The organism is Streptomyces rimosus, from assembly GCF_008704655.1.
Classification (GTDB): Bacteria; Actinomycetota; Actinomycetes; order Streptomycetales; family Streptomycetaceae; genus Streptomyces; species Streptomyces rimosus.
In genome coordinates this window covers 2,525,160-2,582,830 of sequence record NZ_CP023688.1, presented here as the reverse complement: position 1 = coordinate 2,582,830, position 57,671 = coordinate 2,525,160, and the positions used below count along the sequence as shown (strand labels likewise).

43 protein-coding genes, 1 tRNA gene, 2 rRNA genes and 1 pseudogene (2 of these 47 cut by a window edge) are annotated in these 57,671 nt (G+C 71.8%); 29 read left to right on the top strand and 18 right to left on the bottom strand.

Annotated features, from left to right (window positions below):
* The 4 genes from CP984_RS10375 to CP984_RS10360 form a co-directional block, all read left to right on the top strand.
* Positions 1–2,281: ribosomal RNA gene (locus CP984_RS10375) — 23S ribosomal RNA — on the top strand; it begins 842 nt to the left of the window's first position.
* 74 nt (positions 2,282–2,355) lie between these two features.
* Positions 2,356–2,472, top strand: a 5S ribosomal RNA gene (gene rrf, locus CP984_RS10370).
* Positions 2,473–2,586: 114 nt separating this feature from the next.
* Positions 2,587–3,273 (top strand): DegT/DnrJ/EryC1/StrS family aminotransferase, encoded by a 687-nt coding sequence (locus tag CP984_RS10365; protein ID WP_003987144.1) that lies wholly within the window; start codon positions 2,587–2,589, stop codon positions 3,271–3,273.
* Positions 3,274–3,371: 98 nt separating this feature from the next.
* Positions 3,372–3,444: transfer RNA gene (locus CP984_RS10360), tRNA-Thr, on the top strand.
* Positions 3,445–3,533: 89 nt separating this feature from the next.
* On the opposite strand, the gene CP984_RS10355 is transcribed toward CP984_RS10360, so the two are convergent.
* Positions 3,534–6,206, bottom strand: coding sequence for a SpoIIE family protein phosphatase (locus tag CP984_RS10355; protein ID WP_078575684.1), 2,673 nt, complete (start codon positions 6,204–6,206; stop codon positions 3,534–3,536).
* 258 nt (positions 6,207–6,464) lie between these two features.
* On the opposite strand from CP984_RS10355, the gene CP984_RS10350 reads away from it, so the two are divergent.
* The 9 genes from CP984_RS10350 to CP984_RS10310 all read left to right on the top strand — a co-directional run bounded on the left by CP984_RS10350 (position 6,465) and on the right by CP984_RS10310 (position 21,344).
* Positions 6,465–11,975 carry a HAMP domain-containing protein gene (locus tag CP984_RS10350; RefSeq protein WP_078575683.1) on the top strand — a complete coding sequence of 1,837 codons (5,511 nt, stop codon included), beginning with the start codon at positions 6,465–6,467 and terminating at the stop codon, positions 11,973–11,975.
* 253 nt (positions 11,976–12,228) lie between these two features.
* The gene (locus CP984_RS10345) at positions 12,229–12,891 is read left to right on the top strand and encodes a response regulator (RefSeq protein ID WP_003983571.1); all 663 of its coding nucleotides are present in this window, start codon (positions 12,229–12,231) and stop codon (positions 12,889–12,891) included.
* A 193-nt stretch (positions 12,892–13,084) separates the two neighbouring features.
* The gene (locus CP984_RS10340; RefSeq protein ID WP_032921359.1) at positions 13,085–15,892 is read left to right on the top strand and encodes a DNA translocase FtsK; all 2,808 of its coding nucleotides are present in this window, start codon (positions 13,085–13,087) and stop codon (positions 15,890–15,892) included.
* Between the two features lie 300 nt (positions 15,893–16,192).
* A complete protein-coding gene (locus tag CP984_RS10335) occupies positions 16,193–17,008 on the top strand; it encodes a helix-turn-helix domain-containing protein (protein WP_003983569.1) in 816 nt (271 codons plus the stop codon).
* Between the two features lie 101 nt (positions 17,009–17,109).
* Positions 17,110–18,603 (top strand): 30S ribosomal protein S12 methylthiotransferase RimO, encoded by a 1,494-nt coding sequence (gene rimO / locus CP984_RS10330; RefSeq protein WP_003983568.1) that lies wholly within the window; start codon positions 17,110–17,112, stop codon positions 18,601–18,603.
* Entirely contained in the window at positions 18,600–19,400 is an 801-nt protein-coding gene (gene pgsA, locus CP984_RS10325) for a CDP-diacylglycerol--glycerol-3-phosphate 3-phosphatidyltransferase (RefSeq protein WP_003983567.1), read from the top strand. The genes rimO and pgsA overlap by 4 nt, the downstream gene beginning before the upstream one ends.
* A gap of 93 nt (positions 19,401–19,493) precedes the next feature.
* Positions 19,494–20,066: a CinA family protein gene (locus CP984_RS10320; protein WP_003983566.1), complete on the top strand. Its 573-nt coding sequence runs from the start codon at positions 19,494–19,496 to the stop codon at positions 20,064–20,066.
* Positions 20,067–20,175: 109 nt separating this feature from the next.
* The gene (locus CP984_RS10315; RefSeq protein WP_003983565.1) at positions 20,176–20,559 is read left to right on the top strand and encodes a helix-turn-helix domain-containing protein; all 384 of its coding nucleotides are present in this window, start codon (positions 20,176–20,178) and stop codon (positions 20,557–20,559) included.
* Positions 20,560–20,873: 314 nt separating this feature from the next.
* A complete protein-coding gene (locus CP984_RS10310) occupies positions 20,874–21,344 on the top strand; it encodes a Dps family protein (RefSeq protein WP_003983564.1) in 471 nt (156 codons plus the stop codon).
* A gap of 41 nt (positions 21,345–21,385) precedes the next feature.
* On the opposite strand, the gene CP984_RS10305 is transcribed toward CP984_RS10310, so the two are convergent.
* The gene (locus CP984_RS10305) at positions 21,386–22,558 is read right to left on the bottom strand and encodes a methyltransferase domain-containing protein (protein WP_100246635.1); all 1,173 of its coding nucleotides are present in this window, start codon (positions 22,556–22,558) and stop codon (positions 21,386–21,388) included.
* Between the two features lie 299 nt (positions 22,559–22,857).
* Between CP984_RS10305 and CP984_RS10300 the strand changes: the two genes are divergently transcribed.
* Positions 22,858–23,277: a PPOX class F420-dependent oxidoreductase gene (locus CP984_RS10300; protein WP_003983562.1), complete on the top strand. Its 420-nt coding sequence runs from the start codon at positions 22,858–22,860 to the stop codon at positions 23,275–23,277.
* 107 nt (positions 23,278–23,384) lie between these two features.
* Here the strand turns inward: CP984_RS10300 and CP984_RS10295 are convergent, their stop codons facing one another.
* Both CP984_RS10295 and hemC read right to left on the bottom strand, forming a co-directional pair.
* The gene (locus CP984_RS10295) at positions 23,385–23,894 is read right to left on the bottom strand and encodes a hypothetical protein (RefSeq protein WP_078575682.1); all 510 of its coding nucleotides are present in this window, start codon (positions 23,892–23,894) and stop codon (positions 23,385–23,387) included.
* 182 nt (positions 23,895–24,076) lie between these two features.
* Positions 24,077–25,051, bottom strand: coding sequence for a hydroxymethylbilane synthase (gene hemC / locus CP984_RS10290; protein ID WP_003983560.1), 975 nt, complete (start codon positions 25,049–25,051; stop codon positions 24,077–24,079).
* A 380-nt stretch (positions 25,052–25,431) separates the two neighbouring features.
* On the opposite strand from hemC, the gene CP984_RS10285 reads away from it, so the two are divergent.
* The gene (locus tag CP984_RS10285) at positions 25,432–25,761 is read left to right on the top strand and encodes a hypothetical protein (RefSeq protein ID WP_003983559.1); all 330 of its coding nucleotides are present in this window, start codon (positions 25,432–25,434) and stop codon (positions 25,759–25,761) included.
* 13 nt (positions 25,762–25,774) lie between these two features.
* On the opposite strand, the gene CP984_RS10280 is transcribed toward CP984_RS10285, so the two are convergent.
* On the bottom strand, positions 25,775–26,596 hold the full coding sequence (locus CP984_RS10280; RefSeq protein WP_003983558.1) for an Fpg/Nei family DNA glycosylase: 822 nt from the start codon (positions 26,594–26,596) through the stop codon (positions 25,775–25,777).
* A gap of 48 nt (positions 26,597–26,644) precedes the next feature.
* Complete coding sequence (locus CP984_RS10275) at positions 26,645–31,408, bottom strand: ATP-dependent helicase (RefSeq protein ID WP_030184638.1); 4,764 nt, start codon at positions 31,406–31,408, stop codon at positions 26,645–26,647.
* 133 nt (positions 31,409–31,541) lie between these two features.
* Between CP984_RS10275 and CP984_RS10270 the strand changes: the two genes are divergently transcribed.
* The 3 genes from CP984_RS10270 to CP984_RS10260 all read left to right on the top strand — a co-directional run bounded on the left by CP984_RS10270 (position 31,542) and on the right by CP984_RS10260 (position 33,719).
* Positions 31,542–32,504: an AraC family transcriptional regulator gene (locus CP984_RS10270; protein WP_003983557.1), complete on the top strand. Its 963-nt coding sequence runs from the start codon at positions 31,542–31,544 to the stop codon at positions 32,502–32,504.
* A 139-nt stretch (positions 32,505–32,643) separates the two neighbouring features.
* Positions 32,644–33,414 (top strand): AzlC family ABC transporter permease, encoded by a 771-nt coding sequence (locus CP984_RS10265; RefSeq protein ID WP_226048799.1) that lies wholly within the window; start codon positions 32,644–32,646, stop codon positions 33,412–33,414.
* Entirely contained in the window at positions 33,411–33,719 is a 309-nt protein-coding gene (locus tag CP984_RS10260; protein WP_003983555.1) for an AzlD domain-containing protein, read from the top strand. Before CP984_RS10265 ends, CP984_RS10260 begins: the two co-directional genes overlap by 4 nt.
* Positions 33,720–33,752: 33 nt before the next feature.
* On the opposite strand, the gene CP984_RS10255 is transcribed toward CP984_RS10260, so the two are convergent.
* Positions 33,753–34,682: a hypothetical protein gene (locus CP984_RS10255; RefSeq protein ID WP_003983554.1), complete on the bottom strand. Its 930-nt coding sequence runs from the start codon at positions 34,680–34,682 to the stop codon at positions 33,753–33,755.
* Between the two features lie 79 nt (positions 34,683–34,761).
* On the opposite strand from CP984_RS10255, the gene CP984_RS10250 reads away from it, so the two are divergent.
* Positions 34,762–34,956 (top strand): DUF3046 domain-containing protein, encoded by a 195-nt coding sequence (locus CP984_RS10250; protein WP_003983553.1) that lies wholly within the window; start codon positions 34,762–34,764, stop codon positions 34,954–34,956.
* Between the two features lie 180 nt (positions 34,957–35,136).
* Positions 35,137–36,345, top strand: coding sequence for an AI-2E family transporter (locus CP984_RS10245; protein ID WP_043980063.1), 1,209 nt, complete (start codon positions 35,137–35,139; stop codon positions 36,343–36,345).
* A gap of 96 nt (positions 36,346–36,441) precedes the next feature.
* Here CP984_RS10245 and CP984_RS10240 read toward each other — a convergent pair.
* A pseudogene (locus tag CP984_RS10240) lies at positions 36,442–37,653 on the bottom strand (MMPL family transporter); the annotation flags it as partial.
* Positions 37,654–37,842: 189 nt separating this feature from the next.
* Here CP984_RS10240 and recA point away from each other — a divergent pair.
* The 3 genes from recA (at position 37,843) to CP984_RS10225 (ending at position 41,875) form a co-directional block, all read left to right on the top strand.
* Complete coding sequence (recA, locus tag CP984_RS10235) at positions 37,843–38,973, top strand: recombinase RecA (protein ID WP_003983550.1); 1,131 nt, start codon at positions 37,843–37,845, stop codon at positions 38,971–38,973.
* Between the two features lie 6 nt (positions 38,974–38,979).
* Entirely contained in the window at positions 38,980–39,666 is a 687-nt protein-coding gene (gene recX, locus CP984_RS10230) for a recombination regulator RecX (protein ID WP_003983549.1), read from the top strand.
* A gap of 1,048 nt (positions 39,667–40,714) precedes the next feature.
* Positions 40,715–41,875, top strand: a complete 1,161-nt coding sequence (locus CP984_RS10225) for a hypothetical protein (RefSeq protein ID WP_003983548.1) — start codon at positions 40,715–40,717, stop codon at positions 41,873–41,875.
* A 64-nt stretch (positions 41,876–41,939) separates the two neighbouring features.
* Here CP984_RS10225 and CP984_RS10220 read toward each other — a convergent pair whose 3' ends face one another.
* The 8 genes from CP984_RS10220 to CP984_RS10190 form a co-directional block, all read right to left on the bottom strand.
* Positions 41,940–42,317: a rhodanese-like domain-containing protein gene (locus CP984_RS10220; protein WP_003983547.1), complete on the bottom strand. Its 378-nt coding sequence runs from the start codon at positions 42,315–42,317 to the stop codon at positions 41,940–41,942.
* Positions 42,314–42,859 carry a cupin domain-containing protein gene (locus tag CP984_RS10215; RefSeq protein ID WP_003983546.1) on the bottom strand — a complete coding sequence of 182 codons (546 nt, stop codon included), beginning with the start codon at positions 42,857–42,859 and terminating at the stop codon, positions 42,314–42,316. Before CP984_RS10215 ends, CP984_RS10220 begins: the two co-directional genes overlap by 4 nt.
* 79 nt (positions 42,860–42,938) lie before the next feature.
* Positions 42,939–43,025, bottom strand: a complete 87-nt coding sequence (locus tag CP984_RS42780; RefSeq protein WP_312024649.1) for a putative leader peptide — start codon at positions 43,023–43,025, stop codon at positions 42,939–42,941.
* A gap of 33 nt (positions 43,026–43,058) precedes the next feature.
* The gene (locus CP984_RS10210) at positions 43,059–45,206 is read right to left on the bottom strand and encodes an FAD-dependent oxidoreductase (RefSeq protein WP_226048638.1); all 2,148 of its coding nucleotides are present in this window, start codon (positions 45,204–45,206) and stop codon (positions 43,059–43,061) included.
* A gap of 162 nt (positions 45,207–45,368) precedes the next feature.
* A complete protein-coding gene (locus CP984_RS10205; RefSeq protein WP_003986664.1) occupies positions 45,369–46,334 on the bottom strand; it encodes an amino acid ABC transporter permease in 966 nt (321 codons plus the stop codon).
* The gene (locus tag CP984_RS10200; RefSeq protein ID WP_003986665.1) at positions 46,331–46,978 is read right to left on the bottom strand and encodes an amino acid ABC transporter permease; all 648 of its coding nucleotides are present in this window, start codon (positions 46,976–46,978) and stop codon (positions 46,331–46,333) included. Before CP984_RS10200 ends, CP984_RS10205 begins: the two co-directional genes overlap by 4 nt.
* Positions 46,979–47,245: 267 nt before the next feature.
* Positions 47,246–48,154 (bottom strand): glutamate ABC transporter substrate-binding protein, encoded by a 909-nt coding sequence (locus CP984_RS10195; RefSeq protein WP_003986666.1) that lies wholly within the window; start codon positions 48,152–48,154, stop codon positions 47,246–47,248.
* A 55-nt stretch (positions 48,155–48,209) separates the two neighbouring features.
* On the bottom strand, positions 48,210–48,995 hold the full coding sequence (locus CP984_RS10190) for an amino acid ABC transporter ATP-binding protein (protein WP_003986668.1): 786 nt from the start codon (positions 48,993–48,995) through the stop codon (positions 48,210–48,212).
* Between the two features lie 336 nt (positions 48,996–49,331).
* Here CP984_RS10190 and CP984_RS10185 point away from each other — a divergent pair, with 336 nt between their 5' ends.
* From CP984_RS10185 to CP984_RS10170, 4 genes are all read left to right on the top strand, one after another.
* Positions 49,332–50,072: a response regulator transcription factor gene (locus CP984_RS10185; protein ID WP_003986669.1), complete on the top strand. Its 741-nt coding sequence runs from the start codon at positions 49,332–49,334 to the stop codon at positions 50,070–50,072.
* Positions 50,073–50,090: 18 nt separating this feature from the next.
* Positions 50,091–51,500, top strand: coding sequence for a sensor histidine kinase (locus CP984_RS10180; protein ID WP_003986670.1), 1,410 nt, complete (start codon positions 50,091–50,093; stop codon positions 51,498–51,500).
* Positions 51,501–51,720: 220 nt separating this feature from the next.
* Positions 51,721–51,924, top strand: a complete 204-nt coding sequence (locus CP984_RS10175) for a cold-shock protein (protein ID WP_003986671.1) — start codon at positions 51,721–51,723, stop codon at positions 51,922–51,924.
* 158 nt (positions 51,925–52,082) lie between these two features.
* The gene (locus CP984_RS10170) at positions 52,083–53,525 is read left to right on the top strand and encodes a DEAD/DEAH box helicase (protein ID WP_226048637.1); all 1,443 of its coding nucleotides are present in this window, start codon (positions 52,083–52,085) and stop codon (positions 53,523–53,525) included.
* 316 nt (positions 53,526–53,841) lie between these two features.
* On the opposite strand, the gene CP984_RS10165 is transcribed toward CP984_RS10170, so the two are convergent.
* Entirely contained in the window at positions 53,842–54,840 is a 999-nt protein-coding gene (locus tag CP984_RS10165) for a TAXI family TRAP transporter solute-binding subunit (RefSeq protein WP_003986659.1), read from the bottom strand.
* Between the two features lie 77 nt (positions 54,841–54,917).
* Between CP984_RS10165 and miaB the strand changes: the two genes are divergently transcribed.
* Together miaB and CP984_RS10155 are read left to right on the top strand one after the other, a co-directional pair.
* Positions 54,918–56,402, top strand: coding sequence for a tRNA (N6-isopentenyl adenosine(37)-C2)-methylthiotransferase MiaB (miaB, locus tag CP984_RS10160; protein ID WP_030184765.1), 1,485 nt, complete (start codon positions 54,918–54,920; stop codon positions 56,400–56,402).
* Between the two features lie 149 nt (positions 56,403–56,551).
* Complete coding sequence (locus tag CP984_RS10155; RefSeq protein WP_003986657.1) at positions 56,552–57,262, top strand: class III extradiol dioxygenase subunit B-like domain-containing protein; 711 nt, start codon at positions 56,552–56,554, stop codon at positions 57,260–57,262.
* 198 nt (positions 57,263–57,460) lie between these two features.
* On the opposite strand, the gene CP984_RS10150 is transcribed toward CP984_RS10155, so the two are convergent.
* Positions 57,461–57,671, bottom strand: partial view of an antitoxin gene (locus tag CP984_RS10150; protein WP_003986656.1) — the 3' portion only. The gene runs 50 nt beyond the window's last position; 211 of the gene's 261 nt are visible here — the last part of the coding sequence; its start codon lies beyond the right edge, outside the window; its stop codon occupies positions 57,461–57,463.

Sequence of the window (57,671 nt, the reverse complement as noted above, 5' to 3'; positions counted from 1 at the left end):
CACCAGGGTTGAAAACCTGGGGGATGACCTGTGGTTAGGGGTGAAAGGCCAATCAAACTCCGTGATAGCTGGTTCTCCCCGAAATGCATTTAGGTGCAGCGTCGTGTGTTTCTTGCCGGAGGTAGAGCACTGGATAGGCGATGGGCCCTACCGGGTTACTGACCTTAGCCAAACTCCGAATGCCGGTAAGTGAGAGCGCGGCAGTGAGACTGTGGGGGATAAGCTCCATGGTCGAGAGGGAAACAGCCCAGAGCATCGACTAAGGCCCCTAAGCGTGTGCTAAGTGGGAAAGGATGTGGAGTCGCAGAGACAACCAGGAGGTTGGCTTAGAAGCAGCCATCCTTGAAAGAGTGCGTAATAGCTCACTGGTCAAGTGATTCCGCGCCGACAATGTAGCGGGGCTCAAGCACACCGCCGAAGTCATGTCAATCCAGCATGTGGATTAACGTCCGTTGGGTTGGGTAGGGGAGCGTCGTGTGCCGGGTGAAGCAGCGCCGGAAGGTAGTTGTGGACGGTTCACGAGTGAGAATGCAGGCATGAGTAGCGATACACACGTGGGAAACGTGTGCGCCGATTGACTAAGGGTTCCTGGGTCAAGCTGATCTGCCCAGGGTAAGTCGGGACCTAAGGCGAGGCCGACAGGCGTAGTCGATGGACAACCGGTTGATATTCCGGTACCCGCTTTGAAGCGCCAAACATCGAATCCTCTGATGCTAAGGCCGTGAAGCCGCCCTGGAGTCTTCGGACAAAGGGGAGTGGTGGAGCCGCTGATCCAAGGTGGTAGTAGGTGAGTGATGGGGTGACGCAGGAAGGTAGTCCAGCCCGGGCGGTGGTTGTCCCGGGGTAAGGGTGTAGGACGCACGGTAGGCAAATCCGTCGTGCATGAAGTCTGAGACCTGATGCCGAGCCGATTGTGGTGAAGTGGATGATCCTATGCTGTCGAGAAAAGCCTCTAGCGAGTTTCATGGCGGCCCGTACCCTAAACCGACTCAGGTGGTCAGGTAGAGAATACCGAGGCGTTCGGGTGAACTATGGTTAAGGAACTCGGCAAAATGCCCCCGTAACTTCGGGAGAAGGGGGGCCACGGCTGGTGATCACCCTTGCGGTGTGAGCTGGTGGTGGCCGCAGAGACCAGCGAGAAGCGACTGTTTACTAAAAACACAGGTCCGTGCGAAGCCGTAAGGCGATGTATACGGACTGACGCCTGCCCGGTGCTGGAACGTTAAGGGGACCGGTTAGCTCCATTTCGGTGGGGCGAAGCTGAGAACTTAAGCGCCAGTAAACGGCGGTGGTAACTATAACCATCCTAAGGTAGCGAAATTCCTTGTCGGGTAAGTTCCGACCTGCACGAATGGCGTAACGACTTCTCGACTGTCTCAACCATAGGCCCGGTGAAATTGCACTACGAGTAAAGATGCTCGTTTCGCGCAGCAGGACGGAAAGACCCCGGGACCTTTACTATAGCTTGATATTGGTGTTTGGTTCGGCTTGTGTAGGATAGGTGGGAGACTGTGAAGCCGTGACGCCAGTCATGGTGGAGTCGTTGTTGAAATACCACTCTGGTCGTGCTGGATGTCTAACCTGGGTCCGTGATCCGGATCAGGGACAGTGTCTGGTGGGTAGTTTAACTGGGGCGGTTGCCTCCTAAAGGGTAACGGAGGCGCCCAAAGGTTCCCTCAGCCTGGTTGGCAATCAGGTGTTGAGTGTAAGTGCACAAGGGAGCTTGACTGTGAGACTGACGGGTCGAGCAGGTACGAAAGTAGGGACTAGTGATCCGGCGGTGGCTTGTGGAAGCGCCGTCGCTCAACGGATAAAAGGTACCCCGGGGATAACAGGCTGATCTTCCCCAAGAGTCCATATCGACGGGATGGTTTGGCACCTCGATGTCGGCTCGTCGCATCCTGGGGCTGGAGTCGGTCCCAAGGGTTGGGCTGTTCGCCCATTAAAGCGGTACGCGAGCTGGGTTTAGAACGTCGTGAGACAGTTCGGTCCCTATCCGCTGTGCGCGTAGGAGTCTTGAGAAGGGCTGTCCCTAGTACGAGAGGACCGGGACGGACGAACCTCTGGTGTGCCAGTTGTTCTGCCAAGGGCATGGCTGGTTGGCTACGTTCGGAAAGGATAACCGCTGAAAGCATCTAAGCGGGAAGCCTGCTTTGAGATGAGGGCTCCCTCCCACTTGATGGGGTAAGGCTCCCAGTAGACGACTGGGTTGATAGGCCAGATATGGAAGACCGGTAACGGTTGGAGTTGACTGGTACTAATAGGCCGAGGGCTTGTCCTCAGTTGCTCGCGTCCACTGTGTTTGTTCTGAAGTAACGAACTCGCCTTGCTGGCTGGAGTTCATCTTCATAGTGTTTCGGTGGTCATAGCGTTAGGGAAACGCCCGGTTACATTTCGAACCCGGAAGCTAAGCCTTTCAGCGCCGATGGTACTGCAGGGGGGACCCTGTGGGAGAGTAGGACGCCGCCGAACAATTATTCAGCTCCGGTCCCTGAACCTCTGGTTCAGGGACCGGAGCTTTTTTGTTCTCATCGCGCAGTCCATCGTGTTACTTCATGTTCACTTCATGTGGTAAGGATCCGCGGCATGGGGACAGTGGGAACGCTCAGGTCGGCCGGTGTCCGCGAGGGCGACGAGGTGGTGGTGCCGGCGTACGGGAACCCGGAGGTCGCCGAGGCGGTGGTGGAACTGGGCGCGCTGCCGGTCTATGCCGACGTCGACGCCGACAGTTACTGCCTCGACCCGGCCGCGGTGGCCGACGCGGTCACCCCGCGCACGGCGGCCGTCGTCGCCGTACACCGCTTCGGGCGACCGGCGGACATGGGCTGGATCCGGAAGACGGGGCAGCGGCACGGGCTGCTGGTCGTCGCCGAGGACGAGCCCGGCGCCGGGCACACGGACCGCGACGAGGTGCGGCGACGGCGGGAGCGCGCCGCCTACCTCGACGGACGGCTCACCGGCGTGGCGACGCCGCCGGCCGTCGCGGGGCACACGTACGAGCAGTACGTGGTGCGCGTGCCGGGAAACGGGCGCCCCGACCGGGACGCGTTCGCCCGGGCGCTGCGCTCGCGCGGCGTCGCCTGCCGCGTGCCCGTACAGACGCCCGTCTACCGCCTGCCGCGGCTGCGCCGGGACGTGTACCTGCCGCAGACCGAGCGCGCCGTGGACGAGACGCTGGCGCTGCCGGTGCGTACCGCACTCTCGCGACGGGAGTTGCAGCGGCTGGCCACAGCCTGCAACGCGCTGGGCGGACTGCTGCAACCGGCGTTCTGAAAATCCCTTTTGCCGGACAATGGGGCGCGTGCTCCGGGACTCGCGGTACGTGATTCGGGTTATCGGAGAAGTTCGGGTATGCTCTATTCCGTTGCCGCGCCCCAATAGCTCAGTCGGCAGAGCGTCTCCATGGTAAGGAGAAGGTCTACGGTTCGATTCCGTATTGGGGCTCAGAAGAAAAGGCCCCCGCCTGATGGCGGGGGCCTTTTTCGTATTCGCGGAAGGAGTACCGGGAAGGGGTGGCCCGGCGGGCCCCCGGGTCACGCTTCGCGCGACACCTCGGGGACCCGCATGGCGAGAATGGCCATGTCGTCGGACGCGGGCTCGGCGGCGAACCGCTCCACCGCGCGCAGAATACGGGCGGCCACCGCGCCAGCGGTCAGCCCCGTACAGGTCGTCAGCACATCCGTCAGACCGTCGTCGCCCAGCATGCGGGTGCCCTCGCGGCGCTCGGTGACGCCGTCGGTGACGCACAGCAGCACGTCGCCGGGGTCGAGGGTGATGGTCTGCTCGTACAGCTCCAGGTCGTCCATGACGCCGAGCAGCGGCTGCGGCTCGGCGGCCGGCTCGACCGTGCCGTCCTGGCGCAGGCGCAGCGGCAGCGGATGGCCCGCACAGACGACCTTCAGGACGGCGCTGCCGTCGCGCTGCGGCCACAGCTCGCCGTACAGCAGCGTCAGGAAGCGGCTGCGGGCGCCCTCGTCGAGGATCGCGGCGTTCAGCCGCTCCAGGACGGCGGGGCCGCCGAAGCCCTCGCGGGCGAGCAGGCGCAGCGCGTGCCGGGCCAGGCCGGTGACGGCCGCGGCCTCCGGGCCCGTACCGCAGACGTCGCCGATGGCGAAGCCGTACGCGCCGTCCCGGATGGGGAACACGTCGTAGAAGTCGCCGCCGACCTCGTTGCCCTCGCCGGCCGCGCGGTAGATGACCTCGACCTCGACGCCCGGCACCTCGGGCAGCTCCGGGGGCAGCAGGCTGCGCTGGAGCGACTGGCTGATGGCCGTGCGCTCCGAATACAGGCGCGCGTTGTCCAGTGCGAGCGCGGCGCGCCGGGAGAGGTCCTCGGCGAGCTCCAGGATCTCCTGGCGGAAGTGCTCCTCGCTGGGCTTGCCGAGGGTGAGCATGCCGATGACGCGGTTCCGCGCGACCAGGGGCAGCACGACGGTCTCGCCGCCGACCGCCGAGGCGGTGGCCAGGCTGGCGCCGGGCCCCTTGGAGGGGCGGGCGGAGTCGCCGAGCCCCAGGCTGCGCAGGGAGGTGCGCAGGGCCGCGTCGTGGGCGGCGTCGGTGGGCGCGTTCCACAGGCGCGCGCCGGGCGTGGGCACCGGCTCGGGCGGGTCCACCTTCATCAGGAGCGACTTGAGGCCGTCGATGCGGTCCTCGTCCTCGTGCAGCACGTAGGACAGCTCCGGCTCGGACGCCTGGTCCGCGACGGTGTAGACCGCGCACCACGTGGCGAGGGTGGGGACCGTCATCTGGGCCATCAGGGCCAGCGTCTGGTCCCGGTCCAGGGTGCCGGCGAGCAGGTCGGACGCCTCGACGAGGAAGGAGAGGGAGCCGCGGCGCAGCCGTTCCAGCTCGGTCAGGCGGGCCCGCTCGACGGCCAGCGCGATGCGGTCGGCGGCGAACTGGAGGCGCAGGGCCTCCTCGTTCGTGTAGCGGCCCGGGGCCTCCGCGGCGACGCCCAGGGAGCCGGTCAGCCGGCCCTCGACCTTCAGCGGGACGGTGACGACCGAGCGCATGCCCGTACCGGAGAGCAGGGGCACGGCGCCCGGGACGGCCGTCAGGTCTTCGTGGACCGCCGGCATACGGGCGGAGCCGTACCGCCCGGAGCCCGCCTCGACCGGGACGCGGGCGAAGCGCTGGCGGGCCGAGGGCAGGCCGGTGGAGGCGCGTACCTCCAGCTCGGTCTCGTCGTCGGTGGCCAGCAGGAGGTACGCGGCGTCGCCGTCGAGCATGTCGCGGGCCCGCTCGACGGTGCGCTGGAGCAGGCCGTCCAGGTCGTCGGGGGCGGGCGAGCCGATGAAGACCTCGAACGGGTCGGCGGGGCCGCGGCCCTCGGCCGACTGGGCCGCCTGGTCGGGGGCGGGGGTGCGCGGCGGGCTCTGCAGGACGGCGCGCTCGTGGTCGCGCACCAGCAGGCAGACCGTGTACGGCTCCCCGTCGGCGTCGCGGACGCGCAGGTGGGAGGCGTACACCGGGACGACCCGGCCGTCCGCGCCCCGTATGCCGTACGAGCCCTCCCACCAAGACAGCAGCAGCGCCTCGGCGATGCCGGTGCCGGTGCCGGGGGTGTGCGGCCAGGCCGCGAAGTCGGTGAGCGGCTTGCCGACGACCTGCTCGGGTTCGTATGCGAACAGGTCGCGCGCGTCCTCGTTCCAGAAGCTGATGCAGCCGCCGCGGTCGACCTGGACGACCGCGACGCGGACGCGGCTGTCGGCGAGGGGCAGGACGTCCACGGGCAGCGCGGGGCCCGCCGAGCGGGTGCCCGCGGGGCGCTCGGGCAGGTCGAGCTGGAACCAGACGTGCTTTTGCGAGGCGGTGTACTCCACGCCCCAGCGGCTGGCCAGTGCGCCGCACAGCAGCAGCCCGCGGCCGCCCTCGCGGTCCGGATGGGCGAACGCGCGGCCGGTGTTCTGCAGGGGGATCTCCCGCTCCGGATAGCGGTCCGCGACCTCGATGCGCACGCCGTCGTCGCTGCGCAGGCACAGTACGTCGGCGGCGGTGCCCGCGTGGACGACGGCGTTGGTGACCAGTTCGCTGGTCAGGACGACGGCGTCGTCGACGATGTCGCCGTAGCCCCAGCCCTGGAGGGTGTCCCGCACAAAGGCGCGGGCGGTGGCGACCGAGCGGCCGACCGGCTCGAACGTGGCAGCGGCCCGCGCGGTGATCACTGGTCTCCTCATGCGTGTGTCGGTGATCTGCTCTCCCACCATGGCGGCGCCCCTCCGAAAAGCCTGGTGTGCTCGCCCACTGCCCGTGCTGGACGGCCAGGGCGGGTGGACAGCCGGATGCCAGGTTACTTACCTTCGCCGCGCGTGCGGATGCCGGTCACGTGTGTTTCCGCCCCGATCGTGCCCGGGACGATATGCGATGCTGCCGAACTGTTATGGCCTGGTTGGGCCATGGTGAAACACTGGGCAAGCTCAAAGAGAAGGCCCGGGTAGAACGGTCGACCCTGCGGGAGGGACACGGTGGAGTCTGGCGCAGCGGCGCGGGGCACGAGCACGCGCGCGAAAGGCGGACGTTCCCGGAGCAACGGGACGACTGAGGTGGATACGGCTGCGCTGAACCGGCTGCTGGCTGCTCTCGTCTCGATGCGCGACGGGAATTTCCGTAAGCGGCTGACGGTCTCCGGCGACGGAGCGATGGCGGAGATCGCCGCTGTTTTCAACGAGGTGGCGGACCGCAATCTGCACCTCACGGGAGAGCTGGCGCGGGTGCGCCGGGTCGTGGGACGTGAGGGAAAACTCACGGAACGCCTGGAGGCCGGCGCCTGCGAGGGCTCCTGGGCCGCGGCCATCGACGCCTCGAACGCCCTGGTCGACGATCTCGTACGGCCGGTGTCCGAGGTGGGCCGGGTGCTCTCCGCGGTGTCCGAGGGCGACCTGGAACAGCGGATGGACCTGCGCTCGCGCGGTTCGGACGACAGTTCGGCGCATCCGCTGCGCGGTGAGTTCCTGAAGGTGGGCCGTACGGTCAACGGCCTGGTGGACCAGCTGTCGGCCTTCACCGACGAGGTGACGCGGGTCGCCAGCGAGGTCGGTACGGAGGGCAAGCTCGGCGGGCAGGCGCGGGTGCGCGGCATGTCCGGGTCCTGGAAGGACCTGACCGAGTCGGTCAACACGATGGCGTCCCGGCTGACCGCGCAGGTACGTGACATCGCTCTCGTCACCACCGCCGTCGCCAAGGGCGATCTGTCACGCAAGGTGACCGTCCATGTCGCCGGCGAGATGCTGGAGCTGAAGAACACCGTCAACACGATGGTGGACCAGCTCTCGTCGTTCGCCTCCGAGGTGACGCGCGTCGCCCGCGAGGTCGGTACGGAAGGCGAGCTGGGCGGCCAGGCGCAGGTGCCGGGCGTCGCGGGCGTCTGGAAGGACCTCACCGACTCCGTCAACCTGATGGCCGGGAATCTCACGGCGCAGGTGCGCGGAATCGCCCAGGTGACCACGGCGGTGGCCAACGGCGATCTGTCCCAGAAGGTGACGGTCAGCGCGCGCGGCGAGGTCGCGCAGCTCGCCGACACGATCAACACGATGACCGAGACGCTGCGTACCTTCGCGGACGAGGTCACCCGGGTCGCCAACGAGGTCGGCGCCGAGGGCCAGCTCGGCGGGCAGGCCCAGGTGCCGGGCGCGGCGGGCACCTGGAAGGACCTCACCGACTCGGTGAACAACGCCTTCCGCAACCTGACCGGGCAGGTCCGCGACATCGCCCAGGTGACGACGGCGGTGGCCAACGGTGACCTGTCGCAGAAGGTCACGGTCGACGTCGCGGGCGAGATGCTCGAACTGAAGAACACCGTGAACACGATGGTGGACCAGCTGTCGTCGTTCGGCGCCGAGGTGACGCGCGTCGCGCGGGAGATCGGCGTCGAGGGTGAGCTGGGCGGCCAGGCGGCGGTTCCGGGCGCTGCCGGTACGTGGAAGGACCTGACCGACTCCGTCAACACGGCCTTCCGCAACCTGACCGGACAGGTGCGCAACATCGCGCAGGTGACGACGGCGGTGGCCAACGGTGACCTGTCGCAGAAGGTCACGGTCGACGTCTCCGGCGAGATGCTCCAGCTGAAGAACACCGTGAACACGATGGTCGACCAGCTGTCCTCGTTCGCGGACCAGGTCACCCGGATGGCGCGGGACGTGGGCACGGAGGGCCGGCTCGGCGGTCAGGCCCGGGTGGACGGCGTCAGCGGTACGTGGAAGGAACTGACCGACTCCGTCAACTTCATGGCGGGCAACCTCACGTCCCAGGTGCGGCAGATCGCCCAGGTGACGACGGCGGTGGCGCGCGGCGACCTGTCGCAGAAGATCGACGTGGACGCGCGGGGCGAGATCCTGGAGCTGAAGAACACCATCAACACGATGGTCGACCAGCTCTCGGCCTTCGCGGAGCAGGTCACCCGGGTGGCCCGCGAGGTGGGTACGGACGGCAGGCTCGGCGGCCAGGCCCAGGTGCCGGGCGTCGCGGGCGTCTGGCGCGACCTGACCGACTCGGTGAACGGCATGGCCGGCAACCTGACCGCGCAGGTCCGCAACATCGCGCAGGTCGCGACGGCGGTCGCGCGCGGCGACCTGTCGCAGAAGATCGACGTGGATGCCCGGGGCGAGATCCTGGAGCTGAAGAACACCCTGAACACCATGGTGGACCAGCTCTCGAACTTCGCCGAGCAGGTCACCCGGGTGGCGCGCGAGGTGGGCACCGAGGGCATCCTCGGGGGCCAGGCCGAGGTCCAGGGCGTCAGCGGTACATGGAAGGACCTCACCCAGTCCGTCAACTTCATGGCGAACAACCTCACCTCTCAGGTGCGCAGCATCGGCGAGGTGACCACCGCGGTCGCGCGCGGCGACCTCTCGAAGAAGATCACCGTCGACGCCAAGGGCGAGATCCTCGAACTGGTCACGACCGTGAACACGATGGTCGACCAGCTGTCGCTGTTCGCCGAGCAGGTGACGCGCGTCGCCCGTGAGGTCGGTACGGAAGGCCAGCTGGGCGGCCAGGCCCGGGTCCCGGGCGTCACCGGCATCTGGAAGGACCTCAGCGACAACGTCAACCTGATGGCCAACAACCTGACCATCCAGGTGCGCAACATCTCCCAGGTCTCGGCGGCGGTCGCCAACGGCGACCTGACCAAGAAGGTCACGGTCGAGGCGCGCGGCGAGGTCGCGCAGCTCGCCGACACCGTCAACACGATGGTCACGACCCTGTCGTCGTTCGCCGACGAGGTCACCCGGGTGGCCCGTGAGGTGGGCACCGACGGCATCCTGGGCGGCCAGGCCCGCGTACCCGGCGTCGCCGGTACGTGGAAGGACCTCACCGAGTCCGTGAACTCGATGGCCAACAACCTGACCGGCCAGGTCCGCAACATCGCCATGGTCACCACCGCCATCGCCAAGGGTGACCTCACCAAGAAGATCGACATCGACGCGCGGGGCGAGATCCTGGCCCTGAAGACGACCATCAACACGATGGTCGACCAGCTCTCCTCCTTCGCCGAGCAGGTCACCAGGGTGGCCCGTGAGGTGGGTACGGACGGCCAGCTCGGCGGCCAGGCGCAGGTGCGCGGCGTGGCCGGCACCTGGAAGGACCTGACGGAGTCGGTGAACGAGATGGCGGGCAACCTGACCCGCCAGGTGCGGGCGATCGCCGCCGTCGCCGCCGCGGTGACCCTCGGCGACCACAACGTGCGGATCGACGTGGACGCGGCGGGCGAGATCCTGGAGCTCCAGGACAACGTCAACACGATGATCGCCACGCTCCGCGAAACCACCCTCGCCAACGAGGAGCAGGACTGGCTCAAGGGCAACCTGGCCCGTATCTCCGGCCTGATGCAGGGGCGCCGCGACCTGAAGGACGTGGCCACGCTCATCATGAGCGAGCTGTCCCCGGCGGTCTCGGCCCAGCACGGCGCGTTCTTCCTCGCCGCGTCCCCCGGCGACGGCCGGGAGATCGGGGCGGACGGCGGCGAGCCGGGCGCCTACGAGCTGCGGCTGATGGGCTCGTACGGCTACTCCATGGGCGCCATGCCGACGACGTTCCGGCCGGGGGAGACCCTGATCGGCACGGCGGCGGCCGAGAAGCGCACGATCCTGGTGGAGAACGTGCCCTCCGGCTATCTGAAGATCGCCTCCGGGCTCGGCGAGGCCCCGCCGGCCAATGTGATCGTGCTGCCGGTGCTCTTCGAGGACAAGGTGCTCGGCGTGATCGAGCTGGCCTCCTTCCAGCCGTTCACCCAGATCCAGAAGGACTTCCTCAGCCAGATCGCGGAGATGATCGCGACCAGCGTCAACACCATCTCCGTCAACACCAAGACCGAGATGCTGCTCAAGCAGTCGCAGGAGCTGACCGAGCAACTCAAGGAGCGCTCGGGCGAATTGGAGAGCCGCCAGAAGGCGCTGGAGCTGTCCAACTCCGAGCTGGAGGAGAAGGCCGAGCAACTGCGCGCGCAGAACCGCGACATCGAGGTGAAGAACACCGAGATCGAGGAGGCGCGGCAGGTCCTGGAGGAGCGCGCCGAACAGCTGGCCGTCTCGATGCGCTACAAGTCGGAATTCCTGGCGAACATGTCGCACGAGCTGCGCACCCCGCTCAACTCGCTGCTGATCCTCGCCAAGTTGCTCGCCGACAACGCCGAGGGCAACCTCTCCCCGAAGCAGGTCGAGTTCGCCGAGACCATCCACGGCGCCGGTTCCGACCTGCTCCAGCTGATCAACGACATCCTGGACCTGTCGAAGGTCGAGGCCGGCAAGATGGACGTCAGCCCGACGCGTATCGCGCTGGTCCAGCTCGTCGACTACGTGGAGGCCACCTTCCGGCCGCTGACCGCGGAGAAGGGCCTGGACTTCTCCGTACGGGTCTCCCCCGAGCTGCCCGCCACGCTGCACACCGACGAGCAGCGGCTGCTCCAGGTGCTGCGCAATCTGCTGGCCAACGCGGTGAAGTTCACCGACAGCGGCGCCGTGGAGCTGGTCATCCGGCCGGCCGGCGACGACGTGCCGACGGACATCCGCGAACATCTGCTGGAGCACGGCGCGCTGCGCGAGGCGGACGCCGGCATGATCGCGTTCTCGGTGACCGACACCGGCATCGGCATCGCCTCCAGCAAGATGCGGGTGATCTTCGAGGCGTTCAAGCAGGCGGACGGCACGACCAGCCGCAAGTACGGCGGCACCGGCCTCGGCCTGTCCATCAGCCGGGAGATCGCGCGGCTGCTCGGCGGCGAGATCCACGCCGCCAGTGAGCCGGGCCGCGGCTCCACCTTCACGCTCTACCTGCCGCACAACCCCGGCGGGCTGCCGCCGCAGGGGTACCCGCAGCTGGTCGCGGGCGGGCTCGCGATGGACGCCGAGGCGCGGGACGCGGAGCTCGGCCGGGACGCCGCCGAGGAGGCCGCGCAGACGGGCGTCGCGCCCTCCCGGGGCAGCGGACCGGAGCCCCGGCGGCGCCGGCGCCCGGCGGCCGGTGCGGGGCCGCGGCCGGAGCTGCCGTCCGCGCCCACGCCGCCGGCGGCACCGCAGCCGGTCGAGGAGTCCCCGCAGACGCCCGCCGAGGAGCCCTGGATCGGCAACGGCCAGGACCTGGTGTCGTCCGGCTTCGACGGCGGCTTCCACGGCGAGAAGGTGCTGATCGTCGACGACGACATCCGCAACGTCTTCGCGCTCACCAGCGTGCTGGAGCAGAACGGCCTGTCCGTGCTGTACGCGGAGAACGGGCGGGAGGGCATCGAGGTCCTGGAGCAGCACGACGACGTGGTGCTGGTCCTGATGGACATCATGATGCCGGAGATGGACGGCTACGCGACCACGGCCGCCATCCGGCGCATGCCGCAGTTCGCCGGGCTGCCGATCATCGCGCTGACCGCGAAGGCGATGAAGGGCGACCGGGAGAAGAGCATCGAGTCCGGCGCGTCCGACTACGTGACCAAGCCGGTGGACACCGACCACCTGCTGACGGTGATGGAGCAATGGATGCGCACGCGGTGACACGTTCGTCAAATGAGACTCGTAAGGTTCCCCGCATGTTGACTCAGTGTGGCCGACCACGTGTGGGAGAGCGGTATTCGGGGAACCTTCTGGTCTCTCACTGCGTTTGTGCTACGTGCACAGTGACATCGCGGTGACAGGGTGTGGCGACAGGCGGGGTGCGGCTACGATGACCGGCACAAGGACGGGCGGCATGACAGAGCCGTCCCCTGGGGCGGCGTCCGGTTCATTGCCGGGGCGAGGAGGACGGGCCATGGTGCAGAAGGCCAAGATCCTCCTGGTCGATGACCGGCCGGAGAATCTGCTGGCGCTGGAGGCGATCCTCTCCGCGCTCGATCAGACACTGGTGCGGGCATCGTCCGGGGAGGAAGCGCTCAAGGCACTGCTCACCGACGATTTCGCGGTGATTCTGCTCGATGTGCAGATGCCGGGGATGGACGGGTTCGAGACGGCCGCGCACATCAAGCGGCGCGAGCGTACCCGCGACATCCCGATCATCTTCCTCACCGCCATCAACCACGGCCCGCACCACACCTTCCGTGGTTACGCGGCGGGCGCGGTCGACTACATCTCCAAGCCGTTCGACCCGTGGGTGCTGCGCGCCAAGGTCTCGGTCTTCGTCGAGCTGTACATGAAGAACTGTCAACTGCGGGAGCAGGCGACGCTGCTGCGGCTCCAGCTGGAGAGCGGCCGGGCGGCCGCTGACGAGTCGGCCAAGGAGCCGGCGGGACTGCTCGCCGAACTCTCCGCCCGGCTCGCGGCCGTGGAGGAGCAGGCCGAGGCGCTGTCCAAGCAGCTCGACGAGTCGGCGGACGCGGCGGCCATCGCGACCGCGGCGCATCTGGAGCGCAAGCTCACCGGACTGCGGCGGGCGCTGGACGCCTTGGAGCCCGGCACGGGCAACGGAGCCGCCTGAGCGGCGCCCTGCGGCGCCGCTGACGGCCCGCGGGCTCCCGGGCCGCGGTGGAGCCTGACGCGCCATCACCAGCCCTGTGTACGGCCCGCTTCGCCGTTCACCGGCGCGAAGTGCCCGGCCCCGGGCCACGACACGAATGGGTGAAGGCCCGAGCGCTCGTGTCACTGTGGCCCTCGCCTGTAATCTCGTCACCATGGCCTCACGTACGTCCGGCAAGGGTTCCCAGAGCACGGCGGGCCCCTCGAAGCAGCGCGCCGGACAGCCCGGAGGCGCCGCCAAGAAGGCCGCCGCGAAGAAAGCACCGGTGAAGAAGGCGCCGGCTCCGGCCAAGAGGGCGCCCGCCAAGAAGACCGCTCCGGCCAAGCGCGCGCCGGCGAAGAAGGCCGCCGCCAAGAAGGCGCCGCCCAAGCCGGCCCCGTCGCCCACCGGCGGCGTCTACCGCCTGGCGCGGGCCTGCTGGCTCGGGCTGGCGCACGCCGTCGGCGCGCTGTTCCGCGGCGTCGGGCGTGGCGCGAAGAACCTCGACCCCGCGCACCGCAAGGACGGGCTGTCACTGCTGCTCCTCGCGCTCGCGCTGGTCATCGCGGCCGGCACCTGGTCCAACCTCGACGGCCCGGTCGGCGACCTCGTCCAGCTGCTGATCACCGGCGCCTTCGGCCGCCTCGACCTGGTCGTGCCGATCCTGCTCGGCGGCATCGCGCTGCGCCTGATCCGGCACCCGGAGAAGCCGGAGGCCAACGGACGCATCGTGATCGGCCTGTCCGCGCTGGTCATCGGCATCCTCGGACAGGTCGCCATGGCCTGCGGATCACCCGGCCGGGGCGACGGCATAGCGGCCATACAGGACGCCGGCGGCTATGTGGGCTGGGTCGCGTCCAAACCGCTGATCTTCACCGTCGGCCAGACCCTGGCGGTGGCGCTGCTGGTGCTGCTCACCGTCTTCGGACTGCTGGTCGTCACCGCCACGCCCGTCAACGCCATCCCGCAGCGCCTGCGCCAGCTCGGCGCCCGGCTGGGCCTGGTCGAGGTGTACGAGCCCGAGCCGGTCGCCGAGGAGCCGTACGCCGACGACTGGCGCGAGCAGCCGCGGCGCGGCGCCCGGCGCGCGGCGCCCGAGCCGGACCTCGCCGACGACCCGGACGCCATAGAGGAGGCGGCACTGGCCAAGCGCCGCCGCAGCCGCCGTACGCCGCTCCAGCCCGCCGACCGGCCCATGGACGCCGTGGACGTGGCCGCCGCTGCCGCCGCCTCGCTGGACGGCGCCGTGCTGCACGGCGTGCAGCCCTCGCCCCTGGTCGCCGACCTCAGCAGCGGCATCTCCGGCGAGCGCGACGAGGCGCAGGACACGTCCGGGCGGCCGTCCGACAGCGGCTCGGTGCCGCCCGCCCGCGGCGCCGGACAGAGCGGCGCCGGACAGAGCGGTGCGGAACGGTCCTCCTCGGGGCCGGTGCCGGACTTCACGAAGGCCGCCCCGGAACCGTCCGGCGAGCTGCCCGCACGGGCCGAGCAGCTGCTGCTGTCCAACGACATCACCTACTCCCTGCCGTCGCTCGACCTGCTCACCCGCGGCGGCCCCGGCAAGACCCGCAGCGCCGCCAACGACGCCGTCGTGGAGTCGCTGACCACCGTCTTCCAGGAGTTCAAGGTCGACGCGGCGGTCACCGGCTTCACCCGCGGCCCGACGGTCACCCGGTACGAGATCGAGCTGGGCCCCGCGGTCAAGGTCGAGAAGATCACCGCGCTGGCCAAGAACATTGCGTACGCCGTCGCCAGCCCGGACGTGCGCATCATCAGCCCGATCCCCGGCAAGTCCGCGGTCGGCATCGAGATCCCCAACAGCGACCGGGAGATGGTCAACCTCGGCGACGTGCTGCGCTCGGCCGAGTCGGTGGGCGAGGACCACCCGCTGCTGGTCGGCCTCGGCAAGGACGTCGAGGGCGGGTACGTCTCCGCCAACCTGGCGCGGATGCCGCACATCCTCGTCGCGGGCGCCACCGGCTCCGGCAAGTCGTCCTGCATCAACTGCCTGATCACCTCGGTGATGGCGCGCGCCACCCCCGACGAGGTGCGGATGGTGCTGGTGGACCCCAAGCGCGTGGAGCTGACCGCGTACGAGGGCATCCCGCACCTGATCACCCCGATCATCACCAACCCCAAGAAGGCCGCCGAGGCCCTTCAGTGGGTCGTGCGCGAGATGGACCTGCGCTACGACGACCTGGCGGCGTACGGCTACCGCCACATCGACGACTTCAACGCCGCCGTGCGCAGCGGCAAGCTCAAGCCGCCGGAGGGCAGCGAGCGCGAGCTGTCGCCGTATCCGTACCTGCTCGTGATCGTGGACGAGCTGGCGGACCTGATGATGGTCGCGCCGCGGGACGTGGAGGACTCCATCGTCCGCATCACCCAGCTCGCCCGCGCCGCCGGCATCCACCTGGTGCTCGCCACCCAGCGTCCGTCGGTGGACGTGGTCACCGGCCTGATCAAGGCCAATGTGCCGTCCCGGCTGGCGTTCGCGACCTCCTCGCTGGCCGACAGCCGGGTCATCCTCGACCAGCCCGGCGCGGAGAAGCTGATCGGCAAGGGCGACAGCCTGTTCCTGCCGATGGGCGCGACCAAGCCGGTGCGCATGCAGGGCGCGTTCGTCCAGGAGGACGAGGTCCAGCAGGTCGTCCAGCACTGCAAGGACCAGATGGCGCCGGTCTTCCGGGACGACGTGACGGTCGGCACGGCCAAGAAGAAGGAGATCGACGAGGACATCGGCGACGACCTGGACCTGCTGTGCCAGGCCGCGGAGCTGGTGGTCTCCACCCAGTTCGGGTCCACGTCCATGCTCCAGCGCAAGCTGCGCGTCGGCTTCGCCAAGGCCGGGCGGCTGATGGACCTGATGGAGTCGCGCAACATCGTCGGGCCGAGCGAGGGGTCCAAGGCGCGCGACGTCCTGGTGAAGCCGGACGAACTGGAAGGCGTACTGGCCGTGATCCGGGGGGAGACGCCTTCGTAGAAGCCGCCGGGCCGACGGCGGGTGGCGACGGCGGAAGTCCGGGGGCCACGCTCCCGGACCACTCGTACGAGGGATTCGGTTCACTCGCCGGAGATCGTAAGCAACCGTTTCTCCCGTCGCTACGTCAAGTTGAGGGAGGTGGTGGGAGGATGCTGCACCATCGGGACCCGGACCGGGCGTCCGGCGGCCTCACGTGGCCTTCTGATGGCGTACAAAGTCCGCTCTTCCGCTTGCCCGACCCTTTCGGTACACCCCTAGACTGAACCTCCAGCAGGTGGCTCACGCTCGAAAGGCGCCCCCGTGTCCATCGGCAACTCCCCCGAAGACGACCGGCCCTCCATCGGCCGCGCCCTCCAGCAGGCCCGTATCGGCGCAGGACTGACCGTCGACGAGGTCAGCGCCACGACGCGGGTGCGTGTGCCCATCGTCAACGGCATCGAGCAGGACGACTTCTCGCGCTGCGGCGGCGACGTCTACGCACGGGGGCATATCCGCACGCTCGCCCGCGCCGTCGGCCTCGACCCGGAACCGTTGATCGCCCGGTTCGACGGGGACCGCGGCGGCCGGCCCGAGCCGACGCCCGCCGCGCCGCTCTTCGAGGCCGAGCGCATCCGGCCCGAGCGGGGCCGCCCGAACTGGACCGCCGCGATGGTCGCGGCCATCGTCGCGGTCGTCGGATTCGTGGGCTTCACCCTCTTCAGCGGCGGCGGCAAGGGCAGCGCGGTCGCCGAGGGCGACAACACCGCGGCGCCGGTGCAGCCGACCAAGCCCGCCGCCGGCAAGTCCGGCAAGAAGCCCAAGCCGACCACCGTGCCCGGTCCGGGCGCCTCGGAGAGCGCCGTCGCGGGCGTGCCGAAGGACCGGGTCACCGTCAAGATCACCGCGAAGGACGGGCAGAGCTGGATCTCCGCCAAGGACGCCAACGGCCGCCTGCTGGAAGACGGCCTGCTCAAGAAGGGCGAGTCCAAGACCTTCACGGACAAGAAGCGCATCGACCTGGTCGTCGGCAACGCCGGAGTCGTACAGCTGTTCGTCAACGGCAAGGAGATCGAGAAGGTCGGCGACAAGGGAGCGGTCGAGCGGCTGAGCTACTCGGCGGGGCCGCAGGCGGGCTGAGCAGGGCTCTCACCGGGCCGGACGGCCCGGCCCCGGGTGGCGGACGGAGCGGGGCAACCCTGGCAGCGATAGGGGCTGCCGGGACAAAGTAGGCTGACTCCATGCCCGAACGCCGTACCGTCGCCCTTGTCACTCTTGGCTGCGCCCGTAACGAGGTGGACTCGGAGGAGCTCGCAGGCCGCCTGGCAGCGGACGGCTGGGAGCTCGTCGAGGAAGCCGCCGATGCCGATGTCGCCGTCGTCAACACCTGCGGATTCGTCGAGGCCGCCAAGAAGGACTCCGTCGATGCCCTGCTGGAGGCCAACGATCTGAAGGACCACGGCCGCACCCAGGCCGTGGTGGCCGTCGGCTGCATGGCCGAGCGGTACGGCAAGGAGCTGGCCGAGGCCCTGCCGGAGGCCGACGGCGTGCTCGGCTTCGACGATTACACCGACATCTCCGACCGGCTGCGAACGATCCTGAGCGGCGGCAGCGTCGAGGCCCACGCCCCGCGCGACCGCCGCAAGCTGCTGCCGATCAGCCCGGCCGAGCGGCAGGACGCCGCCGGTGTGGCGCTGCCCGGCCACGGCGACACCGCGCCGGCCCCGGCCCCCGCTGACCTGCCCGAGGGCGTGGCGCCCGCCTCCGGCCCCCGTGCGCCGCTCCGGCGCCGCCTGGGCACCAGCCCCGTGGCCTCCGTGAAGCTGGCCTCCGGCTGCGACCGCCGCTGCTCCTTCTGCGCCATCCCGTCCTTCCGCGGCTCCTTCATCTCGCGCCGCCCCTCCGACGTGCTCGGCGAGACGCGCTGGCTGGCGGAGCAGGGTGTGAAGGAGATCATGCTGGTCTCCGAGAACAACACCTCCTACGGCAAGGACCTGGGCGACATCCGCCTGCTGGAGACGCTGCTGCCGGAGCTGGCGGCCGTCGACGGCCTGGAGCGGATCCGGGTCAGCTACCTCCAGCCCGCCGAGATGCGGCCGGGCCTGATCGACGTGCTGACGCAGACCGAGAAGGTCGCCCCGTACTTCGATCTGTCCTTCCAGCACTCGGCCCCGGACGTGCTGCGCGCCATGCGGCGCTTCGGCGACACCGACCGATTCCTCGGCCTGCTGGAGCAGATCCGTGCGAAGGCCCCGCAGGCCGGCGCCCGCTCGAACTTCATCGTCGGCTTCCCCGGCGAGACCGAGGAGGACGTGGCCGAGCTGGAGCGCTTCCTGACCGGGGCGCGACTGGACGCGATCGGTGTGTTCGGTTACTCGGACGAGGACGGCACCGAGGCGGCCACGTACGACGGCAAGGTGGACCCGGACGAGGTCGCCGAGCGCCTCGCGCACATCTCGCGGCTGGCCGAGGAGCTGACCGCGCAGCGCGCCGAGGAGCGGCTCGGGGAGACCCTGACCGTCCTGGTGGACAGCGTCGACGAGGAGGACGGCATCGTGGGGCGGGCCGCGCACCAGGCGCCCGAGACCGACGGTGTGACCCTGCTGCGGACCTCACTCGACCTTGCGCCGGGTCGTATGGTCGAAGCAAAGGCCGTGGCGAGTGAAGGCGTCGACCTGGTGGCCGAGGTGCTGTCGGTGGACGGCGTGCCGTGTACTGAGGAGGCGGGCAGATGAGCGGAGTCCCGGCTTCCGCGGCCGGTGGGCACCACCGCCCGGCGCCGGCCGTCCGGACGGCCGGGCTGTGGAACATCGCCAACGTCCTGACCATGGTGCGGCTGGTCCTCATACCGGCCTTCGTGCTGCTGCTGATGCACGGCGACGGCTACGACCCGGCCTGGCGCTCGTTCGCCTGGGCGGCCTTCGCGATCGCCATGATCACCGACCTGTTCGACGGGCATCTGGCGCGTCAGTACAACCTGGTCACGGACTTCGGGAAGATCGCCGACCCGATCGCGGACAAAGCGATCATGGGAGCGGCGCTGATCTGCCTGTCCGTGCTGGACGACCTCTCGTGGTGGGTGACCGGCGTCATCCTCTTCCGCGAGCTGGGCATCACGCTGATGCGCTTCTGGGTGATCAGACACGGGGTCATCCCCGCCAGCCGCGGCGGCAAGCTCAAGACGCTCGCGCAGGGCACCGCCGTGGGCATGTACGTCCTCGTGCTGTCCGGGCCGCTGGCGACGTTCCGGTGGTGGGTGATGGCGGTGGCCGTGGCGCTGACCGTCGTGACCGGGCTGGACTACGTACGTCAGGCGGTCGTCCTGCGGCGTGCCGGGCTGGCTGAGGCGCGCGCGGTGCAGGCGCAGGAGCGGGCCAGGGCGGCCGCGGAGGCGCACGCGGTACGCGGCGGGGAGCCGGCCGGGAGTACTGCCGAGGTGCGCGGCGGGGAGCCGGCCGGGAGCACGGTGCGGGCCGAGCGGCGGCCCGGGGCCGCGGCGGAGGCCCGGGACGACGGGGACTCCGTACGGTGAGGCCGGTGGCTTCTCGTACGGTGGTGCCCGGCGCGGGCCCGGCGCGCGCGTCGCTGACGGCCCCTGGGGCGACCTTCCGAAGTGGCTGTGGAAATGCCCGCTGATCCCGCGCAGGAGGCGGCCCCCGGGGACTTTCCGGGCGCGGCCGCCGAGGTGACGGCCGTGGCCGCGCGGGCACTCGATGTGCTCGCGGCGCGCGGGGCGAGCCTGGCGGTGGCCGAATCGCTGACGGGCGGCCTGGTAGCCGGGGCCCTCACCGGGGTACCCGGAGCCTCCCGGGTCTTCCGGGGCTCGGTGACCGCGTACGCCACCGCGCTCAAGCGGGACATCCTGGGCGTGGACGGCGCGCTGCTGGACGCCCGCGGGGCCGTGGACGCGGAGGTTGCCCGTCAGATGGCCCGTGGTGTAAGGCGTGTGCTGGGCGCCCACTGGGGTATCGCCACTACAGGGGTTGCCGGCCCCGACCCCCAGGACGGACAGCCCGTGGGCACGGTCTTCGTCGCGGTCGCCGGACCGGGCGGCGCGGGCGGTGTGCGACGGCTCACGCTGGACGGCGATCGGGAGCGGATCCGCCGGGACACCGTGGCGGCGGCACTGGCGCTGCTGGTGAGCGAACTGACAGAGAATGCGGCGGCACAGGATACGGAACAACGGGGGGAATTTTGATGTTTACAGCCCTGAGTGAACACGAACTCGCGCCCCGCACGGCCGAGGCCCGAGGCGGTACGGTGGGGCGAGAAGGATCCGGATCCGAGGTCCGAGGAGGGAGCCAGCGATGATTCTGCTTCGTCGCCTGCTGGGTGACGTGCTGCGCCGACAGCGTCAGCGCCAGGGCCGCACCCTGCGCGAGGTCTCCTCCTCCGCCCGGGTGTCGCTCGGTTACTTGTCCGAGGTCGAGCGGGGACAGAAGGAAGCCTCTTCCGAGCTGCTCTCGGCGATCTGTGACGCGCTGGATGTGCGCATGTCCGAGCTGATGCGCGAGGTCAGCGACGAGCTGGCGCTCGCCGAGCTGGCCCGCTCCGCGGCCGCGAGCGAGCCGGTGCCGGCACCGGTCCGCCCCAAGCTGAACTCGGTGTCCGTGGCCTCGCTGGCCGGTGTCCCCGAGGACCGCGTGACGATCAAGGCCCCCGCGGAGGCGGTCGACGTCGTCGCGGCCTGAGCCGTCACCTCCTCCGGATCCGCCCGGTCACCTCGGGCCACCCGGCCGAGGTGGTCGCCGTACTCCCCCTCTTCAGGCGCCGACCACGCGCCCCACACGACTTCCCTGAGCCCCGTCCGGCAGCCGCCGGGCGGGGCTCAGGGCTTTCCCGGCATCTTCCGGCGGGACGGGCGGGGCCGGCCGGCGGGACTTAGGTCCTCACTTGGGGGTGGCCAGGCATTACCACGGCGCGGCGGGGTACCCGATCAGCACAGACAGGATTAATTAGCTGGACAATGGGCGAAGGGAATAAATCGCCCGCAAAGGAGTCATGGATGTCTGTCGTCAAGAGCACGCTGTCCGACGACGCCCGCAAGGTGGTCGGGGACGCACTGCAGGGAGCCCTCGTCGACCTGGTGGATCTCTCGCTCGTGGCGAAGCAGGTCCACTGGAACATCATCGGCCCGCGTTTCCGGTCCGTACATCTGCAGCTCGACGATGTCGTGGACACGGCGCGCTCGTACGCCGACACCGTTGCCGAGCGCGCCTCGGCGATCGGCGTGTCGCCGGACGGCCGGGCCGAGACGGTCTCGAAGACCAGCGGCATCGACACGGTGCAGGACAGCTGGATCAAGGACGCCGAGGTCGTCCGCGTCATGATCGACGCACTCGGCGCCGTCATCGCCCGGATGCGGCAGCGCATCAAGGAGACGGACGAGCCCGACCCGGTGACCCAGGACATCCTGATCGGCCTGACCGCCGACCTTGAGAAGCACCACTGGATGTTCCAGGCCGAGTCCGCCTGAGCGGTCCCGCCGTACGGCTGAATCAACGCCCCCTGGCGAGGTCAGGGGGCGCTCGGCTGTTCAGGGGGTGATCGGCGGCCCTGGACCTGAACCCGGTGTCCTTCGGCGGTGACGGTGAGGCCGTGGCCGGCGACGCGGGGCTCGCCCGCGCGTACCCACTGCCGGTGGGCCGCGGCCACCTCGTCCCAGAGGCGGCGCGGCCCGTGCTGCCGTACGGGGAAGCGGGCGGTCTGCCGACCGTCGTAGTCCACGGACGCCCACGAGGCCGCGGCGTCGTCGGCCAGCCACAGGCGGGTGTGCGCCTGATCCGTCGCGGTGTCCCAGGAGTGCCACACATCGGGCACCCGAAGTCCGACGGCGAACTGCGCGTCGAGGTCCTCGCCGGCCACGGCCCACGGGGACAGCGCCGTTTCGGACCGGCAGGGCCGCTGCCCGTCGCGCAGGAGGTCGCGGTCGAGGTCGCTCTCCGCCCGCTGACCGCGCATCGTCATGTACGAGCCGTAGCCCGCGAAGCGGCCGTCGGCGGTGCCGTCCGCGCGGCGGGTGAGGACGAGCGTGCCGTACGTGATCCAACTGGTGCTCCACGGCACGATGAGGCGGGCACCGGGCAGCGTCTGCGCGAGCCAGGCCGCGGGCACGGCGCGCACGGAACAGGTGGCGATGATCCGGTCGTACGGGGCCGCAGCGGCGTGCCCCAGCGCTCCGTCGCCAGTGACGACGGTGGGCGTGCGCCCCGCGCCCTTCAGGTTGGCGCGGGCGGTATCGGCGAGCACGGGATCGACCTCGACGCTCACCACGAGACCGTCCCCGAGCCGGTGCGCGAGCAGCGCGGCGTGGTACCCGGTCCCGGTCCCGATCTCCAGCACCCGCTGCCCGTCGGCGATCCCCGCCTCCTCCAGCATGCGCAGCACCGTGCCGGGCGCGGAGGCGGACGAGGTCGGTTCCCGGAACCCGTCGGCGTCCTCCCTGATCTGCGTCACCAGCGGCACGTCGCTGAACGCCGCCTCGCCCCAGCGCTCCGGATCCACGGCGCGGTCGCAGGGCGCGTAGCCCCCGGCGCCGTCCCGGAGCCAGATCCGGTCCGGCAGAAACCGATCGCGGGGCACGGCGCGTACGGCGTCGGCCCAAGGCGGCGCGACGGGGTGACCGAGAGCGGTGGCCACTTGGGAGAGGAGGGTTTCGGGGGAGGGGTGTGGGGCGGGGGGCGTGGTCACTCCTGGCCGGCTTGGGCGCGGATGGCGGGGTCTCGACGCTAGTGGAGCGTGCGGCTCCGGTGCGAGGGCGCATGCCCCGCGCGCCGGGGCGTGTGATCGTTACGGGAGCGGCCGACGTGCGCCGCCACCGCACCGTGCGGAGCGCCCGGGGCCGGGTACCCGGGTGACCGGGGTGCCGCCGTCCGCCCCGTGCGGCAGGCGCGTCGCGATGGCGTGTCTGTGCTCCGGGAAGGCGGGGGCGGACGATCATGTTGGGGGAAACGAACGCCGCATCAGCAACGTATGGAGGAGTGTCCGCTATGTCGAAACCCCCGCTGCCGCGCGAGGCGGTCGCGATGCTGGAGAAGGCCAACCCGTCGGTCATCACGACCCTGCGGTCGGACGGGCAGCCCGTCTCCACGGCGACCTGGTACCTCTGGGACGACGGCCGCGTGCTGGTCAACATGGACGAGGGCCGCAGGCGCCTGCAGCACCTGCGCAACGACCCCCGGGTGACGCTCACCGTCCTCGACGAGGACAACTGGTACACCCACATCAGCATCATCGGCCGCGTCACCGAGTTCCGTGACGACAAGGACCTGTCCGACATCGACCGGCTGGCCCGCCACTACCTCGGCAACCCCTACCCGCAGCGCGACCGCGGCCGGGTCAGCGCCTGGATCGAGATCGACCGCTGGCACGGCTGGGGCAACCACAAGGACAGCAGCCAGGCCGGCTGACCGGTGGCGTACGGCAGAACCGACGTAGGGACGTCCTCTTCCCGGGGTGCCGGGGAGAGGACGTTCGTCGGTTCGGCATTCACCTGTGAACTCGGGAACTCATCCGTTCAGGCCGCGAGTTCGTACGCCTCCAGCCGTTTGATCATACGGCGCACCACCAGCAGCGGAATGACGCCGAAGACACCGAACGACATGTCGATCAGCTGCCAGTAGAAGGGAATTCCGCGTATCGGGCCGCAGATGAGGGCCAGCGGAATGATTCCCGCGCACGCGATCATGCCGAAGTCGATGACCCAGATATTGCGCACCGGGTCCCGGAACGGTCCGTAGAACGCCACCGCGATGACCAGATGCGCGAACGCCAGCCAGTCGGTTCCGTACAGCACGAACGGATACTTCGCGTCGGTGGCCTCCAGCCCCTCCCTGGCCCTGCCGATCCACTCCACCAGCCCCGGCAGCCGGTCGGCGACTGGCGACGCGCCGGACCGCAGCAGTTCATCGGCCCACCGGAGTTCGGTGACGAGCGGAAAAGCCGTCAGTCCGCTCAGCACGAGACCGACGATGAAAACAACCAACCAGATACGAATGCGGCGCCGAAGCGCTTCTCGCCCCTCCATGATCGGGAGCGTACGCCTGTGGGTGGAGCACCTTGGCGCCGGGGTCGGGTTGGTGTCCTGAGGCCGGCTCGGCCGTCATTTGCCGGTGATTCCGCGGTGGTTGACGATTGCGCCGTCGCCGGGAAATGCGCGGGAATTGCGTGCGGCGTACGAAAGGCGCGGGGGCACGGAAGGCGCGCGCGTCAAAGAGGAGCCCCGGTGTCGATCAGCGCTCGGGCGCCCTGGCTGAGGAGTTCGGTCGCGGCGTGCGCGCCCAGCGCGGCCGGATCGTGCGGTGCGTCGCTGCGCAGGTGCGCCTGCGCGAACGCGGTGCCGTCCGGGGAGAAGACCATGCCGCGCAAGGAGAGGTGCCCGTCGGGCCCGGTGACGCAGTACCCCGCGATGGGACTGTTGCAGTGGCCGCGCAGCCCCTGGAGCATGACCCGCTCGGCGGTCGCCTCCGTGAGCGTCCGTTCGTGGTTGAGCTGTTCCAACAGCGCGGCGAGGGCGGTGTCGTGGCGGCGGCACTCCAGGGACAGGACGCCGGCGCCGACGGCCGGCAGCAGCTCGTCCGTCTCGAAGACCTGCCGTGCCCGGTGCGTCAGGCCCAGCCTGGCCAGCCCGGCACTGGCCAGGACCAGCGCGTCCAGCTCGACGTGCGCCTCCCGCCCGCCGTCCAGGAGGTCCAGGCGGGTGCCGACGGCGCCGCGTACGGGCACGATCCGCAGGTCCGGGCGGAGCCGCAGGAGCTGGGCCCGGCGGCGTACGGACGCGGTGCCGACCCGGGCGCCATGCGGGAGGTCGTCGAGGCGGCGCACCCCGGAGTGTTCGGGCACGACCAGCGCGTCCCGGACGTCGGCGCGCTCCAGATGCGCGACGACGACCAGCCCCTCGCGGAGCGGCACGTCGCCGGGTACGTCCTTGAGGCAGTGCAGCGCGAGGTCGATGTCGCCGCTCTGCAACCGTGCGTCCAGGGCCTTGACGAACAGGCCCTTCCCGCCGGTGCCGGACAGATCGCCGTGCCACAGGCCGGCCTCGCTCTGGACCGGGACGGTCACGATGCGCAGCCGTGGGTCGAGTGCGTGCAGCAGCCGGGTGACGTGGGTGGTCTGGGCGAGCGCCATGGGGCTCGTACGGGTCCCGATGCGCAGCTCGCGGGCGGGGGGATCGGCGCTCACGGAGGTCTCCGTTCGGTGCGTCTGGGGCGGTGGCCGCCGACGGGCGGTGACCACTCAGTGCAGCGTAGGAGACGCGGGGCGACGGGCCGGGGAGCCGCGGGGGCGAGCTGGTGTACGAGTGGCGCGCGGTGCTCGGTCGGGGCCGGTCCGGCACGTGGGCGGTGGGCGGCCGGGCATGGGGCGGTCGCGGGTTCGTCTGGATGCGGGGCGGACGGCGCCGCGCGAAAATACCGGGAAGACCGGGATCGGTGGAGAAGACCGAGGCCGGTCGGTACGGGGCCGGACGTACGGCTCCGTCGATCCGTTCGCGCCGGTTGTGCCCCGGTGCGCCCTCCCACTGGACGGCCGCGCCCGTCTAGCGTCGACCGGAGGAGGCAGCCATGGCCAGGCACGACGTCTTCGCCCGGTTCGGCATATCTCCGGTCCGGCTGGTGACCGGGGCCGCGGCCGGGGGGCTGTGGTGCTGGGCCGTGCTGAGGCTGACGCTGTGGCCGGGCACGGCGGGGATCGTCGAAGGGGCGGTGGCGGCGGGGGGCTGGGGGCTGAGCCTGTTGCCGGTGCACTGCGTGCCATGGACGGACCCGGGGCGGCGCGGTGGCGGCAAGGAGGGCCGGGGCGGTCGGGAAGCCGGACGCATTCGGGGCCTGCTGCGGGAGTCGGCCGCCGGGGTCGGGCGGCGGGCCGGGCTCGGACGGCTCTGGCGTAGGTGACGGTGGGGCGGGGTCACCCGGTTGGCTCAGGGGATGACGGCGCGTCCACGTCCTCCGGCTGGCACGTGGGGCACCAGTAGGTGACGCGTTCCTGGGTGGCCGGGCCTTGTTCTCCCGTACGGATCGGTGTGCCGCAGCGGAAACACGGGCGGCCCCCGCGCCCGTAGACCCACTGGCGGCGGTCCGGGCGGGCACTCGGTGTCGTGACGCGGGCGAGCCGGTCCTTGTTGGCCTCCAGGAGCTTCTTCGCGAGGGTGGTCGCACGCTCCGGAGCGGGCAGCCGGCCGATGGGCAGCCAAGGGGACGCCCGCAGCAGGAAGCAGAGCTCGCACTTGAAGACGTTGCCGATACCGGCCAGGTTCCGCTGGTCGAGCAGCGCCTCGCCGAGCGGACGGGCGGGGTCGGCGAGCAGGCGCCGCAGCGCCTCGTCCGCGTCCCAGTCGGGGCCCAGCAGGTCCGGGCCCAGGTGCCCCACGGCGTCGCCCTCGTCGGCGGTGCGCAGGAGTTCCAGTACGGGCAGGCGGTAGCCGACGGCGGTGCGGTCGGCGGTGGCGAGGACCGCGCGGATCTGGTGGCCGGGGCCGCCGCGCCAGCGCTCGGCCGGGGCGTAGATCTTCCAGGCGCCGTCCATGCGCAGGTGCGAGTGGAGGGTCAGGCCGCCCTCGACGCGGGTGAGGAGGTGCTTGCCGCGCGGGATCACCTCCAGGACCGTACGGCCGGACAGATCGGTGGTGGCGAGCTTCGGCACGCGCAGGTCGGATCGGGTCAGCTGCTTGCCGGCCAGCGCCTCGTGCAGGCGGCGGGCGGTGCGCCAAACGGTGTCGCCTTCGGGCATGGGGCCATTGTGCCGGGGGCGGGACGGGGCCCGCCGGTCGGCCGCACCTCAAGGACGCAGACGGAACCCCCTCGGAGTGGGATGGAACCCGGCCGCCTCCAGAGCGGGGGCGAAGGGGGAGGTGAGGGCCGCGGCGCCGTTGACGCGCTCCACGGTGATCGTGCCGAGGGCGCCCGCCCGCGCGGCGTCGCCGAGAGCTTCGAGGGCGAGCCGCAGGCGCGTACCGGCGGGGGAGCCGGTGTCGGGCGCGCCCGCTTCGCCGGACTGCGCCCAGGCCAGCAGGGTCTTGCCGCCGCGCTCCATGTACAGCGTCAGTTCGCCGTCGACGAGGACGACGAGGGAGCCCGCCTTGCGGCCCGGCTTGTGCGTCGAGCCGTCCGGCGGCTCGGGCCAGGACAGGGCGGCTCCGTACGCGTTCGCCGGGTCGGCGGCGGCCAGCACCAGCGCCCGCTGCGGCCCGGTGGAGCGGCGGTCCCCGGGGCCGTCCTGGGCGTACTCGTCGGCGACGCGCTCGCGGCTGGTGTTGACGGCGCGCAGCCGGTCGACCGCGCCGTCCATGGCGAACTGCGCGGCGCCCAGCCCCTCGACCACATAGCCGCGCCGGGCCTGGCCGGTCTCCTCGAAGGCGGCCAGGACACGGTACGCGGCCGAGAAGCCGCCCTCGACGCCCTCGGCGGCGACGGCGCCGCGGGTGACGACGCCGTGCCGGTCCAGGAGCGTGCGCGCCAGGGCGTGGGCGCGGTGGGTGGGCTCCGGTTCGGAGGCGGGCAGCAGGGACCAGCGGCCGGCGACGGTCGGCGGCCCGGAGCGGGAGGCGGTGGGTCGGCCGGTGCGGCCGGTGGCCGCGGTCAGGGTGCCGTACCGGCCGCGGGGGACCGCGCGCTTGGCCCGGTGGGCGGTGGAACCGGACGTACGGCCCGAGCCGAGGAGGGAACGGAGCGGGGCGAGGGTGTCGTTGGTGAGGCGGCCGGACCAGGCCAGGTCCCACAGGGCGTCGGCGAGTTGGGGGTCCGTGCACTCGGGGTGGGTGGTGGCGCGGACCTGGTCGGCCAGCTGGCGGAAGAAGAGGCCGTAACCGGGGGCGAGGGCCTGGAGGACGGACTGGTGCAGGGGGGACAGCTCCAGCGGGTGCGGTGGCGGCAGGAGCAGCGGGGCGGTGTCGGCGAGGTAGAGGGAGATCCAGCCGTCCTTGCCGGGGAGCGCGCCCGCGCCCGCCCACAGCACTTCGCCGGTGGAGGTCAGCTCGTCCAGGAGCGCCGGGGCGTAGTCGCCGACGCGGGAGGGCAGCACCAGCTTTTCGAGGGCGGAGGCGGGCACGGCAGCGCCCTGCAACTGCTCGACGGCGCGGACCAGGCCGTCGATGCCGCGCAGGCCGTACGACCCGCCGCGCTTCGCCCCCGCTCCGTACGGCGTCTTGGTGACGAGGGGCCCGACCTGCTGCCACTGCGGGAGGAAGGACGCCAGGGCGGCGGGCGGCACCGGCTCCAGCTCGTGCCGGAGCGCGGCCAGGGAGCGGCGGCGCAGGCGGCGCAGCACTTGGGCGTCGCACCATTCCTGGCCGATCCCGGAAGGGTGAAACTCGCCTTGTACGACACGTCCCGCAGCGGCCAGCCGCTGGAGGGCGCCGTCCGTGACGGCCGTGCCGAGGCCGAAGCGGGCGGCGGCCTGGTCGGAGGCGAACGGGCCGTGCGTACGGGCGTAGCGGGACAGGAGGTCGCCGAGGGGGTCCTTGACGGGCTCGGTGAAGGACTCGGGGACGCCGACCGGCAGGGCCGTACCGAGGGCGTCGCGCAGCCGGCCCGCGTCCTCGATGGCGGCCCAGTGGTCCTGGCCCGCGATGCGGACGGTGATGGCCCGGCGGGCGGCCGCCAGCTCCCGTACCCATGCGGGATCGGCGCCCCGCTCGGACAGTTCGGCGTCGGTGAGCGGGCCGAGCATCCGCAGCAGGTCGGCCACGCCCTCGGCGTCCTTGACCCGGCGGTCCTCGGTCAGCCACTGGAGCTCGCTCTCCAGCTCGGCCAGGACGTCGGCGTCGAGCAGTTCGCGCAGTTCGGCCTGGCCGAGCAGCTCGGCCAGCAGCCGGGAGTCCAGGGACAGGGCGGCGGCCCGGCGCTCGGCGAGGGGGGAGTCGCCCTCGTAGAGGAACTGGGCCACGTAACCGAACAGCAGGGAGCGGGCGAAGGGGGACGGCTCGGGGGTGGTGACCTCGACGAGGCGGACCCGGCGGGCCTCGATGTCGCCCATCAGCTCCGTCAGGCCCGGTACGTCGAACACGTCCTGGAGGCATTCGCGGACGGCCTCCAGCACGATCGGGAACGACCCGAACTCGCCCGCCACCTGGAGGAGCTGGGAGGCGCGCTGGCGCTGCTGCCACAGGGGTGTGCGCTTGCCGGGGGTGCGGCGGGGCAGCAGCAGGGCGCGGGCCGCGCATTCGCGGAACCGGGAGGCGAACAGGGCCGAGCCGCCCACCTGGTCCGTGACGACCTGGTCGACCTCGCCCTTGTCGAAGACCACGTCGGCGGCGCCCACCGGGGACTGCTCGGGGTCGTACTCCATGCCGCGGGCCGCCGGGTCGAAGTCGCCGGTGTCGCTGTCGAGCAGGTCCAGGCCCATCAGGTCGGCGTCCGGCAGGCGCAGCACGATGCCGTCGTCGGCGTGCATGACCTGCGCGTCCATGCCGTAGCGCTCGGCGAGGCGGGCGCCGAGGGCCAGCGCCCAGGGGGCGTGCACCTGCGCGCCGAACGGGGAGTGCACCACCACCCGCCAGTCGCCCAGCTCGTCACGGAAACGCTCGACCACGATCGTGCGGTCGTCCGGCACATGGCCGCAGCTCTGCCGCTGCTCGGCGAGATACGCGAGGACGTTGCCCGTCGCCCAGTCGTCGAGGCCGGCGGCGGACAGCCGCGCGCGGGCGGCCTCTTGGTCGACCGAGCCGATCTCGCGGAGGAACGCGCCCAGCGCACGGCCCAGTTCGAGAGGGCGGCCCAGCTGGTCGCCCTTCCAGAAGGGCAGGCGGCCGGGCACGCCGGGGGCGGGGGACACCAGCACCCGGTCGCGGGTGATGTCCTCGATGCGCCAGGACGTCGTACCGAGCGTGAAGACATCGCCGACGCGGGACTCGTAGACCATTTCCTCGTCCAGCTCCCCGACCCGGCCACCGCCCTTCTTGGGGTCCGCACCGGCCAGGAAGACCCCGAAGAGGCCGCGGTCGGGGATCGTGCCGCCGGAGGTGACGGCCAGCCGCTGCGCGCCGGGGCGGCCGGTGACCGTCTGCGCCACCCGGTCCCACACGACGCGCGGGCGCAGCTCGGCGAAGGCGTCGGAGGGGTAGCGGCCCGCGAGCATGTCCAGGACGCCGTTGAACGCGGACTCGGGCAGGGACGCGAAGGAGGCGGAGCGGCGGACCAGGGCCAGCAGCTCCGTCACGTCCCAGGTGTCCATCGACGCCATCGCGACCAGCTGCTGGGCCAGTACGTCCAGGGGGTTGGCCGGGACGCGCAGCGACTCGATGGAGCCGGCCCGCATCCGCTCCGTGACGACCGCGGCCTGCACGAGGTCGCCGCGGTACTTGGGGAAGACCACGCCCCGGGACACCGCGCCGACCTGGTGGCCCGCGCGGCCGACCCGCTGGAGGCCGGAGGCGACCGACGGCGGGGACTCGACCTGCACGACCAGGTCGACCGCGCCCATGTCGATACCCAGCTCCAGGCTGGACGTGGCGACCACGGCCGGCAGCCGGCCCGCCTTCAGGTCCTCCTCCACCTGGGCGCGCTGCTCCTTGGACACCGAGCCGTGGTGGGCGCGGGCCAGCAGCGCGGGCGCCCCCTTGGCGGCGCCGGACTCGGCCATCAGCTCGGCGGGGGAGTGGTCCTCGGGCAGCGCCTCGCCGGTGGCGCGTTCGTACGCGATCTCGTTCAGCCGGTTGCACAGGCGCTCGGCGAGGCGGCGGGAGTTGGCGAACACGATCGTCGAACGGTGCGCCTGCACCAGGTCGGCGATCTTCTCCTCGACATGCGGCCAGATGGAGGGCTTCTCGCCGGTGTCGCCCTCCTGGACGGGAGAGCCGCCCAGCTCGCCCAGGTCCTCCACGGGGACCACGACCGACAGGTCGAACTCCTTGCCGGACGGCGGCTGGACGATCTCCACCCGGCGCTGCGGCGACAGGTACCGGGCGACCTCCTCCACCGGGCGCACCGTCGCCGACAGCCCGATACGCCGGGCCGGGCGCTCCAGCAGGTGGTCCAGCCGCTCCAGGGAGAGCGCGAGATGGGCGCCGCGCTTCGTGCCGGCGACGGCGTGCACCTCGTCCACGATCACCGTCTCGACGCCTTCGAGGGCCTCCCGGGCCGAGGAGGTCAGCATGAGGAACAGCGACTCGGGAGTGGTGATGAGGATGTCCGGCGGCCGGGTGGCGATCGCGCGGCGCTCGGCGGCCGGGGTGTCGCCGGAGCGGATGCCCACCCGGATGTCCGGCTCGGGCAGCCCTTGGCGGACGGATTCCTGGCGGATGCCGGTGAGCGGGCTGCGCAGGTTGCGCTCGACGTCGACGGCGAGGGCCTTCAGGGGGGAGACGTACAGCACCCGGCAGCGCTTCTTCGGCTCGGCGGGCGGCGGGACGCTCGCGAGCCGGTCCAGTGAGGCGAGGAAGGCGGCCAGGGTCTTGCCGGAGCCGGTCGGCGCGACCACCAGCACGTCCGACCCCGCGCCGATGGCCCGCCAGGCGCCCTCTTGCGCGGCGGTGGGCGCGCGGAACGCCCCCGTGAACCAGTCGCGGGTCGCGGGGGAGAACGAGTCGAGCGCTGCCTTGGCCATGTCCCCCATCGTGCAACGGACCACTGACAATCGACGGTGACCCGCCGTTCACCTGCGGTGATGTCGCTGCCCCGCGCCGTCCACGACCCGGACACCCGGGCGGCGGCGGGCCGCGACGGAGCACAATGACGCCATGATCGGCGGCGGGACGGGGGACGCGGGCGGCCCGGGCGGCGCGACGGCGCCGGACGCGGAGGCCCGGGCTGACGTGGCCCCGGCGGCGGCCCCCTCGGCCCGGAGGAGCGGCGAGTGGGCCCGGCACTGGCAGTACGCCGGGCTGCCTGGCCTGGACCTGCTGCGCGCCCGCTACGTACGGCACACCTTCCCCCGCCACTCCCACGAGGGCTACGTCCTGGGCGCCGTCACCGGAGGGATCGAGCGGATCGGACTGCCGGACGGCGCCGTGGACGCCGGGGGCGGCGGCATCGTCATGATCAACCCCGAGGTGCCGCACACCGCGCAGGCCGGGGCGCCGGAGGGGTGGGCGTACTCGACGCTCTACCCCTCCGCGCAGCTCGTCGCCGACATCGCCGCCGAGACAACCGGCCTGACCGGCACCGCCGGGTTCACCGACGCCTTCGCGGCCGACCCGGAGGCCGTACGCCTCGTCAACGGCGTGCACCGCGCGGCCGAGGAGGGCAACGCGCTGGCCGCCGACAGCCTGCTGCGCGTCGTGATCGCCCGGCTGCTGCGGCGCCACGGAGGCCCGCTCCCGGCCCGCACACCCGCCGCGGCCGGGGCACGCACCGCCGAACGCGCCAGGGCCCTCCTGGAAACCCGCCTCACGTCGCCGCCGTCACTGGAACAGCTGGCACAGGAACTGGGCACCAGCCCATTCGCCCTGCTGCGCGCCTTCAAGAACGCGTACGGAATGCCGCCGCACGCCTGGCTCACCGACGCGCGCGTACGCCGTGCCCGTCGGCTGCTGGAAGCCGGTACGGCGCCCGCCGAGGCCGCCGTCGCCGTCGGCTTCACCGACCAGCCGCATCTGAACCGGCACTTCACCCGCATCGTGGGCGTACCGCCGGGCGCGTACCGGCGCGAGCGGGCGGGCAGCGCAAGAACGTACAAGACCGCGGGGAAGGGGCCTTCCTAAGGTCCCGAACGTGGCACAGCAAACGGAACAGCCGGAAGCGATCCGGCCATCAGACCAGCCGGAGACGACCCGGCCATCAGGACAGACAGAACGCGATCAGCTGATACCGCCGGCGGAGCCGACCCGGCGCGGGGCGGACATACCGAGCCCTGCGCCGCCGGTGCACCCCGCCAAAACCCCGCCCCGTTCCGCGGTCGTCCGGGACGCGCTCGGCGTCGGTGTCGCCGTCGGGCTCTCCGGCTTCGCGTTCGGGGTGACCGCGTCCGGCGCGGGGCTCACGGTGCTCCAGGCGTGTGCGCTGAGCCTGCTGGTCTTCACCGGCGCCTCGCAGTTCGCGCTGGTCGGCGCGCTGGCCGCGGGCGGCAACCCGTTCACCGCGGCGGCCGGGGCGTTATTCCTCGGCACCCGCAACGCCTTCTACGGGCTGCGCCTTTCCGGCCTCCTCGGATACCGGGCGGCGGTCAAACCGTTCGCCGCCCACTGGGTCATCGACGAAACCTCGGCCGTCACCCTGGCCCAGCCCGACCGGCGCAGCGCGCGCCTCGGCTTCACGGTCACCGGACTCAGCCTGTATGCCCTGTGGAACCTCACCACGCTCGCCGGAGTCTTGGGGGCCGAGGCTCTGGGGGACACGGAGGCGTGGGGGCTGGACGCGGCGGGCCCCGCGGTCTTCGTGGCGCTGCTCGGCCCCATGCTCAAGACGACGGCGGAACGGGCCACGGCGGGACTCGGAGCCGTCCTCCTGCTGGTCACGCTGCCGCTGCTGCCCGCGGGCGCACCGGTACTCGTGGCGTCGCTGGCTGCGCCCGCCGTCCTCTGGGCGGACGGCCGCCGGGCCCGTACACGTACCGGCGACGCACCGAGCACCACGGAGACGGAGAACGGCACACGAGAGGCGGGCGCACGATGAACGTCTGGATCGCGATCGGCGTCACCGCCGTCGGCTGCTACCTGGTGAAGTACCTCGGCCTCCTGGTGCCCGCGGGCGCCCTGGAACGGCCGCTCGTCCAGCGCCTCGCGGCCCTGCTGCCGGTGGCCCTGCTCGCCGCGCTCACCGCGCAGGAGACCTTCAGCGACGGACACCACCTGCTCCTGGACGCCAGGGTGGCGGGCGTCGGCGCGGCGGTGGTCGCCCTGCTGCTGCGCGCGCCGTTCCTGCTGGTCGTGGCGGTCGCGGTGGCGGTGACAGCGGGTGTACGGGCGCTGGGCGGGTGAGGGCGGAAAACGTAGTCAGGTATCTGACCGCCGTCACTGCCGGGCGGCGAGGCGCCCGTAGGCGCGCAGCGTCAGCAGCGCCTTGACCGTCACCATCGGCCGGCCCTCCAGAGCGGTGCCCGGGGCCCACGCACGCCAGTTCACGGGCCAGCCGCCGTCCTCCCGCTGGAGGGCGGCGAGGTGGTCCAGCGCCCGGTCCGTCTCGGCGTCCGTGAACCAGCGGCGGGCGAGCGAGCCCGGCGCGGCCGCGTAGTCGTACGCGAAGTGGTGCTCCCCGGGCGCGTAACCGGCCGGTGCCGGTGTACGGGACGCCTGCTCCGGCTCCAGGAGGACCAGCCGCTGCGCGCGCACCAGAGAACCCAGGCGCTGCGCGGCGGCCTCGGCGCGCGGCCGGTCACGCGCGCCCTCCAGGAACGCGAGCGCCGCCTCGACCTCGTACGGATGGGTTCTTTCCAGGGACTCCACCGCCTGCCAGCAGAAATCCGTGGCCCGGAACAGCCAGGCGTGCCACACCTCGTTACGGTGCAGCAGTCCCACGACGGGCCCGGTGGCCAGGAGAGCGCTCGGCGGGTCGTCGAGCACCGGCAGCCAGGGGGCGGCCGGATAGCCGCGCACCGAGGGGTGCAGGGCGGGCAGCGCGCCCTGCATGGTGGACACCTCGGTCAGATAGCGGCAGATCCGCTCGGCCCGCTGTCCGCAGCAGCGCCCGATGCGGTCGAGGACGTACAGGGCGTGCGCGGTGTGCAGCGGCTGGCTGACCGGCCCGCGCAGATCGGGCTCCAGGGCGTGCCCGTAACCACCGTCCGGATTGGCGTACGCGGCGAGCGCGGCCTCCACGCCGTCCGCGCTCCCGCCCAGGAAGTGGTACGCGAAGCGGCGCTGTTCGAGCACCCGGGCAGTGAGCCAGATGAAGCGCTCGGCACGCGCCAGTGAGGTCGGCTGTGGTGCTCCGTTTTCCGCCATGGCCCGACGGTAGGGCCGAACCGGCGGCCCGGCACCGGCGTGGACACGGCTGCACTCTCAGGGGCGGGATACTGGAGGTATGCGGTTGACGGTCTTCTGGCAGCGGATGGCGGAGCACTTCGGTGCGTCCTACGCCGAATCCTTCGCACGTGATCATGTGATGTCCGGGCTCGGCGGGCGGACCGTCCACGAGGCGCTGGCCGCGGGCTGGGAGGCGAAGGACGTCTGGCGGGTGGTCTGCGCGACGATGGACGTCCCGTACGACAAGCGCTGACCCGGACGGGGCCGACGGGGCCGGAAGGGGGCCGCGCGGAGGGCACGGGCGGGGGCGAACAGCCGTGCCGCGCGGGGCAGGGCGGGAGTTGTCAGATCCGTGCGCGACACTTGGGCCGTGCCAGCGACCGAGAACCCCACCAGCCACGACGACCCACGACCCGACGGCCCGGCCGCGCGGATGCCGCGGTGGCTGCCCCGCGCCATGGTGCTGGCGCTCGCCCTCGTGGCCTGTTTCCAGCTCGCCAGCTGGGCGTTCCACCAGCTCATCTCGCTGCTGCTGAACGTGCTCATCGCCTTCTTCCTCGCCCTGGCCGTCGAGCCGGCCGTGGACTGGATGGCGGCCCGGGGCATGCGGCGCGGGGGCGCGACCGCCCTGGTCTTCCTCGGCATACTCGTCGGGACCGCGGGGTTCTTCGCGCTCCTCGGGTCGATGCTCGCGGGCCAGATCGCCACCATGGTGCAGGAGTTCCCGCAGTATCTGGACTCGGTGATCAGCTGGATCAACAGCACCTTCCACAGCCACCTCTCGCGGGTCGAGGTGCAGAACAACCTGCTGAAATCGGACTGGCTGCAGAAGTACGTCCAGGACAGCGCCAACAATGTGCTCGCCGTCTCCGCGACCGTCCTGGGCAGCCTGTTCAACCTGCTGACGGTGGCGCTGTTCTCCTTCTACTTCGCCGCCGACGGCCCCCGGCTGCGCCGCGCCCTGTGCTCGGTCCTGCCGCCGTCCCGGCAGGCCGAGGTGCTGCGCGCCTGGGAGATCGCGGTCGCCAAGACCGGCGGCTATCTGTACTCGCGCGGCCTGATGGCGCTCATCTCGGGCATCGCGCACTACGTCCTGCTGGAGATCCTGGGCGTGCCGTACGCCCCCGCGCTCGGCATGTGGGTGGGGCTGGTCTCCCAGTTCATCCCGACCATCGGCACCTACCTCGCGGGCGCGCTGCCGATCCTGCTCGCCTTTACCGTCAACCCCTGGTACGCACTGTGGGTCTTCGGTTTCGTCGTGATCTACCAGCAGTTCGAGAACTACCTGCTCCAGCCGCGCATCACGGCCAAGACCGTGGACATCCACCCGGCCGTCGCCTTCGGCTCGGTGATCGCCGGCACGGCGCTGATGGGCGCGGTCGGCGCGCTGATCGCCATCCCGGCGACCGCGACGCTCCAGGCGTTCCTCGGCGCGTACGTGAAGCGGTACGAGGTCACGGACGACGTACGGGTACGGGGCGGCGGCCGGCGCCGGCGCGCCTCCTCGGCCCTGCACCGGCTGCGCCGCTCCCTGCACGACGACCCGCCGGCCGCGCCGCTGGAAGGACGCGGGGGCGGCGGTGGCCGGGGCGAGGACGGTACGGACGGGGGCGAGCGGGGCACGGGCGGCAAGGGCGAGTGAGGCAGCGGGGCGGAGCCGGACCGCCCGGCCGACGGCCCCACCCTCGGCCGCGCCCGGCCTGCCCGCCCCTGCCGTGCCCTATTGCCCCCATTGCCCCTATCGCCCCTCCAGCGTCACCTTCGGCAGCAGCCGGGCCAGCGGGGCCGGGAGCCACCACGCACGGCGGCCCAGCAGCCGCAGCACCGCGGGCACGATCAGACAGCGGATCACCACGGCGTCCAGCAGGATCGCCACTGCCAGGCCGAGCCCGAACTGCTGCAGCATCCGGTCCGGGCTGAGCACGAAGGCCGCGAAGACCACGATCATGATGGCCGCGGCGGCCGTGATGACCTTGCCGGTGGCGGCCAGACCGGCGCGTACGGATGCCGTGGGGTCGCCGGTGCGTATCCACTCCTCGTGCACCCGGGAGAGCAGGAACACCTCGTAGTCCATCGAGAGCCCGAAGACGATCGCGAAGATCATGACCGGGATGAACGCCTCGACGGGCCCCGGCCGCACACCGAACCAGCCGTACTGGAAGACCAGGGTGACCGCGCCGAGCGCCGCCCCGATGCTCACGAGGTTGAGCAGGGCCGCCTTCACCGGGATCAGCACGGAGCGGAAGACGGCCAGCAGGAGCAGCGCGGACAGCCCCACGACGATGGCGACGAACAGCGGCATCCGGGCGGCGACGGTGTCCGCGAAGTCCTCGGTGGCGGCCGTCGGCCCGCCCACCAGATAGCGGCCGCCGGTGGTCTCCGCCAGGGGCGGCAGTACGTCGGTACGGAGGCGTTTCACCAGGTCGGAGGTGGCGCGGTCCTGCGGCGCGCTCGTCGGGAAGGCCAGCACGGTCGAGACCGCCGCGCCTCCGGACGACGGGGCGGACGGGCCCGCCGGTATCGGCGCGGTCGTCGCGGCGATGCCCGGAGTGGCGTCCAGGGCGCGCCGGAGAGCGGCCGCGGCGTCGGCGCCGCCCTCCGAGACGACGGCCAGCGGACCGTTGAAGCCGGGACCGAAACCCTCCGCCAGGAGGTCGTACGCCCGGCGGCTGTGCTGCGTCGGAGCGTCGTTCCCGGCGTCCGCGAAGCCGAGCCGGAGGCCCATCGCCGGCGCGGCCAGCGCCCCGAGCGCGACGCCCGCGACCAACAGCGCGGCCCACGGACGCCGCTGCACGCCGTCGGCCCAGCGGCCCCACCGGGCCCCTTCCGGCGGCCGGTTGCGCGCGGTGCGCCGGGCCGCCCGTGCCGTGACATGGCGCCGGATGCGCGCGCCGAAGATCCCGAGCAGCGCGGGCAGCAGTGTGAGCGAGGCCGGCATCGTCACCAGGACCGGCGGGTCGTGCGTGGTGCGCTTGACACCAAAATCGAACGTCTATTCTTATGAGACGTCCGACCCGTGTTTCTGCCCGAGTTCCCGGGAGTTATCCACAGGCCGGAGTCGGGTCCGGGCGCATTGTCAGTGGCAGGCGTTAGCGTCATGGACGTGAAGCGATCGACTCAAGCAAACCGGGTGGAAGCCATGGCAGGCACTGACCGCGAGAAGGCGCTGGACGCCGCGCTCGCACAGATTGAACGGCAATTCGGCAAGGGTGCCGTGATGAGGATGGGAGAGCGCTCGAAGGAGCCCATCGAGGTCATCCCCACCGGGTCGACCGCACTGGACGTCGCGCTCGGCGTCGGCGGTATCCCCCGCGGCCGCGTGGTGGAGATCTACGGCCCGGAGTCCTCCGGCAAGACGACCCTGACCCTGCACGCGGTGGCGAACGCGCAGAAGGCCGGCGGCTCCGTCGCCTTCATCGACGCCGAGCACGCGCTCGACCCCGAGTACGCCAAGAAGCTGGGCGTGGACACGGACGCGCTGATCCTGTCCCAGCCGGACAACGGCGAGCAGGCCCTGGAGATCGTGGACATGCTGGTCCGCTCCGGCGCGCTCGACCTCATCGTGATCGACTCGGTCGCCGCGCTGGTGCCCCGGGCCGAGATCGAGGGTGAGATGGGCGACTCCCACGTGGGTCTCCAGGCCCGTCTGATGAGCCAGGCGCTGCGGAAGATCACCAGCGCGCTCAACCAGTCCAAGACCACCGCGATCTTCATCAACCAGCTCCGCGAGAAGATCGGCGTGATGTTCGGCTCGCCGGAGACCACGACCGGTGGCCGCGCCCTGAAGTTCTACGCCTCGGTGCGCATCGACATCCGCCGTATCGAGACCCTCAAGGACGGCACCGAAGCGGTCGGCAACCGCACCCGCTGCAAGGTCGTCAAGAACAAGGTCGCCCCGCCCTTCAAGCAGGCCGAGTTCGACATCCTGTACGGCCAGGGCATCAGCCGTGAGGGCGGCCTGATCGACATGGGCGTCGAGCACGGCTTCATCCGCAAGTCGGGCGCCTGGTACACCTACGAGGGCGACCAGCTCGGCCAGGGCAAGGAGAACGCCCGCAACTTCCTCAAGGACAACCCCGACCTCGCCAACGAGGTGGAGAAGAAGATCAAGGAGAAGCTGGGCGTCGGCGTGAAGCCGGAAGACCTGACGGCGGAGCCCGGCGCGGACGCGGCGGGTGCGGCGGCCGACGCGGAGGCCCCGGCCAAGTCCGTACCGGCACCGGCCGCCAAGAGTGCCAAGGGCTCCAAGGCCGCAGCGGCCAAGAGCTAGTCCATCGTGACGCGGCGAACGGAATGGCCCGAGGACCGCGGCTACGGCCATGGTGACGGCGTCGTTCACGACGGGGGACGTGACGACGCCGGCCGGGACGGCGGCATGGCCGCCGGAGCCGAGAACCGTGGGAAACGCAAGGACGGCGGTGGTCCCTCCTCGTCGAGGGCCGAGGCGGGGCCGCCGCGCACGCCCGAGGAGCAGGCGCGGGCCATCTGCCTGCGCCTGCTCACCGGGTCCGCGCGCACACGCAAGCAGCTGGAGGACGCCCTGCGCCGGCGGGGCATCCCCGAGGAGGCGGCGCAGGAGGTGCTGTCCCGCTTTGAGGAGGTGGGGCTGATCGACGACGCGAAGTTCGCCGACGCCTGGGTGGAGTCCCGGCACCACAGCCGCGGCCTGGCCCGCCGCGCGCTCGCCCGTGAACTCCGCACGAAGGGCGTCGACGCGTCGACGGTCGACGAGGCCCTCGGCCAGCTGGACCCCGAGCAGGAAGAACGCACGGCCCGCGAACTGGTCGACCGCAAGCTCCGGACGACCCGCGGCCTGGACCGGGAGAAGCGCATACGCCGCCTCGCGGGCATGCTGGCCCGCAAGGGCTACGCCGAAGGACTGGCTCTGCGCGTGGTCCGACAGGCACTGGAGGAGGAGGGCGAGGATCCGGAGCTGATGGAGTATCAGCTGCCGGAGGTGTGAGGGGAGCGAGACGTGAGGGGGTAGAGGTGTAGCGGGCGTGCGGGCGTGCGGGCGTGCGGGCGTGCGGGCGTGCGGGCGTGCGGGCGTGCGGGCGTGCAGGCGTGCAGGCATGCAGGTGTGGAGGTGGCGGTGGGTGGGATGGGGGGGAAGGGAGAGGGCCGCTCCGGGCGGGGCAGGGGCTCGTCGGGCGCCGCGAGCGCAGGGTGTTGCGCGCATGTGGTGACGCGCGGAGGGGCGGGGCGTCCGTAGTCGGGTGGTGCGTGCGGCCTTCCAGGCGGCGAGGTGGCTGGTGACGGTTGCGTGGTCGAGAGGTGCGGGCGGCGCAGCGGCTGGTGATGGTTGCTTGGCCGGGGGTACGTAAAGATGCGGCAGTCCGGGCCCGAGCGAGCGTTGCCCGGCTGTCTGCGCCTGAGGGGAGCGTTGCGGCCGTCCACGCTTGAGGGGAGCGTTGCGGCTGCCCGTACCTGGGAGAAACGTTGCGGCTGCCCGTACCGGGAGGAGCGAGGAGCCACCCGTACCGGGAGGAGCGTTTCGGCTGTCCCTACGGGACGAAGCCGCCCGCACCGGGAGGAGCGAGGAGCCGCCCGTACCGGGAGGGGCATCGCGGCTGCCCTTACGGGACGAAGCCGCCCGCACTGGGAGAAGCGAGAGCCCGCCCGTACCGGGAGAAGCGACGAAGCCGCCTGTGCGAGAGACGAAGCCGCCCGTGCCGGGATAGACAAAGGAGCCCCCCGCACCGGCAGATGCAATGCCTCGCCCGCACCCGGAAACAAGCGACGTTCCCACCCGGCCAACAAGCGGATCCCCCCCGGAGAAGAACCGGACCCTCACCCTGGGGAAATCCCCCCACCAACACGGTGGTTGACCGCAATGTGCCGCACCTGCCGCGCACGGCAGAGTGCGGAGCATGATCTTTGACCGATTCTCCGGCCGGTCCGTCCTGCCGGGCACCACCGCCCTCGCATTGGGCTGTGCCGCGGCCGTTCTGGCTACAGCAGCGGCTCCGGCGACGGCGGCCACGACGGCGCGGGCAGCGGAGGCCGGGGCCGTGTCCGGTACCTGGTCTGCTGCCTCCCATTCCTCCCCGGCCAAGCCCGAGCGGTCCTCGGGCACCGGTTCGATCGTTTCGGCCACCCTCGTCGTCGATCTTGACGCGAAGGAGGTCGCGGCCCGTCTGGAGAAGGCCGGTATCGAGGCGGCCCAGGTCCGTTACGGCGTACGGGCCCACCGGATCGTCTACCGCACCCGTGGCGCGGACGGCCGACCCACCACGGCCAGCCAGCTGGTCGTCATACCCAAGAACGGCAAGCGTGATCTCCAAACCGTGTCCTGGCTGCACGGTACGACCGTGTACCGGGGCGACGTGGCCTCGGTGAACGACGCGTCCACCGACCGGGCCGCGGCGTTGCTGTTCGCCTCGACCGGACGGGCCGTGTCCGCGCCGGACTACCTCGGCCTGGGCGTGGGGCCCGGCACTCATCCGTACGGAGATCCGCGGACGACCGTCACCGCCTCGGTTGACGCGCTGCGGGCGGCTCGCGCGTTCGCCCGGCAGGACCGCCGCAGCCTCGGCAGACACGTCCTGGTCAGCGGTTTCTCGCAGGGTGGGCCCGCCACCATGATGGTCGGGCGGGCCCTTCAGGAGGGCGTCGACCCGTATTTCCGTCTAGGGGCGCTCGCCCCGGTCGCCGGGCCCTTCGACCTGAGTGCCTTCGAGGCTGCCGCGGCCGATGACAAGGTGGTCCGGTCGTCGCTCTACCTGGCGTACTTCGCGACCGCGTGGAACCGGCTGTACGGCCTGTACGACACACCGGGGCAGGCGTTTCGCGCCCCGTACGACAAGATGGTGGAATCCCTCTTCGACGGTGACCACAAGGCGTCCGAGATAGCCGCCGCCCTGCCGGCGACCTCGAAGGACCTGTTCACCCCGGAGTTCCTCGACAAGGTCCGCCACCCCACGGGGAAGCTGCGGCAGCGGATGAACGCGCTGGACACCACCTGCGACTGGCACCCGGACGTACCGGTGCACCTGTACCACGCCACGGGCGACAAGGACGTGGCCTTCGAGAACGCCCGGTACTGCCAGCGCCAGTTGACCGCCAACGGGGCCGTGAACCGGCTCACGGACGTCGGGGACCTCGATCACAACGGGACGGTGCGCGCCGCACTGCCCCTGGTGGTGCGGCAGTTCGACGCCATACGCCGATGAGCGGGACCGGCGGGCCCGCCCCAGGCAGACCCGCCGTGCCGTCACCCCGTACCGGTAGCCCGCCTCACCCCCGTACCGGCAGCCCGGCCGCGCGCCACGCCTGGAAGCCGCCCACCAGGTCGGTGGCCCGGTACAGACCTAGCTGGCGCAGGGAGACGGCCGCGAGGCTCGACGCGTAGCCCTCGTTGCAGACAACCACGACCGGCAGATCGTGGCCGGTGGCCTGCGGGGCGCGGTGAGCGCCCGTGGGGTCCAGGCGCCATTCCAGTTCGTTGCGCTCGACGATCAGCGCGCCCGGGATGGTGCCGTCGCGTTCGCGCAGCTCCGCATAACGGATGTCCACCAGCAGCCCGCCGTCCCGCTGGATCTCCGCGGCCTGGTGCGGCGCCACCCGGTCGAGCCCGGCGCGCGCCGCCTCCAGGAGCGCGTCGACGGCGCTCACCGCCAGTCCTCCGGGCGCTCGACCTCTTCGAGGCGCAGGACCGGGCCGGTGCGGCTGTAGCGGCGCATCAGCGGCAGCGGCGGGTAGTAGGCGTGCACCGACACGGCGTGGGCGTCGGGGGAGAGGTTGAGCACCTGGTGAACGTGGTGCGGGCCGAAGGCGCGGCCGCGGCCGTCGGCCAGCGTCCGCTGCCGGTCCACGCCGTCCGCCAGTTCCAGCGTCTTCCAGCCCTCGGTGGGCAGTTGGGCGGCGAGCGACTGCTCGGTCAGCGTGCCCGCGGCGGTGGCGAACGCGCCGTGCGAGCCGCCGTGGTCGTGCCAGCCGGTGCCCGTACCGGGCGGCCAGCCGATCAGCCACGCCTCGCTGCCGCCGGGCCCCTCCAGGCGGATCCAGGTACGGCCTTCGGGGTCGAGGGGCAGGGAGGCGACGAGCGGGGCGTCGGCGGCGGTACGGCGGACGAAGTCGAGGAGTTCGGCGGCGCCGGGGCCGGGGCCGCCGGTGGCGGCAGGGCGCGGGCGCGCAGGGGTACGTACATCGGGCACAGGAACCGTCCTGAGTGATCGCGAAGAGACGCGCGCGGGCAGCGGTGAACGCGGCGGCGCGCGGGGGCATGGATGCGGATCAGCAGGACGGACGACACACGCAGCCCGCGTAGCGGACCAGGTCCAGATGGACCCTCCGCCAGAATCGCGAACCGCTTTCCGTCACGTTCCGGAGTCAAGCACGGGGCTTCCCGCAGGGTCAACCGCCGGCCGACCGTACCTGCGCCTCGGACATGCCCTCCGGTACGTCCCGCGACACGCTGCCCGGTGCGCCCCCCGGCGCCTCCCCGCCCGCCTGCGGGAATGCCCCGTCGACGGGGAGCGGCCCGCCGGACGGGCGGCTCTCCGGACGCCGGTCCGCGGCCGGTTCCCCGTGCGGTTCCGAGTGCGCTTCCGGGTGCGGCTTCGAGTGCGGTGCCGAGTGCGACTCCGATCGCGTGTCCGGATACGGTGCCGACCGTGTGTCCGGATACGACCCCGCCTGCGTCTCCGGATACGGCTCCGATCGAGCACCCGAATGAGCCCTCTCGCCGGCCGTGCGGGACGGCTTCCCGGTACGGCCTCCAGCCCCATCCGATCCCGCTGCACCGGCACCCGTACCCGCCTCATCCGAACCGCCCCCGGTCCCCCCACCCCGCACCGCGTCCGCGCACGCGTAGAGCTCCGCCGGGCGTACGCCGCCCATGGCCGCGACCAGGTGCCCGTCGGGGCGTACGACCAGGACGGTGTGCGCCACCGCGCCGGGGTATGCCTCGGCGACCAGCACCTCGGCGCGCATCGGCAGGGCCTCCACCGCCTTCGTCAGCCGCGGCATCAGGCCCGCCGACTTCCAGTGCCGCCGCTCCCACACGCCCGTGCCCGGCGCGACCAGCACCACCAGCAGCCCGTGGCCCAGCCGTGAGCGCAGCGGTACCTGGGACCCGTCCGGCGCCGTCACCGGTACGTCCGCGACCGGCGCGCCGACCGGAGTGCCCACCGGCAGCGTCCCCGCCGGGTCGGTGGCCGGCGCCAGGGGAGAGCGGGCGTACGCGGGGGGCGCGCCGAGCGGGCCGCGCCCCAAGTGGCCGTCGGTGAGCATCGCCGTGTGGCCGCGGGCCGCGCCCGGGAGCACCGCGCGCCACCGGCCGCCCCGCTCGCCGTCGCGCAGCAGCGGCAGCGCCCGGTCGGCCGCGCGCAGCCGGGCCGTCACCGCGCCCCGGCGCTCCGCCTGGTAGCTGTCCAGCAGGGCTTCCGAAGCGCCCTGGTGCCAGGCCAGCGCCAGCTTCCACGCGAGGTTCTCGGCGTCCCGCAGCCCCTCGTCCAGGCCCTGGGTGCCGAGCGCGCCGAGCAAGTGCGCGGCGTCCCCGGCGAGGAAGGCCCGCCCGCGCCGCCAGCGCCGCGCCAGGCGGTGGTGCACCGTGTGCACGCCGGTGTCGAGGAGCTCGTACGGCGGTACGGCCGGAAGGCGCGGGTCACCGGCGCCCGCGGGGGCGCGCGATCCGGCGCCCGCAGCACCGTACGCACCCGCCTGCGGCCCGCTCCCGGCACCAGAACCGCCCCTGCCCCCGAAGTCCGCCCCGGCCCCCGACCCGCTCCCCGACGCCGCTTCGGCGGTCCACACCGCCAGTGAGTCGCGGATCCGGGCCACCAGCGCGTCCGGGGTGACCAGGTCCCGGCCGGGCGGCAGCAGCCAGTCCAGCCGCCACAGGCCGCCGGGCAGCGGCCGGGCCGTCACCTCGCCGCCGGACCCGCCGCCGCCCTGCCGCGCGGGCGAGCGGTGCAGCAACGCTTCCCCGGGCCAGGGAAGTTCCGTACGCAGCGCGGCCACCGCGTGCCGCTCGACCGCCGTACGGCCGGGGAAGCGCACCTCCAGCAGCTTGCGGACCGTCGAGCGCGGGCCGTCGCAGCCGACCAGATAACTGGCTCGCCACCAGGCGCCGTTGGAGCCGCGGGTGTGGGCGCTGACGCCGTACGCGTCCTGCTTGAGTTCGTCGAGCCGGCTGTCCGCGACGATCCGGGCCAGTGGCTCGCCCGCGAGCGCGGTGCGCAGCGCGCGGGTCAGCGCATGCTGCGGCACGTGCAGGGGGGAGGGCGCCTCCGGGCCGAACTCGACCCGCTCCAGCAGGCGCCGTCGGCGCACCGCGCGCCAGGCCGTCCAGCGCGTGCCCGTCGACTCCAGAGCCGGGCCGCAGCCCAGCCGGGTCAGGAACGCGGTGGTGTCGGGGCGCAGCACGACCGTGCGGGCGGGACGCGGATCGATCGCGCCGGGGGCTTCGTCCAGGACGACGCTCGGAACGTCGAGGCGGGCGAGGGAGAGGGAGAGCGCGAGGCCGACCGGGCCGGCCCCGACGACGATCACCGGGTCCACGGCGTGGCCACCCCGGTGCGCGGATACTTACGGGACGTACGGGAACTGGCAGTTGGAGCCCGGTGCGCGATCACACAGCGTATGCAACCCACTGCGGGCGCCCGCGTCAAGTGACGGGGCAGCGGCGCGCGCGGCACTGCCCCCGTCCAAGGTGTCACACCGTCAGGTACCGGCGCCGCCCCCGCCGTGGATGTCCGGCGGCCGCCGGGTGTCGACCGGGCCGCCGGGGGTGCCGTCGGCCCCCTCCAGCGCGTCGGAGGCGGTGACCGGCTCGGCGGCCCCGGCCATCACGATGCCGGTCTTGGCCCGCCGGCCGCGGCGCTCGATCCAGTTGGCCAGCCCGGACAGCGCCAGACACATCGCCACGTAGATCGCGCCGGCGACGATGATCATCGGCACGTACGGGTTCTCGTCGTTGACGACGATGGTGGCGGCCATCTGCTGGATCGTGAACAGCAGCTCCTCGAAGGTGATGACGTAGCCGAGCGAGGTGTCCTTGAGGGTCACCACCAGCTGGCTGATGATCGTCGGCAGCATCGCGCGGATGGCCTGGGGCATCAGCACCGTCGTCATGACCTGTGTCTTGCTCATGCCGAGCGCGTACGCCGCCTCGCGCTGGCCACGGGGCACCGCGTTGATGCCGGCGCGCAGCACCTCCGCCTGCACCGCGCCGTTGTAGACGGTCAGCCCGACGACCAGCGCCCAGAACTGCGGGGTGTCACCGGTCAGCCCCAGCTCCTCCTTGTAGGAGAGCAGGATCACCCACAGGGCGTAGATCGTGATCAGCAGCGGGACGGCCCGGAAGACCTCGATGAAGCCGGTCGCCAGCCAGCGCACCGGCTTGTGGTCGGAGAGCCGGGCGACCGCGAGCAGCACGCCGAGCGCGACGGAGAGCACCGCGGCCACCGCGAAGACCTGGAGGGTCGTCAGGACGCCGTTGCGGATGTTGGTCCGTACGCCCGCGTTGTTGAAGATGTTCCACATCTCGGGCGCGAACTGGCCCTGGGAGGCCAGCCGTACCACGACGAAGACGAGCAGGCCGACGACGGCGAGCACGCCCACGACGGTGTAGACGCGGTTGCGTACCTTGGCCTTGGGCCCCGGGGCGTCGTAGAGGACGCTGGTCATCGGGCCACCTCCAGGCGGCGCTCCAGCAGCCGGAAGAGGCCGCTGATGGCGAACGTGATGATCAAGTAGGCGAGGGCGATCCAGAGGAAGATCCAGCCGATCGGCCGGCCCTGGTCGTTGAGCAGCTTGGAGACGCTGAACAGCTCGGTGTTGCTGAAGGCGCCCGCGATGGCCGAGTTCTTGGTGAGCGCGATCAGGATGCTGCTCAGCGGCGGCAGCACGGTGCGGGTGGCCTGGGGCAGGATGATCAGGCGCAGCGTCTGGGTGAAGGTCATGCCGATGCTGCGCGCCGCCTCCGCCTGTCCCAGCGGCACGGTGTTGATGCCCGAGCGCACGGCCTCGCAGACGAACGAGGACGTGTAGAAGCCGAGCGCCAGGGTGGCCAGGACGAACGGGCTGGTGCCCGGGAAGAGGACCTGCGGGACGACGAAGAAGGCGACCAGGAACAGCAGGGTGAGCGGGGTGTTGCGCAGCAGCGTCACCCAGGCCGTCCCGAAGGCGCGCAGCGGGGGCACGGGCGAGACCCGGAAACCGGCTATGAGGAGGCCCAGCAGGATGGCGAGCGCCGAGCTGGCCGCGGTCAGCGACACGGTTCCGAGGAACCCCTTGCGGAACTCGGGTAGGAAGTCGAGGAGTACGTTCATGGGTTCTCCGCGGTAGCGGTCAGGGGCAGCGGCGGACGGGTGGACGGCCCGGCTCGGGGTGTGCGCGGCGCGCGGGTACGGGAGCGGTCCGGCCTGCGGACGCTTCCGTACGCGGTGCACGGGTGGATGCCCGGGAGCGCGGGAAGGGCCCGCGCCCGCGTACGCGCGGGCGTCCCGGCGCGCGGTTCCTCAGGCACCCACGCCCCGTACGCCCGCCGAGGCGGCGTACGGGGCGTGCGGCAGCGGGCAGGGGCGGTGCGACCCGGATCAGGTGCGCGGCAGCGGCGTCTGCGGCGCGACGAAGCTGGTCCCGGACTTGCCGAGGGTGCCTTCGTACGCCTTCTTGTAGTCGCCGTTCTTGATGTGCTTCTCCAGCGCGTCGGTGATCGCGTCCCGCAGCGCCTTGTCGCCCTTCTGCAGGCCGACGCCGTACGGCTCCTTGGTGAACGGCTTGCCGACGACCCGCAGCTTCTTGGGCCGCTCGGCCGCGTACCCCTTGAGGATCGCGTCGTCCGTGGTGACCGCGTCCACCTGGCCGTCGAGGAGCTGCTTGACGCACAGCGAGTACTTGGCCAGTTCGGTGGTGGTCGCCCCGTACTTCGGCTTCTTGATCTCCTGGAGCGGGGTGGAGCCGACGATCGAGCAGACCTTCTTGCCCTTGACGGTGTCCGGCCCGGTGATGGACTTGTCGTCCCGGCGCACCAGGAGGTCCGCGCCCGCGGTGTAGTACGGGCCCGCGAAGTCGATCTGCTTCTTGCGCTCGTCGTTGATCGTGTACGTGCCGACGTAGTAGTCGACCTGGCCCTTGGAGATCGCGGTCTCGCGGACGTTGGAGTCGACCGTCTTGAACTCGATCTGCTTCTCGGAGAAGCCCAGATCGGCGGCGATCATCTTGGCGATCTCGATGTCGAAGCCGGTCCGCTTGCCGGTGGTGTCCTGGAAGCCGAGGTAGGGCTGGTCGGCCTTGGCGCCGATGGTGATCTTCCCGGCCTTCTTGGCTTCCTTCCAGGCCGGCGAGTTCACGTTCGCCTTGTCGTTGACCGGGTACGTCCCGCTGTAGACATCGCCGCCGGACGCCTTGTCGCCGGCCGTGCCCGACTCGCCGCCGCATGCGGTCGCCGTCGCCGCCAGCGCGAGCACCACCGCACCCGCCGCGGCCGTCTTACGAATCCTCATGGTGAACATCCTTCGGTTCAGCGGAAGTTGGCAATCATGATGACCGGCCGAGTGGTCAGTGGTGGAGGATCTTCGAAAGGAAGTCCTTGGCCCGGTCGCTGCGCGGGTTGCTGAAGAACTGGTTCGGCTCGGCCTCTTCGACGATCCGGCCGTCCGCCATGAAGACGACGCGGTTCGCGGCCGAGCGGGCGAAGCCCATCTCGTGGGTGACCACGACCATCGTCATGCCGTCCCGGGCGAGCTGCTGCATGACCTCCAGCACCTCGTTGATCATCTCCGGGTCGAGGGCGGAGGTCGGCTCATCGAAAAGCATGACCTTGGGGTCCATCGCCAGGGCCCGGGCGATCGCCACCCGCTGCTGCTGTCCACCGGACAGCTGGGCGGGGTACTTGTCCGCCTGGGTGCCGACCCCCACCCGGTCCAGCAGGGCCCGGGCCTTCTCCTCGGCCGCCTTCTTCTCCGTGCGGCGGACCTTGGTCTGGCCCAGCATCACGTTCTCCAGCACCGTCTTGTGCGCGAAGAGGTTGAAGGACTGGAACACCATGCCCACGTCGGCGCGGAGCCGGGCCAGCTCGCGCCCTTCCTGCGGCAGCGGCTTGCCGTCGATCGCTATGGAACCGGAGTCGACGGTCTCCAGCCGGTTGATCGTGCGGCACAGGGTCGACTTGCCGGACCCGGAGGGCCCGATCACCACGACCACCTCACCGCGCCGGATGGTCAGATCGATGTCCTGGAGTACGTGCAGCGCGCCGAAGTGCTTGTTCACGTTGTCCAGCACGACCAGCGGGTCACCCGCCGGCGCGGGACCCTTGTCGTTCTTGGTCACCGATACTTCGCTCATCGGCGTACAGCTCCGTCCTCCTCGATTGGGGAGGACCCTAATGACGCCCCGCGACCAGCGTCATCACATCTGAGCGGGATTTGAGCATAACGATACGGCCGCGGAGCGACACGCGGCGTGCACGGGGCGCACGGCCCCGGCGCCCGGTGTACCGGGTGCATAACGGAACCGCCCCTTCGGGAATACCCCCTTGACGTGCGTGCCGTCCATCGCCGTAGATGCCTTTTGGCCGCCCCGCGGGCGGCCGACCCCGTACGCGCCCGCGTGCGGACGTACACCTATGCACCCGCGCGTCCAGATATGCGCGGCCGGGCGGACAGCGTGAGGAGGGGGCCGGTGCGGCTGCTGCTCGTGGAGGACGACGACCATGTCGCCGCCGCCCTGTCCGCCGTGCTGTCCCGGCACGGCTTCGACGTCACCCATGCGCGCAGCGGCGAGGAGGCGCTGCAGTCCCTGCTCCCCGGCGACCGGGAGCCCTTCGGGGTGGTCCTGCTCGACCTCGGCCTGCCCGACCAGGACGGCTTCGAGGTCTGTGGCCGGATCCGGCGGCTCGGCAGCACCCCGGTGATCATGGTGACCGCGCGCGCCGACGTACGGTCGCGCATCCACGGTTTGAACCTCGGCGCCGACGACTACGTGGTCAAGCCGTACGACACCGGTGAACTGCTCGCCCGTATTCACGCCGTCAGCCGGCGCCGCCCCTCCGCGCCGCCCCCGGGCGGTGAGCCGCCCGCCGAGGAGGACGCGCCGCGCGAGGCGCTGCGGCTGGGCGCCGTCACCATCGAACTGCCCACCCGCCAGGTGGCCGTGGGCGGCGCCGCCGTGCCGCTCACCCGTAAGGAGTTCGACCTGCTCGCCCTGCTCGCGCAGCGGCCCGGCGTGGTCTTCCGGCGGGAGCAGATCATCAGCGAGGTGTGGCGCACCAGCTGGGAGGGGACCGGCCGGACGCTGGAGGTGCACGTCGCCTCGCTGCGAGCGAAGCTGGGCATGCCCGCGCTGATCGAGACGGTGCGCGGCGTCGGCTACCGGCTCGTTACGCCGCCCGCCGCCGTGGCACCGGCCGGCCCGGCCTCCTGACGACCCCGGCACCGCACCGTGCGCACCCGACTCCTCCCGCTCCTGATCATCCTGCTGGCCGGCGTGCTGCTCGCGCTCGGCTTCCCGCTCGCCGGCATCACCGCCACCGTCGAACAGCAGCGGGTGGTCGTCGACCGGATCGACGACGCCGCGCGCTTCGCCTCCCTGGCGCAGTACGTCACCACCCGGCCCGGCACCGGCCGCGAGACCCCCGACGAGGATGAGCGGCAGTCCACCCTCGGCGCCGAGCTGCGGCGCTACCACGAGCTGTACGGCATCCGCGCGGGCGTCTTCTTCCGCGACGGGACGCCCATGGCGGCGGCGCCCGCCGACTGGCGCGTACCGGCAGAGGGGGAGGGCGCGCGGGCCTTCAGCGAGGCGCTGGCGGGCCGCCGCAGCCACGACCCCCGCCAGATCTGGCCCTGGGACGACGGCGGTCGCATCCCCGTCGCCTCGCCCGTCATCCGGGACGGCGACGTGGTGGCCGTGGTCGTCACCGACTCGCCCACCGGGCAGATGCGCTCCCGCATCCTGCACGGGTGGCTGCTGATCGTGGCCGGAGAGTTCCTGGCCATGCTCGTCGCGGTGGCCGCCGCCTTCCGGCTCACCGGCTGGGTGCTGCGCCCCGTGCGCATCCTGGACGCGGTGAGCCACGACATCGCGACCGGCCGGATGAACTCCCGGGTCGCCCCCGCCTCCGGGCCGCCGGAACTGCGCCGCCTGGCCCGTTCGTTCAACGAGATGGCCGACAACGTCGAAGTCGTGCTGGAACAGCAGCGCGCCTTCGTCGCCGACGCCTCCCACCAGCTGCGCAACCCGCTCTCCGCGCTGCTGCTGCGCATCGAGCTGCTCGCCCTGGAACTCCCCGAGGGCAACGAGGAGATCGCCTCGGTCCGTACGGAGGGCAGGCGCCTGGCCCGGGTCCTGGACGACCTGCTGGACCTGGCGCTCGCCGAACACGCCGCCGCCGACCTCCAGCTCACCGACGTCGCCGCGCTCGCCGCCGAACGCGTCGACTCCTGGCGCCCGCTGGCCGACGACAAGGGGGTGCTGCTGTCCTACGAGGGGCAGCGGGCCGTCACGGGCTGGGCGGACCCGGTCGCCCTCTCCAGCGCCCTGGACGCGCTGGTCGACAACGCCCTGAAGTTCACGCCCGCCGGGGAGCGGGTCACCGTCGGCGCGGCGCCGGACGGCGAACGCGTACGGATCACCGTCCGCGACCACGGGCCCGGCCTCACCGAGGACGAACTGGCCCGTATCGGCGACCGCTTCTGGCGCAGCGGACGCCACCAGAACGTCTCCGGGTCCGGCCTGGGCCTGTCGATCACCCGCGCGCTGCTGGCCGCCGGGGGCGCCACCCTCTCCTTCGCGCCCCACCGGCCGCACGGGCTGCGGGTGACCGTGGAGGTGCCGCGCACCGCTCCCTGACCGCCCGCACCGGGCGCCGTCCCCGCGCCACCGGCCGCCGGTGTGGACCTGTGTTACCGTTGACGGCGTTGCAGTTGTGGTACCCATGAACTTTGTGCGCGCCCGGTGGCTGAAGCCCCGGGCGTTCCTTGTTTTCCGGACCTTCCTCCGGTGTGTGGCGATCATCTCGGCGACAGGGAGGCCGCGCAGTGCGGTCTCCGGTTTGCAGAAGGAGAAAAACATGGCCACCGGCACCGTGAAGTGGTTCAACGCGGAAAAGGGCTTCGGCTTCATCGAGCAGGACGGCGGCGGCCCCGACGTCTTCGCCCACTACTCGAACATCCAGGCCCAGGGCTTCCGTGAGCTCCTGGAAGGCCAGAAGGTCAACTTCGACGTGACCCAGGGCCCGAAGGGCCCGCAGGCGGAGAACATCATCCCCGCCTGACGCGCGCGTCCGCGGACGGGGCCCGCACCGGCCGGTGCGGGCCCCGTCCGTATGCGTACGCGTCCGTACGCGCCGCCGGCCTGCGACCCGCGGGCGCAACTCCCATACCCGCGGTCCGAGGACCGCACGGCACCCTCCCCGCCACAGAAGGGCTTTCAGTGACCCGAGCGACCGCACCGCGACAGAGCGCCGCACCCAGGACGTCCGCGCAGACGTCACCCCAGCCGCCCGCCGTCTCCTTCGACGAGCTGCCGCTGGCACCGGCCCTCCAGACCGCGCTGCGCGCGCAGGGCGTCACCGAGCCGTTCCCCATCCAGGCCGCGACGCTGCCCGCCACCCTCGCGGGCCAGGACGTCCTCGGCCGCGGCCGGACCGGCTCCGGCAAGACCCTCGCCTTCGGGCTGGCCATGCTCAGCCGTACGGCCGGGCGCCGCGCCGAGAGCAAGAGCCCGCTGGCGCTGGTGCTCGTGCCCACCCGCGAACTGGCCACCCAGGTCACCGACGCGCTCGCCCCGTACGCGGCGGCGGTGGGCCTGCGCACCACCACGGTCGTCGGCGGCACCTCGATCAACCGCCAGATCGCGGCCCTGCGCAAGGGCGCCGAGATCCTGGTCGCCACCCCGGGCCGGCTCGCCGACCTGCTGGACCGCCGCGCCTGCACCCTCGGTCAGGTCGCCATCACGGTCCTGGACGAGGCCGACCAGATGACCGACATGGGCTTTTTGCCGCAGGTCACCCGCCTGATGGAGAAGGTCGACCCGGACGGCCAGCGGATGCTGTTCTCCGCGACGCTGGACCGCAATGTCGACAAGCTCGTCCGCCGGTTCCTGACCGACCCCGTCACCCACTCCGTGGACCCGTCCGCCGCGACGGTCACCACCATGGAGCACCACGTCCTGTACGTGGACGACACCGACAAGCGGGCCACCGCGACCGAGATCGCCGCCCGCGACGGCCGCGTGATCATGTTCGTGGACACCAAGCGCGGCGCCGACCGGCTGACCAAGCACCTGCTGGCCCAGGGCGTACGGGCCGCGGCGCTGCACGGCGGCAAGTCCCAGCCGCAGCGCACCCGCACCCTGGAGCAGTTCCGCACCGGCCGGGCCACCGCGCTGATCGCCACCAACGTCGCCGCCCGCGGCATCCACATCGACGGCCTCGACCTCGTGGTCAACGTCGACCCGCCGACCGAGGCCAAGGACTACCTGCACCGCGGCGGCCGCACCGCGCGGGCCGGCGAGTCCGGCACCGTGGTCACCCTGGTCACGCCCGGCCAGCGCCGGGACATGAGCCGGCTGATGGCGCGCGCGAAGATCAGTCCCGGTACGGCGCGGGTCCGGCCGGGCGACGGCGAACTGATACGCATCACGGGCGCGCAGGCGCCGTCCGGGCAGCCGGTGGTCCTCGACGTGCCCGCGCAGCAGGAGCGGCCGAAGCCCGCGGGTGGCAGTGGCGGCGGTGGCCGGCGACGGCGTCCGCGCCGGAGCGGCTCCGGGGGTGCGGCGGGCGGCGCCACGGGCACCGCGAACGGCGCCCGCCCGGCCCGGCGCCCCGCCCGCTCCCCGAAGGGCCCGCGCACGCCGCGGTCGCCCCAGGCGTGACGGGCGCCGGGGCGCACACGGTCGTCCGTGTGCGCCCCGCGCCGTACGGCTACTCCGGTGCCTGTACGCGCTTGGCGCGGGGCCTCTTCCGTGTCCGTATGCGCCTGGCGCGGGGCCTCTCCCGTGTCCCGTACGCGCCCGGCGCCGTCCACGGGCTCTGCGGCGTCCGTATGCGCCCGCTGTCGGACCTCCACGGGCTCTGCGGCGTCCGTATGCGCCCGCCGTCGGACCTCCACGGGCTCTGCGGAGTCCGTACACGCCCGCCGCCGGGCCTCCCCAGCCTCTGCGGCGTCCCTACGCACCCCGCACCGCCCCCCTACGGCTTCTCCGACACGTAGTACCTCCGCGCCCCCTCGTGCAGCGGCAGCGGATCGGTGAACACCGCGGTGCGCAGGTCCACCTTCTGTGCGGCGTGCACCTCGGTGCCGATCCGGTCCCGGCTCCGTATGACGGTGCGGGTGATCGCCTCGACCATGACCGGATCCTCGCGGTCCGTGGTCACCAGCAGGTTCGCGACCGCGACCGTCCTGATCGCCTGGCCGTTCTGCACCTGCGGGTAGGCGTCGGCCGGCATCACGGCCGCCCGGTAGTGGCGGGATGCCTCGCCCTGCCGGTGCAGCGCCGGGACGAGGTCGCCGAGCTGGACGAGCCGTACCGGCATCCGCCGGGCCACCTGCTGCACGGCCGAGGTCGGCAGCCCGCCCGACCAGAAGAAGGCGTCCAGTTCCTTCTCCTCCAGAAGCTTCGGCATCCGGTCGATGCCGACCCGCACCGCCTCGATGTCATGGTCGAAATCCAGCCCGGCCGCCTTCAGCAGATGCCGGGTGACCAGCTGGACGCCGGAGCCGTCCCCGCCCACACCGACCCGCAGTCCTTCGAGGTCCCTGGCGGAGCCGACGGGGGAGCCGGCCGGGACCACCAGCGCGATGTAGTCGTCGTACAGCCGCGCGCAGGCCCGCAGCCGGGCCGCCGCGCGCGGATCGCGGCGCTGCTGCTCGGCCACCGCGTCCGCGGTGGCGATCGTGAACTGGGCGTGGCCTTTCGCCAGTTGGTTCAGATTGTCCAGTGACCCCGCGCTGTTCATCAGCCGTACGTCGACCTGCGGCAGGTCCCGGCCCAGATCCTGCTTGAGCAACTCGCCGTACCGCGCGTACACCCCGGACCGCACGCCGGTGGACAGCGTCACCTGCCCGGACGGCGCGGGCGGGCCGCCCAGCGGCAGCAGCCACCACAGCAGCAGGCCGAGCGCGGCCAGCGCGGCGGCGGCCGCGAGCAGCGCCCGGCGGCCGCCGGAACGGGGGAGTACGGAAACCATGGCGGGATCCTGCCAGTCCCGTACCCGGAACGGGAGGGGCGAGGTGCCGGTGGGAACACGTACCCTGGTCGATTGAGATGAGTGCGAAGACATACGAGGTGCGCACCTACGGGTGCCAGATGAACGTCCACGACTCCGAGCGGCTGTCGGGCCTGCTGGAGGACGCCGGATACGTCCCTGCGCCCAAGGACGCCGAAGGGGCCGATGTCGTCGTCTTCAACACCTGCGCGGTGCGGGAGAACGCCGACAACCGGCTCTACGGCAACCTCGGCCAGCTCGCGCCCAAGAAGGCCGCGCGGCCGGGCATGCAGATCGCCGTCGGCGGCTGCCTGGCCCAGAAGGACCGCGACACCATCGTCAAGAAGGCCCCCTGGGTCGACGTGGTCTTCGGGACGCACAACATCGGCAAGCTGCCGGTCCTCCTGGAGCGCGCCCGCGTCCAGGAAGAGGCCCAGGTCGAGATCGCCGAGTCGCTGGAGGCGTTCCCCTCCACCCTGCCCACCCGCCGCGAGAGCGCCTACGCGGCGTGGGTCTCCATCTCGGTCGGCTGCAACAACACCTGCACCTTCTGCATCGTGCCCGCCCTGCGCGGCAAGGAGAAGGACCGCCGCCCCGGCGACATCCTCGCCGAGATCGAGGCGCTGGTCGACGAGGGCGTCTCCGAGATCACCCTGCTCGGCCAGAACGTCAACGCCTACGGCTCCGACATCGGCGACCGCGAGGCGTTCAGCAAGCTGCTGCGCGCCTGCGGGAAGATCGAGGGCCTGGAGCGGGTCCGCTTCACCTCGCCGCACCCCCGCGACTTCACCGACGACGTGATCGCCGCCATGGCCGAGACGCCGAACGTGATGCCGCAGCTGCACATGCCGCTGCAGTCCGGCTCGGACACCGTCCTGAAGGCGATGCGCCGCTCGTACCGCCAGGAGCGCTTCCTCGGCATCATCGAGAAGGTGCGCGCCGCGATGCCGGACGCCGCCATCTCCACGGACATCATCGTCGGCTTCCCCGGCGAGACCGAGGAGGACTTCGAGCAGACCCTGCACACGGTCCGCGAGTCCCGCTTCGCGCAGGCGTTCACCTTCCAGTACTCCAAGCGCCCGGGCACCCCGGCCGCCGAGATGGAAGGACAGATCCCCAAGGAGGTCGTCCAGGCGCGCTACGAGCGGCTGGTCGCCCTCCAGGAGGAGATCTCCTGGGAGGAGAACAAGAAGCAGGTCGGCCGCACCCTGGAGGTCATGGTCGCCGAGGGCGAGGGCCGCAAGGACGACGCCACCCGCCGCCTGTCCGGCCGCGCGCCCGACAACCGCCTGGTGCACTTCACCCGCCCCGAGGAGCCGGTGCGCCCCGGCGACATGGTGACCGTCGAGATCACCTACGCCGCCCCGCACCACCTGCTCGCCGAGGGCCCCGTGCAGGCCGTCCGCCGTACGCGCGCGGGCGACGCCTGGGAGAAGCGCAACGCCGCCCCGGCCGCCAAGCCGGCGGGCGTCATGCTGGGCCTGCCGACGATCGGCGCCCCCGCACCGAGCCCGGCTCCGGCCGCGGGCTGCGGCTGCGACTGACGGACCGGGGCGGGGCGGCGACTGCCGACTGACGCACCGGGCAGGGCGGCGACTGCGGCGCTACGGGGCTGACCGGACGGCGGCCCCGTGCGCGCGTGCCCGGCGCGAGCTGCCGGGCCCCGTACGGCCGCCTTGCTAGGGTTCCAGCCATGCTTGTCGCCGCCGCCGTCTGCCCGTGCCCGCCGGTCCTCGTCCCGGAAGTCGCCTCCGGAGCCGCACCCGAGCTGGACGGCCTGCGGGCCGCCGCGCTCGACGCGGTCGGTGTGCTCGCCGCGGCCCGGCCGGACCGGCTGGTCGTCGTCGGCCCCGCCGAACAGGCGGGCCGCGGGCCGCACGGGCAGGGCGCGGTGGGCTCCTTCCGCGGCTTCGGCGTGGACCTGGACGTGAGCCTGGGCGCCTCCGAGACGCCCCCGGAGCGGCCGCTGCCGCCGTCGCTGTCGGTCGGCGCCTGGCTGCTGGCCCGTACGGACTGGGCGGACGCGCCGGTCGAGGGACTGGGCGTCGGCGAGCCGCTGGCGGCCGACCGCTGCGCGCAGGTCGGCCGGGAGATCGCGGCGTCGGCGAAGCGGGTCGCCCTGCTGGTCATGGGCGACGGCAGCGCTTGCCGGACGGTGAAGGCTCCGGGCTACTACGACGAACGGGCCGAGGACTTCGACGCGGCCGTGGCGCGCGCTCTGGGGGCTGCGGACACCGAGGCCCTGGCCGGGCTGGACGCGGAGCTGGCGAGCGAGCTGAAGGCGTCCGGACGGGTCTGCTGGCAGGTCCTGGCCGGCGCAGCGGAGGGCGCCGGGCTGCGCGGCGAGCTGCTGCGCGAGGAGGCTCCGTACGGCGTGGGGTATTTCGTGGCGGCCTGGTCGTAGTCGTAGAGGCGGCTCGGTCGGGGTGCGAGGGCGGCTCGGCTGGATCGTAGGAACGGCTCGGCCGCAGGGCGTACAGGAGCGTCGTGGGGCGCGGCTGCGAGCGCGGGCGCCCGGTGACACGTCGACGGCCGCGGAGCGCGTCGCTCCGCGGCCGTCGTGCGCCGTGCGGGCCGTCCGGCCCAGGTTCCCCCGGTCGCCTCAGGAGATCTGGCCCCGCGGGCCGGGGCCGCCGCTGCCGTCGGACCGGCGGGATTCCTCGGCCAGCCGGCCGAGGGCGTCCTTCGCCTTGCCGGCGCCGGTCCCGATCTGACGGCTGTACTTGCCCTTGGTCCTCTCGTCGACCGCCCGTGCGGCCTTGTCGAGGCCCTGCTCGATCCGGTCCCCGTGCTGCTGCGCGAGATCACCGGCC

Coding starts and splice junctions, on each gene's coding strand:
- CP984_RS10355 (WP_078575684.1), bottom strand. CDS start 6,206: ATGGTGGGAGAGCAGATCACCGACACACGCATGAGGAGACCAGTGATC.
- CP984_RS10300 (WP_003983562.1), top strand. CDS start 22,858: ATGTCGAAACCCCCGCTGCCGCGCGAGGCGGTCGCGATGCTGGAGAAG.
- CP984_RS10255 (WP_003983554.1), bottom strand. CDS start 34,682: ATGGCGGAAAACGGAGCACCACAGCCGACCTCACTGGCGCGTGCCGAG.
- miaB (WP_030184765.1), top strand. CDS start 54,918: ATGAGTGCGAAGACATACGAGGTGCGCACCTACGGGTGCCAGATGAAC.
- CP984_RS10345 (WP_003983571.1), top strand. CDS start 12,229: ATGGTGCAGAAGGCCAAGATCCTCCTGGTCGATGACCGGCCGGAGAAT.
- CP984_RS10320 (WP_003983566.1), top strand. CDS start 19,494: ATGCCCGCTGATCCCGCGCAGGAGGCGGCCCCCGGGGACTTTCCGGGC.
- CP984_RS10295 (WP_078575682.1), bottom strand. CDS start 23,894: ATGGAGGGGCGAGAAGCGCTTCGGCGCCGCATTCGTATCTGGTTGGTT.
- CP984_RS10190 (WP_003986668.1), bottom strand. CDS start 48,995: ATGAGCGAAGTATCGGTGACCAAGAACGACAAGGGTCCCGCGCCGGCG.
- CP984_RS10310 (WP_003983564.1), top strand. CDS start 20,874: ATGTCTGTCGTCAAGAGCACGCTGTCCGACGACGCCCGCAAGGTGGTC.
- CP984_RS10270 (WP_003983557.1), top strand. CDS start 31,542: ATGATCGGCGGCGGGACGGGGGACGCGGGCGGCCCGGGCGGCGCGACG.
- CP984_RS10365 (WP_003987144.1), top strand. CDS start 2,587: ATGGGGACAGTGGGAACGCTCAGGTCGGCCGGTGTCCGCGAGGGCGAC.
- pgsA (WP_003983567.1), top strand. CDS start 18,600: ATGAGCGGAGTCCCGGCTTCCGCGGCCGGTGGGCACCACCGCCCGGCG.
- CP984_RS10165 (WP_003986659.1), bottom strand. CDS start 54,840: ATGGTTTCCGTACTCCCCCGTTCCGGCGGCCGCCGGGCGCTGCTCGCG.
- CP984_RS10250 (WP_003983553.1), top strand. CDS start 34,762: ATGCGGTTGACGGTCTTCTGGCAGCGGATGGCGGAGCACTTCGGTGCG.
- CP984_RS10280 (WP_003983558.1), bottom strand. CDS start 26,596: ATGCCCGAAGGCGACACCGTTTGGCGCACCGCCCGCCGCCTGCACGAG.
- CP984_RS10285 (WP_003983559.1), top strand. CDS start 25,432: ATGGCCAGGCACGACGTCTTCGCCCGGTTCGGCATATCTCCGGTCCGG.
- CP984_RS10245 (WP_043980063.1), top strand. CDS start 35,137: ATGCCGCGGTGGCTGCCCCGCGCCATGGTGCTGGCGCTCGCCCTCGTG.
- CP984_RS10155 (WP_003986657.1), top strand. CDS start 56,552: ATGCTTGTCGCCGCCGCCGTCTGCCCGTGCCCGCCGGTCCTCGTCCCG.
- CP984_RS10340 (WP_032921359.1), top strand. CDS start 13,085: ATGGCCTCACGTACGTCCGGCAAGGGTTCCCAGAGCACGGCGGGCCCC.
- CP984_RS10200 (WP_003986665.1), bottom strand. CDS start 46,978: ATGAACGTACTCCTCGACTTCCTACCCGAGTTCCGCAAGGGGTTCCTC.
- CP984_RS10275 (WP_030184638.1), bottom strand. CDS start 31,408: ATGGCCAAGGCAGCGCTCGACTCGTTCTCCCCCGCGACCCGCGACTGG.
- CP984_RS10195 (WP_003986666.1), bottom strand. CDS start 48,154: ATGAGGATTCGTAAGACGGCCGCGGCGGGTGCGGTGGTGCTCGCGCTG.
- rimO (WP_003983568.1), top strand. CDS start 17,110: ATGCCCGAACGCCGTACCGTCGCCCTTGTCACTCTTGGCTGCGCCCGT.
- recA (WP_003983550.1), top strand. CDS start 37,843: ATGGCAGGCACTGACCGCGAGAAGGCGCTGGACGCCGCGCTCGCACAG.
- CP984_RS10260 (WP_003983555.1), top strand. CDS start 33,411: ATGAACGTCTGGATCGCGATCGGCGTCACCGCCGTCGGCTGCTACCTG.
- CP984_RS10315 (WP_003983565.1), top strand. CDS start 20,176: ATGATTCTGCTTCGTCGCCTGCTGGGTGACGTGCTGCGCCGACAGCGT.
- CP984_RS10175 (WP_003986671.1), top strand. CDS start 51,721: ATGGCCACCGGCACCGTGAAGTGGTTCAACGCGGAAAAGGGCTTCGGC.
- CP984_RS10205 (WP_003986664.1), bottom strand. CDS start 46,334: ATGACCAGCGTCCTCTACGACGCCCCGGGGCCCAAGGCCAAGGTACGC.